Here is a 54,075-nt window from a genome sequence, read left to right on the forward strand (position 1 = left end):
AACGGATGGCGGTTGTTCGTCGACAAGGCCGCCGTCGGCGAGCCGGTGAAAGCGCGCATCGATGTCGAAAAACAGCAGGTCATTCCAGACAACGTCAACTACGTGCTGCTCAATCCCTGGTCGTCCTACCCGGGCGCCCCAACTACGGACGACACCATCCCGGTGCTCCAGGGCAGCATCGCGACCAAGGTTCCAGGCACGTGGGCAACCACGTACAACAGCGTCTCCTCAGGCGACCGCTGGGAACCGGAACCCTTGCGCCAGAACTGGGGAACGTGAAGCGCCGCCACGGCATCAGGACTGGTAGTCGAACGCATGCTCGTTCGCCGCGTGCTCGTACACATGCGCGGCGATGGCCAGGTCGATCACCGCCAGCCCCACCGGCACCGCCAGCACGCGCTGCTTGCGGCGCCGGATGCCGCCCTGCGCGATCGCTTCGCCCAGCTCGACGCTGTCGAACAAGGACAGATCCACCGAACCCGGCTCGCCCAGCCGCTTCAACGCGGCGCGGCGCTGGTCGTACACGATCAGGTCGATCTGGCCGAGGAAGCGCGTACCCAGGTCCAGGAAACCATTGGCGCCGACCACGCAGGCGCCCTCCTTCAGGCGTACGCCGTCGAGCAGGCCCTGGCGCGAACTGGTCGACACCAGAATGATGTCGGACGAGGACAGCACCGCCGGACTGTCGGCCACCGGAAAGGCGATCGGCCGGTAGCGCTCCGCGAACTGGCGGGCGAAGCGCCGCGTGCGTTCGCGGTTCCTGCCGATGACGTGCACCGTGGTCAGGCGCGGCATCCTCGGCAGCAGGTATTCCAGCGCATGGAAATTGTTCTCGCCCGGACCGATCACCGTCAGCACGCGGCTGTTGCGATCGGCAGCGTAGTAAGCGCACATACCCGTCGTGATACCGGTGCGCCAGCTGTTGATGTAGCCGCCGTCCATCACCGCCAGCGGATAGCCGTTGTCCGGATCGTTGAGCACGATCATGCCCATCGCGGTGGGCATGCCCTTGGTCGAGTTGTCGGGGCTCACGCTGGCCCACTTGATGCCCACGTAGCCCTTCAGGGGCAGGTAGGCCGGCATGCTGTTGATGAATTGCAGCTTCTGCGGATCCTGGCCGAGGCGCATCGAAAATTTCGGATAATTCTCGATGCTTCCGTCAGAAATCCCCGCGTAGATTTCCTCAAGAATTTCGATCGCGATGTCATGGATCATGGCCTTGCGCACCGCGCTCCGATTGATATGTCGCGTTGCCATCACGGGTACTTCTCCTATCTGCACCTGGCTGACGGTCCGAACATACGGACAACGCAAGCCCGTAGGGAGCTTGATGATTCCTGGCGGATATCTCCTAAATTCTGGCGATCCAACGAGCCCACCGGCTTGGCGCGCTTATCGTCCGGATGCGGAACTCGCCTGCTTCATTCGATCACTCGCCATATTTGCCAGTCATGCTGGAGCTCGTTGAGCGGATCATTCCGTAGGATTTCTATGGCCTCACCTGATAGCCGCTTAGTGAGAAATCCATCGCAAATCGATGCAGGCGCTCTCACCGCGGCCTCCAGAAACTGACGAGAACGCGCTCTTGGCGCAATTTTCAGACGGATCGCAGCCGCGCTGGACGATAAGGAACATCCATCGGGACGAATGAGCATGGAGCGACGGCAAGCTTGCCGGGCAGGATGAAAGCGCAAAGACCATCACCAAGGGTCTCTGCGCCACCCTGAGGAGACAGACCATGCTCAAACTTCGCCTGCCCGCGATGATCGCCACCTGTACGCTCGGCGCCATCTCCCTCCATGCCGGAGCGCAATCGCCACCCGTACCCCATCCCCACGCCATCTCCGCCGACCTGGCGCCACTGGCCAGCCGTCCCGCCCTCGTCGAACTCTCCGAGGTCTATGCCCTGCTCACGCCTGCCTCGAAGGCGATGACACGGTCGCTGCTGGCCAGGCGCTCGATCGACAGCTTCCACGCCATGCCGCCGAGCCATGGCCCGCTCGATGTCGCCCTCATCGACGCCAGAGCGCTGGAGGACGACAAGGTGTTGAATGAAACGGGCGCCCTGTTCGATGCCGGCTTGCCGGTCGCCGTCTTCATTCCCGAGGAAACCTCCGCCGATGCGCGCGGCAAGGTCGCCACGCTGTTCGGTGCGGCATCCGAAGCGGGTCTGGCCGTCTATGCCAGGAAAGCGGGCGGCGGCGTACGCGTGTTCTCCACCGACGTCGACCGGAGCCTGGCCTATGCTGATACGGCCGAGCGGGTGCGGCATTTCCAGCAGGCCGTGGCGGACCATCTCGCGGCCATCGAACGGGGGGGCAAGCAGCCCGAGCCGGATTTCCGGCAGATCAGGCAAGCCCCCGGCAACGGCAGCAATCCCGATCATCTGCCGATCGTCGAGTTCACCGACACCACGTTCGGCAGCGGCGGGCAGTCGCTGACGCGCGAAATCACCGTGATCCGCGACTCCACGGCCAGCAAGGATCAATTCAATGTGATCATGAAGACGTCGGGGCTGATCAAGGGCGGTGCAGACGTCGCTCCCCAATGCCGCCCCGTCGCCTGTATCGGATACACGCAGTACTACCTTGTCGACGCCATGCTCGATTACGGCCGGAACGCCCAGCCCACCGTGGCGCGCACTCTTCCGGAAACCACCAGCCTGACCGATCTCACTTACAACCACACCGAATCGGAGACCACCAGTTTCGGGTTCAACCTCGGTGCGGATGCGGAGAAGGCCCTGGCGGGCAATCCGGCGGCGGCGATCAAGCCGAGCTTCGGTTTCAATTTCGGCAAGAGCTACACCAAGTCCACATCGATCACCTTCACCGTCAAGGATTACTCCACGGCGGTGGAATCCAGGCACGAGGAGCCCAACTACTACCCGTGCAACGGCTGCGCTCGCCCGCCCGGCGTGCGCAATACCTGGAAGTATCAGATCTCGCAGGAAATACTGAACCGCTTCCGGGACGACCGCACGATGACGCCGGCCATGCGGCAATTTGCGCCGCAGTCCTACAGCTCATGGACCTTCAAGGTGTCGGGCGGCAAGCATCCGATCAAGCTCGCCGCGAGCTCTTCCGTGGTGCAGCGGAATGGCCTTGGCCGATCCTCCGGCCCGGTCGTCAGGGTAAAAACCAGTGCCGTGACCATCGACCTCGATTCGCCTTACCTGCACCGCGAACCGGTCGTCATCCTGCAATCCAAGGAAAACGCCGGCCGCTGCCTGATCAACGACGGCCGCGGCGCCGCGACCCTCGGCACCTGCAGCAGGGACGTCACCCGCCGCGCCGGACAGTGGTACCTGGACAGCTTCGACCGCTATGTCAGCCGCCTGGACGGACGCTGCCTTGCTGTCAACGAGCGCAACGCCCGCCAGGTGGAAGTAGTGGCGTGCAACGACCGCAGCGCGCAGAAGTGGTACTGGGCCGCCGACCGCATCAACTCCAAGCTCAACGGCGGCGACAGCGGATGGCGCCTGTTCGTCGACGGCAATGCGGTGAAGGCGCGCATCGACCCGAAGCGGCAGCAGGTCATTCCCAATAACCCCAACCAGGTGCTGCTCAATCCCTGGTCGACCTATCCGAAGGCGCCGGTCGCCGGCGCCACCATTCCCACCCTGGGCACACCGCAGCCGCAGGTGCCCGAAGCCTGGGTGCGGACCTTCAGGGACATTCCCTCGACCGAACGCTGGGAGCCGGTCGCGCTGCGCCAGTACAAGGAGGGCTGAGCCTTCACCCGGAGCAGCCCCGCGAGGGCTGCTCCACCTCCCCTCACGATCTTCCGCTTGACGGAACCCCGTCCCTGCCCCTAATTTCCCCGCCGCTGGTGGTTTTCATCCTTTCATCGCGATGAAAGGATGCAATTAAAAGGGAAGCCGGTGCGGCCTTACGGCCTATTCCGGCGCTGCCCCGCAGCGGTGTGTGGAAACGACCCTCGTCAACAGCACTGGCCAGTGGACCGGCCGGGAAGCGGCGAGCATTAGGCGAGGCGCCCGCGCCTCTCGTCCACGAGCCCGAAGACCTGCCCCGGCCGGAAGGCGATGAGCTTTCTGTCTGACCTGGAGCTTCCGCGGGGAAGCGGCTGGGGCTGCGCGCCATGCTCACGCCATGGCCGTCCGCTCCTGCGCGACCCTGCGCCAGCCCGGTTCGCCCGCGGGGGCGAAGGTCGCGCGCATGTCCGCGGAAGCTTCGCTGCCATGCGCTTCCTTCGTTCCTCGTTCACCACGAATCGAGGAAATGCAGCATGAGCACCGTTACCAATCTCGGCTTCCCGCGCATGGGTGCGCGGCGCGAGCTCAAGCAAGCCCTGGAAGCCTACTGGCGCGACGAAGCACTGCGCCCGCAGCTGCTGGACACCGCCCGCCAGCTGCGCGAACGCCACTGGCAACTGCAGCGCGAGGCCGGCGCGCACGTCGTGCCGTGCAACGACTTCTCGCTGTACGACCACGTGCTCGACACGGCCTTCCTGCTCGACGCCATCCCCGAACGCTACCGCGCCCTGGCCGACGCCGACCCGCTGGCCGGCTACTTCGCCATGGCGCGTGGCACGCAGCGCGCGGGCCTCGACCTGCACGCGCTGGAAATGACCAAGTGGTTCGACACCAACTACCACTACATCGTCCCCGAACTGCATGCCGCGCAAACCTTCCGCCTGCGCGACGACAAGCCGGTGGCGCAGTTCCTCGAAGCGAAGGCGCTGGGCCATGCGGCGCGTCCGGTGCTGCTCGGTCCGGTGAGCTTCCTGCTGCTGTCCAAGACCGCGGACGGCAGCGACCGCCTCGCCCTGCTCGAACGCCTGCTGCCCGCCTACGCCGAACTGCTGGGCAGGCTGCGCGAAGCCGGCGCCGAATGGGTGCAGATCGACGAACCCTGCCTGGTGCTTGATCTCGACGAAGACGATGCCGCGGCCTATCGCCAGGCCTATGCCGCGCTCGCTGCCGCCGCGCGGCCGAAGCTGCTGCTGGCTACTTACTTCGGCGCCCTCGGCGACAACCTGCGCCTCGCGCAGGAACTGCCGGTCGACGGCCTGCACGTCGACCTGGTGCGTGCGCCGGCCCAGCTCGATGCCGTGCTGGAGACGCTGCCCGCCGAACGCGTGCTGTCGCTGGGCGTGGTCGACGGCCGCAACGTGTGGCGCGCGGACCTGGACCGCGCCATGGCCGTGACGCGCGCGGCGATCGAACGCGTGGGCAAGCAGCGCGTGTGGCTGGCGCCGTCCTGTTCGCTGCTGCATGTGCCGGTGGACGCCACGCTGGAGAAGTCGCTGCCGTCCGACGTACACGCCTGGCTGGCCTTCGCGCGGCAGAAGCTGGAGGAACTGCGCACCGTGGCGGACATGTGCAAGGGCGTGGTCACCGCCTACCCCGCGCTGGAACGGGCGCGCGAGCTGATCGCCGCACGCCGGGCCTCGCCCAGGGTGCACCGCCTGCAGGTGGCGCAGCGCCTGGCCAACCTGGATGCCGCGGACGCGCACCGCCGCTCCACCTACGCCTTCCGCCGCGCGAAACAGCAGCAGCGCTTCGACCTGCCGCTGTTCCCCACCACCACGATCGGCTCCTTCCCGCAGACTCACGAAGTGCGCGAGGCGCGTGCCCGCCACAAGTCCGGCCAGCTTTCCACCGCGGACTACGACGCGCTGATCGCCGCGCAGACCGCCGCTTGCGTGCGCTTCCAGGAGGAAATCGGCATCGACGTGCTGGTGCACGGCGAGTTCGAGCGCAACGACATGGTCGAATACTTCGGCGAGCAGCTCGACGGCTTCGTCTTCACCAGGCATGGCTGGGTGCAAAGCTATGGCTCGCGCTGCGTCAAGCCGCCGATCATCTACGGCGACGTGCAGCGGCCGCAGCCGATGACTGTGCGCTGGTCCACCTATGCGCAGTCGCTCACCAGGCGGCCGATGAAGGGCATGCTCACCGGCCCCGTCACCGTGCTGCAGTGGTCCTTCGTGCGCGACGACCAGCCGCGCGCCACCACCTGCCGCCAGCTGGCGCTGGCCCTGCGCGACGAAGTGCTGGACCTGGAGGCGGCCGGCATCCGCATCATCCAGATCGACGAACCGGCCCTGCGCGAAGGCCTGCCGCTGCGCCGCGCGGACTGGACCGGCTACCTGGCCTGGGCGGTGGAGAGCTTCCGCCTGGCCGCCGCCGGCGTCGCCGACGACACGCAGATCCACACGCACATGTGCTACTCGGAGTTCAACGACATCATCGAGGCGGTGGCCGCGATGGATGCCGACGTGATCTCGATCGAGACCTCGCGCTCGCGCATGGAACTGCTCGATGCCTTCGTGCGCTTCCGTTATCCGAACGAGATCGGGCCCGGCGTGTACGACATCCATTCGCCGCGCGTACCGGACGTGGCGGAGATGGTCGGGCTACTGGAGAAGGCCAGTGAAGTGCTGAGTCCGGAGCAGTTGTGGGTGAATCCGGATTGCGGCTTGAAGACGCGCGGGTGGGATGAGACGCGCAGGGCGCTGGTGGCTTTGGTCGAGGCGGCGCGGGTGATGCGCGAGCGGGTTACCGCGGCGGTGTGACGTTCCGCTTTGCTCCCTCTCCCCTCCGGGGAGAGGGCTGGGGTGAGGGGCCGGGCGGAGCGGTGCGCTGAGGGTCGAGAAAGCCAAAAGCTTTTCTATTCTTCGTAGAAGCGCTACCGCAAGCACCCGCCCCTCATCTGCCTACCGGCATCTTCTCCCCGGAGGGGAGAAGAGTTCCGTATCGCGACGCTCCCTTTCAATTGCCCTCGCTTCGCCCCGATCCGCACACAGCATGGCCGCCGCCAGATCGCGCCCTCGGTTTATCGTCCCGCACTTGCACACAAGGATCGAAGGAACCCCGATGCAAACCACTTCCAAAGGCTGGGGCAGCGGCCTCCTCGGCGTCGTGATCTTCAGCGGATCGCTGCCGGCCACACGCATCGCCGTGATGGGCTTCTCGCCCTGGTTCCTCACCTCCGCACGCGCCGTCATCGCCGCCGCGCTCGGCCTGCTCCTGCTCCGCGCGCTGCGCGAGAAGCGCCCTTCCCGCGGCGACCTCGTCTCGCTCTCCATCGTCGCCATCGGCGTCGTACTCGGCTTCCCATTGCTCACCGCACTGGCCTTGCAGCACATCACCTCCGCGCAATCGATCATGTTCATCGGCCTGCTGCCGCTGTCCACTGCCGTCTTCGGCGTACTGCGCGGCGCCGAGCGGCCGCAGCCTGCGTTCTGGCTGTTCTCGGGACTGGGCAGCCTCGCCGTCGCCGCGTTCGCCCTGCTGCAAGGCGGCGCCATCGCCATCGAAGGCGCCCTGCTGATGGTGGGCGCGATCCTGCTGTGCGGCCTGGGCTATGCGGAAGGCGCCGCGCTGTCGCGCCGGCTCGGCGGCTGGCAGGTGATTTCCTGGGCCCTGGCCCTGGCGATGCCGGTGATGGCCGCCATCGCGGCGGCGACCCGGCCGGACAGCTGGGCGGGTATCGCTGCGCCAGCGTGGATCGGCCTGGCCTACGTGTCGGTCTTCAGCATGCTGGTCGGCTTCGTGTTCTGGTACCGCGGCCTGGCGCTGGGTGGCATCGCAGGCGTCGGCCAGCTGCAGCTGCTGCAGCCGTTCTTCGGCCTGGCCCTGGCCGGCCTGCTGCTGCACGAACCGGTGGCATGGACGATGGTGCTGGTCACCGTGCTGGTGGTGCTCTGCGTCGCGGGCGCCAAGCGTTTCGCCTGAGCCGTCCCGCCACCGTCGAAATTAATTCACATAGAGTGCCGGCAGCGCGCAGTCCCCTGAAGCCGCTCTCGCCGATCAGCCGCGATCCGCGTCGCCGGCCATCTGCCGGAAGTGTTCGTTCGCGCGCGCCGTCATGCGCGGAAGCTCGGCTGCGAGGAATTCGATAAACGACCGGACGGCGGGCACCATGCCGCGCCGCGACGGGAACACGGCATGCAACTGGTGCGCGGCGATGCGATGGCCGGGCAGCAGCTGAATCAGCCGTCCATCCGCGATCGCTTCGCCGCAAAGATTGAACGGCAGCTGCGCCACGCCGATGCCGGCCATGGCCGCCTGCTGCAGCAGATGGACGTCGTCAGTCACCAGCGCCGGCGCATACTCGATCTCGATCGTGGCGCCGTCCGGCGCCGCCATGCGCCAGCGCGGACGCTCCGCTCCCGCGCCTCCCGGCCCCACTCCGGCCACGCCCTGCAGCGCGGCGGCGGAAGCAAAGGGGCCTCGCTCGCGCACGAAGGACGGACTGGCCGCGAGGACCTGTTCGCTCAGGCCGAACGTGCGCACGACCAGGCTGGAATCGTCCATCGCCGTACGGATGCGCAGCGCGACGTCGTAGCCTTCGCCGATCACATCGACCCGCCGATTGGTCAGGTCCAGTTCCAGGCGCACGTCCGGATGGGCGCGAAGAAATTCGCCGAGGACCGGCGCAAGAAAAAGATGCGCCACGCCGACGGGACAGCTGACGCGCAAGCGACCCGACGGCTTCTCGCCCGCCCGCTCGGCCACTTCCATGGCGGCGCGCGCGGCTTGCGTCACCGCTTCGCATTGGGCATGGAACGCCGCGCCCACCTCGGTCACCCGGACGGCACGGGTCGAGCGCTGCAGCAGCCTGACTCCCAGGCGGCGTTCCAGCTCCGCCACGCGGCGGCTCAGGCTCGACTTGGGCATGCCCAGCGCTCTTGCCGCACCGGAGAAGCCGCCATGCGTGACGACGGCGGCAAACAGGACCAGGTCATTCAGATCTTCCACCACGTGCTCCATGACGGTTGCGCCAGGGCGTTCCACCCGTGGAACGAAGCTTACCGATTTGCCCTACTAATGGAGCACGGCGCCGGCCATTAGCTTTACGCCACACCTGAGCCGGAGAACGCCATGCAAGTACTTCATCTCGATTCGAGCATCCTGGGCGACGCATCCGCTTCGCGCACTCTCAGCGCCGCGCTGGTCGCTGCGATCCAGCGCCGGCATCCCTTGGCCCGCGTGGTCTACAGGGACCTGGTGGAGGAGCGCATCCCGCATCTGGATGGCGCCACGGCGGCGGGATTCCGTCCCTCCGCCATCGACCGCTTCGATGCCGCCACGCTCGCCGAGCACGCGCGCTCGGAAACACTGGTGAGCGAATTCGTCGCCAGCGAGCTGATCGTCATCGGCGCGCCGATGTACAACTTTTCAGTGGCTACCCAGCTGAAAGCGTGGATCGATCGCGTGACACAGCCGGGCCGCACGTTCAAGTACACGGAGCATGGGCCCGTGGGACTCGCCGGCGGCAAGACGGTCCTGGTCGCCTCCACGCGCGGCGGCATGTATTCCGAAGGCCCCGCGGCCGCCATGGATTTCCAGGAGGCATACCTGCAGGCCATGTTCGGTTTCATGGGCATCGGCGACGTGCGCATCGTGCGTGCCGAGCGCCTTACCAGGGGCGGCGAGATCCGCGCCGCCGCGCTGCAGGCCGCGCATGAAGCGATCGGCCGGACGTTCGATCCCGCCGCGGCCGCCTGAGGAGTCCACCATGCTTTATGTCGTCACACTTACTTATCTGCGTGCTCAGCAAGACATCCAGGCGCATCTCGGCACGCACCGGGATTGGCTGATCGAACACGCGCGGGCCGGGCGCATCATCGCGGCCGGTCCGCTGGAAACCGGCGATGGCGGAGCGATCCTGGCGCACTGCGAAAGCCGCAGCGAGCTGGACGATATGCTGGAGCGCGATTCGTTTCGCGTGCACGGCGTGGCGCAATACGGCGTGCAGGCTTTCGATGCCGCCCTGCGCGCCCAGGCCTTTTCTGCGGCCTGGGCGCCGGAAGCAAAAGCTCCGTGAGGCCGATGACATGCAGCGGGGCGTGCGGGTTACCACCTCGTCAATAGCGATAGGAGTCAATCGCGCCGACTCAGAAGGCTGGCATCGAACCGGGTGGGATGATCCTGCTTCAAGGCCTCGATCTGCCGGTCTACGTCAGCATCTTTCAGGAGAATGACGATATGGGGCTTGGCATCCTCGAACGTATTCTGCGTCCGCTTGACGACGCGCACGAGGTGATAGCCGAAGCCCGTCCTGATCGGCTGGGAAATTTCATCTTCCTTCAGCGCGGCTATACCCAGGGCGATCTCGGGCAGCAGATGACGCGAAGCTGTTTCGGGCAAGACCCCATCGTCGGCCTTGGAACTCAGATCGTCGGTTCGCTGCTCGATGAGCTTTGAAAAATCCTGGCCCGCCCGCAGCTGGCGCCTGAGCTCCTCGGATTGCGCGCGCGCCTCGGCTTCGCTTAGGTCTTTCTGCCCCTGCCGCAGCGGGATCTCGGACCCGTGGTAGCGAATCACCAGGTGCTGCAAGGTGTAGTCGACGAAGTCACCGGCATGCGCGTCGTAATAACGCTTCGCCTCATCGTCGCCTACCTGGGCGGTGCGGTAGAGCTCATCCCGGGCGGCATTTGCAAGCACGCCCTGACGAAGCCATTCAATCTTGCTTCGGACATCCGGATCGTTTTCCAGATGCCGCGACGCAGCCAGACCCGCCAGCAGATGCATCTCGGAAAACTTCTTCGCAAAAGCCGCCGGGTCGTCGACAGCCGCTGCTTTGATCTGAGGCGGAGTGCCGTCCATGACCTGCTGGAACTGACTTGAAGTCCATTGTTCCTTACCTATGGAGAGCACGACGGCATCGTGCCCCGTGCGCGAAAGAACCTCTGCGGAAACGACCACCAGCGATGCAGTGGCAACTAGTGAAAGCAAGGCGCGACGGCTGGACATGCAGGAATCCTGAATTTCTTTCAAAAAGTGCGCCGCTCGGAACCTCCCTGGGCGGCGCAACGGCGGCAGCAGGAGCGGGAAGCCGCTACTGCATCAAGTAGTTCCCGTTACGAAGATTCTTCTTCTGCAAGTCATCAAGCATTTTTCCGGGTTCGTCGGTGGTGATGAAATCGAAGCGCTTGTACCCAAGACCGTACAGGAAGCTCCAATCCCATCGATCCACCCGGCTGTCTCCGTAGCGAACCGTATTGAGCCGGTAGCAGCACTGCCCGGTGTTCTTGAAAAACGCCATGTTCTCGCCCGTGCCCGCAGATGCTCCCGGGTCGGCGATGGGATTGAATATGCCAACCGCATATCGGTCATCGCCCACCGCGGTGTAGGCCTTCTGCAGTCTGCCGTCGGGCTGATTCAAGTTGACCTCGACGCCCAAGGTGTAGTCCTTGTGCATGTACGACTGCTCCACGTCCAGCAGATTCTTCATCTTGTCCAGCATGTTGTTGGTGATCACGGGCAGACCGAGGAAAGGCTCATATTTCCCGGGCTTTCCATGCGGGTCTGCCCACGTGTACAGATCCGCCTCCAGGTCTGCCGGATTGGGATAGGTGGTCATGTTGAACTTGACCGCCACCCAGTTGCGGGCGAGGGATCCCCGATGGTCGACATGATTGTTCATCAGCTGCCATACGGCTTTCATGGAGGCACGGTCCTTCACATCGAGCACCAGGATGCCGTTGGAGCCGCCCTCTTTGTAGTAATCCAGAAGCTGCGCAAAAGCCGGAACGGCCTCATCGGAGACGTTCTTTCGATCCGGCGTAAGCAGCTTCGTTCGTTCGATCGTACCGAACCAGTTGGTCTGATCGACGCGCGGATTCACGCCCGTGCCGCCGTAAGGATCGAACTTCTTGCCGCCTTCGACCTGATAGATGTTGGTGGTACGTCCAAGCGTAAAATCGTGCATCAAGATCGGAATCCCGTCCTTGGTCATCTTGATGTCCACCTCCGCCGCCTCGAAGCCGGTGCTCAGTCCTGCGAGCACGCCATACCAGGAGTTCTCCGGCATTCCGGTCGAGCTCCCGCTGACATTGGCGCCGCAGGAGTTCGATGTGCCCGGGTGGCTTCCCCACCAGCCGCGGTGCGCAATCACGATCACCATGCTTGGATAGTTCGCCAGATTTCGCCAGGTCGAAATAATCCTGTCGTTGTTATAGACGCACGGCCCGGACGCCGCGGCGGCTTTCCCCGAGTACAGCCCGATGGCGACAGCGGCCATCAGAAGACAGGTAAGACCACGCATTGCCGTTCGTGTTACTCGTTGTTTCATATCCGTCCTTCGAAAAGTTGATCGCGATGTTGTTGCGGCTGACGAACCCTGCGTCTCATCGAGCGCCTAAGGGGGCCTCATCAGTATTTATAACTAATGGTGATAAAATGTTTCCAGCATATGACCCTCGCCGCTCGCAGCGAAAATTGGCCTGAAGTGACCAATCAAAAAGGGGTTCGATGGCGCGCTGTCGCAAGTCCCGTCAAAATTTATTCACATAAAGTGATTAAATTGCCCAGCAACGCATGGACGGTCCATGCAGGGGAATCGCATCCATGGGCTTCGACGCAAGATCCCGCCGCGCCAGCGCGCGCCACGGGCAGCTTTTCGCACTTACCGCGCTGGCGCTGGCCGTGGGCCAGGTCGGAGCGCAGAGCGCGCCCACGCCGGCCGACGCGGTCGCGCTGGATGGGGTGAAGGTCACCGGCAAGGTGCTGTCCACCGAACAGGCCATGGCCGAGAAGCGCGCCGCGCCGGGCATCTCCGACGGCGTATCCGCCGACGAGATCGGCTCGATTCCGGACTTCGGCCTGGGCGAAGCGGTGCAGCGTATCCCGGGGGTGGCCATGACCATCAACAACGGCCGCGGCGAGGCGCAGTTCCTCAACCTGCGCGGCCTCAATCCGGACTACAACGCGGTGACCGTGGACGGCGTCGCCCTGCCCTCCACCGAGACCACCTCGCGCAATGTCTCGCTGGACGTGCTGCCATCTTCGCTGGCGCGGCAGGTGAGCATCTACAAGACGGTGACGCCCGACATGACCGGCAACGCCGTGGGCGGCATCACCAATCTGCGCACGCGCAGCGCGTTCGACTCGCCAGGCCTGTTCGCCGCCGGTCGCGCTGACCTGGCTCATTGGGACAACCGGCGCGTGGTTGCCGATTCCAGGCCCTCCGGCCAGGTCGAGGGGACGCTCAGCAATACCTTCGGCGCGGATCGGCAATTCGGCTTCGTGCTGTCGGGCAGTTACTTCCGCCGCGACTCCTCTTCGCTCGACACCGCGATGGACAGCGATGGCTACTACCGCTACACCGGCGGCACGCAGACCCTGTCCTCGCTGCGCCAGAACGCGGCCGGCACCGGTTCCACGCCGAAGCCCTCGGACGATCTCGACGGCCTCGCCGCCGTGCCGGACCGCCACCGCTGGCTCACCTACGATAACGTGCGCACGCGCCAGGCGCTGTTCGGCAAGTTCGAATACGACAACCACCAGAACCTGCAGGCGCATCTCACCGCCGGCTATTTCCAGCACGAGAACGACGAGCAGCGCCGCACGCAGTTCCTCAACCGCGTCGGCCCGGCCACTTTCGATTCGCCCACCACGGGCAGTTTTGCCAAGGGCTCGGCGCAGGCGGACTACGACCATTACGACCAGGTGCGGCGCATCCAGTACCTGGAACTGGGCGGCAGCTACGAGCCGGCCGAGCGCAGCCAGCTCGATCTGGTGGCGAACTACGCCGCCGGCAGCTACCGGCAGTCGACCAAGGAAGACGTGTTTACCAGCGCGGCCTCGTCGAAGCTTGGATTTGCCTATCGCGCAGTGCCGGGCGACGTCGCACTGTTCTCCCCCGCCAATCCGGCTTACTTCCTAGACCCGGCCAACTACGCGCAGACCAGCTACCTGTCGCGCATGGAACGCAGCCGCTCCGGCCTGCTCACGCTCAAGGCCGACTTCACCCACAACCTGCAGGAAGACGCCAGCGGCTGGGGCTACAAGGCCGGCGTGGAGCACCGCAACCTGCAGCAGCGCTATGGCCTGGACGAAACCGGCTACGTGCCGACGCGCAATGTGTCGCTCGCGGCCATTGGCACCGAAGACACGCGCTTCCATCCTTACGACGGCGCCGGCCAGAGCATGCTGCTGATCGATCCGGACAAGGTCGATGCCTATGTCGCCGCGCATCCGGATGCTTACGCGCTCGCCACCACCAATGCGCGCAACAGCGCGATCGGCGACTTCAACATCAAGGAAGCGATCGACAGCGCCTATGTGATGGGCGGCTATCGCGACGATACCTGGACGGCGCTCGGCGGCCTGCGCCATGAGGATACGAAGCAGACCGTGCAGAACACCCTGCCCTCGCCGCTCAACAGCCTTACGCAGTTCGCCAGGCAAAGCGTCGAGCGCAGCTACGGCAAGCTGCTGCCTTCGGCCATCGCCACGTATCACCTGGCGCCGGACCTGCTGCTGCGCGCCGGCGCCAGCCAGACGCTGGGCCGCGCCACCTATGCCGCGCTGGCGCAGAACAGCACGCCCTCCGTCAGCCCCGCCGCCGGCACCATCTCGCAGACGCTGGGCAACCCGCAGCTGCGGCCGCGCCAGTCGACCAATCTCGATCTGTCGCTGGAGTGGTATGCCACGCGCGATGCGATGGTGTCGCTGGCGCTGTTCCAGAAGGACATCAAGCACGAGATCGTCAACCTCAGCAGCACCACCATGCAGACCAACCCCGGTGGGCTGAGCGGCACCTGGCAGGTCACCACCACCCAGGCGCAGAACGCCAGCACCGCCAAGGTGCGCGGCCTGGAGCTGGGCCTGGCCGACCTGCATTTCGATTTTCTGCCGGCGCCGTTCGACCGCTTCGGCGCCACCTTCAATGCCACCTTGCTGGATATGGACGGCCCGGCCATCGCCATGAACGACGACAGCCGCCGCACCTTGCCGATGCTGACCGGCGCCGCGCGCAGCCTCTTCAATGCCTCGCTGATGTACAGCGACGGCGCCTTCAGCGCGCAGCTCAGCGCCAACCGCACCGGCAAGATGCCGATCAGCTTCGCCACCGACAACCCCGCCAACGACGTGTACTACGCGCCCCTGCAGACCTATGACGCGCAGCTGCGCTACGCCGTCGACCGCCATCTCAGCTTTCTGGTGCAGGGCAAGAACCTGGCCAATGCACGGCCCACGCGCGTGATCGGCCCGGGCCAGGCGCTGATCAAGGAAGAGCTGGACAACGGCCGTGCCTATTTCCTCGGAGCTACCTATGCGTTCTGATTTCCGCCACGCCGTCCTGGCCGCCTGTCTTGCCGCAACCGTGGCCCATGCGCAGGAAGCCGCACCGCCGGCCAAGGCCGCCGTGCCCGTCATTCCCGTCATCGCCGACGCCACCTGCTGGAACGCGCAGCCGCACGACGTGCTGGCCGCGTTGCGCCAGTGCGCGCACAAGGGCCTGCAGGCGGTCGCGCTGCCGGTGCGCTCCGGGCCGGGCGGCGCGCCTTACGCGGCATCGAGCTACGCGCAAACCGCATGCCAGCCCGGCGCCGATTGCGTAGCGCTCGCCGATGTACTTGCGCTCAAGCCGGCGCCCGCCCTGGTGCTGCAGACCTCGCCCGCGCTGCTGGACGAGGTGCAGGCCGCCGTGCTGCAGGCCGACGCCGCCGCCCGCGTACAGGTGCAGCCCATGCTCGAACGCCCCATCGGCGACGCTGCGCCCGACACCTTCGCACCGGGCCTGAGCTATTGGCATATGGCGCGCAATGCACCGCGCCCGATGATGGTGCACGTGCTGGAAATCGACCTGACCACGCCGGGGTTGTCGTTCGTCACCACGCCGGGCGTGCCCGACGGCGCAAGCGAGTTCGTGGCCGAAAAGACCTCGTCGTTCGCCCGCCGCGAACAGCTCACCGCCGCGATCAACGCCACCTACTTCCTGCCCTTCGACGGCGGCCACCTGCTGGACAAACCCTACGTGCCCGCCGCCGGCCAGCCGGTGACGGTGGACGGCGTATCCATCGCCCGCGGCCACCTCGATTCCGGCTATGCCAGCGGCGACCCGCGCTCGAACGGCTCGCTGTGCATCCAGGGCCGGCACGTGGCGATCACGCTGCACGCCTGTCCGGCCGGCACCACCGAAGCGGTCGGCGCCGGCCCGGTGCTGATGCTCGGCGGCAAGACGCAGGCGCTGGAACCGAAGCGCCGCGACTATTACCTGCAGACCGAACCGCGCACCGCCATCGGCCTGGACAAGGCGCGCCGGCGCATGTGGTGGGTGGTAGTGGACGGCCGCCAGGCCGGCTACAGCGAGGGCATGACCCTGCCCGAGCTCACCGCGCTGCTGCGCGAGCTCGGCGCGGACGCGGCGATGAACATGGACGGCGGCGGCTCCTCCACCATGGTGCTGCGCCGCGGCGACGAGCCGGCCGTGGTCAACAGCCCGATCCATACCGGCGTCCCCGGGCGCGAACGCCCCGTGGGCAACCATCTGGGCCTGCGCATCGACGCGGTGCCATGAAGCGGCAACCGGCGGCGCGCACCATGCGCAGTTCAGATCCCGCCGCCGGTTGCCGTATCCGCATGTCGCCTGCCGCCCTGTCCATCGCCATCCGCTCCGGCCGCGCCGCCTCGCCCGCCGTGCTGATGACGGCGATCGTGCTGATGCTGGGGCTGCATCCCACTGCCATGTATCTGTACCTGCCTGCGCTGCCGGCACTGCAGGCGACGCTGGGTATCGATGCGGCGCAGGCGCAGCACACTCTGGCGGCGGCGGTGGCAAGCTTCGGTATCGGGCAATGGCTGTGGGGCATGCCCACCGACCGCTGGGGCCGCCGTCCGGTGCTGCTGGCGGGGCTGGCCATGTTCCTCCTTGCCAGCATCGGCCTGATGAGCACGCGCGAGTACGGCCTGTTCCTCGCCTGCCGCGCCGCTCAGGGCCTGGGCGTGGCCGCCGCCGGCGTGGCCTGCCGCGCGATGCTGCGCGACCTGCATGCGCTGAACGACCGCGTGCACCATTTGTCCGTGGCGTTCTCGTGGCTGGGCGTGATCTCGCTGCTGGGTCCGCCGGTGGGCGCCTGGCTGTACGCGCAGGCGGGCGTCCAGGCGACGCTCGCGGCGATCACCGCTTTCGGCGCGGCGGCCCTGCTGCTGGTCGGCGCGAAGATCGGCGAAACGCTGCCTTCGGTCGGCCTGCCCACGGCTTGGCCGCCGGGCGCGTGGCGCGCCATGCTGCGCCACCCATCGTTCCGCCACTACACCGGACTTACCGCGAGCAGCTATGTCGGCCACTACCTGTTCCTGGCCGGCTCCTCGTATGCCTTGATCGTGCGGCTCGGCATGTCGCCGCAGCGCTACGCCCTGGTGCTGGCCGGCGGCTCGCTGGTGCATATGGCCGGCACCTTCGTCTGCCGCCGCTGGCTGCACCGGCTGGGCCTGCGCGCCACGCTGGCGCGCGCGGCCGCGCTTACGCTCGGCGGCGGCGCGGCCATGACCTTGCTGGTGCTGCTGGGCGTGCACGCCGCCTGGGCGATCATTGCGCCGCAGTGCTTCTACGTGTTCGGCCACGCCATCCACCAATCCTGCGGACAGGCCGCGGTGAGCGAACACTTTCCCGAACGCGCCGGCACCGCTTCCGCGCTGTCCGGCGTGCTGCTGGCGGTGCCGGCCGCCCTGGCCGGCTGGCTGCTGGCCGCCTCGATGGAGCACTCGGACCTGCCGATGGCCGCCAGCATGGGCTTGTGCGGACTGGCCACGGCGTGGATCGCATGGCGTCCAGGCCAAGGCCCGCTACCATAAGTCCGTTGACCCGAAGGATTCGCTACACGCTCATGGCCGCACCCACGCCGTTCGCCCGCCAGCTGCATCCGGACTTCCTGCGCGATGCCGACAGCGGCGTCGCTGTCTCCGCCAACGAGCGCGACCTGCTCGACCTGGTGCGCCGCCTCGGCACCACCACGCGCGCCGACCTGGTACGCGCCACCGGTCTTACTGCGCAGTCCGTGATGCGGCTGGTCGACGAGCTGGTCGATCGCGGCATGCTGGAGCTGGGCGAAACGCGCTCGCAAGGGCGCGGCAAACCGGCCGCGGCGGTGACCCTGGTGCCTGGCTATGCGCATGCGATCGGGGTATCGATCACCACCGATTCGATCGCGCTGGCGCTGATGGATTTCGCCGGCAACGTGCTCGGCCAGCACCAGGAGCCGATGCGCGCCACCGGTCGCGCCGCGCTGCTGCGGCGGATCCGCACGCTGGCCGAGCGGCTGCTGCGCAAGAGCGAGGTGGACGAGGACAGCGTGTTCGGCGTGGGCCTGGGCCTGACCGGCTTCTTCGTCGGCGACGGCTCCAAGGTCAATCCGCCCGATCCTTTGGAAGGTTTGGCGCTGCTCGAGGTAGATGCCCTGCTCGCCGACGCGATGGGCCATCCGGTATGGCTGGACAATGACGGCAGTGTCGCCGCCATCGGCGAAAGCCTGCATGGCGTGGGGCATCGCTATCGCGACTTCGCCTACTTTTATTTCGGCCACGGCTTCGGCGGCGGCCTGATCATGGACGGCCGCTGCGCGCGCGGCGCGCATGGCAATGCGGGTGAATTCGCCGGCATGCTGCCGGCGCTGGGGCTGGAGCGCGCCGCGCTGGAAACGCTGCGCGCGATGCTGGTGAAGGATGGCGTGGCGCTGGCCGACATCCAGGCGCTGGTCGAGCACTACGACCCGCGCTGGCCCGCGATCGAGCGCTGGATCGAACGCGTGGCGCCGGGGCTTTCGGTGATCGCCTCGGCGGTGGTCGCCATCGTCGATCCGCAGGCCGTGGTGCTGGGCGGGCGCATTCCGACGGATCTCGCACAGCGGCTGATGCCGCGCATCGCCATCGACAATGTGTCGCGGCGCGGGCGCGCGCGCCCGCAACCGTCAATCGTGCTGGCGGAGGCGCCGTTCGATGCGGTGGCCTTGGGCGCGGCGAGCCTGCCGTTCAAGGAATGCTTCTTTCACTGAAGCCGCTCCATCCCGCCCCGGGCTTCCCGCGGGCCAGGCTCACCCGCCTGGAGCATGGCCAAGAAGAGCGGCATCGAAGGTCGTCGGATGGGCTTGCTTCAAGGCCTCGATCTGCCGGGTGACTTCTTCGTTCTTCAGCAGAATCACGATATGAGGCTTCGCATCCTCGAACGTATTCTGCGAGCGCTTCATGACGCGCACGAGGTGATAACCGAAGGTCGTCCTGATCGGCTGGGAAATTTCATCCTCCTTCAGCTTGGCGATGCCCAGCGCGATCTCGGGCAGGAGATTGCGCGAAGCCGTTTCCGGCAGCACACCATCGTCGGCCTTGGAACTGAGATCGTCGGTGTGCTGCTCGACGATGGCCGAGAAGTCCTTGCCGGCCATCAGCTGCTTGCGCAGCTCTTCGGATTGCGCGCGAGCCTCGGCCTCGCTGATGTCCTGCTGCCCCTGCCGCAGCGGGATGTCGGACGCGTGGTAGCGGATCACCACGTGCTGCAAGGTGTAGTCGACGAAGTCGCCGGCATGCGCATCGTAATAGCGCTTCGCCTCATCGTCGCTTACCTGTGCGGTGCGATAGAGCTCATCGCGGGCGGCATTGGCAAGCACCCCCTGGCGAAGCCACTCGATCTTGCTTCGGATATCCGGATCGTTTTCCAGATGCCGCGATGCGGCCAGGCTCGCCAGCAGATGCATTTCGGAAAACTTTTTGGCGAAGGCCGCCGGGTCGTCGACGGCCGCCGTTTTTATCTGCGGCGGGGTGCTGTCCATGAGCTGCCGGAACTGGCTTGAAGTCCATTGTTCCTTGCCGATGGACAGCACGACGGCATCCTGCCCGGTGCCCGAAAGCACCGCCGTGGAAACGACAACCAGTGATGCACTTACGAATAGCGAAAACAAGGCGCGATGGCTGGACATAGGGGGAACCCGGATGATTTCCGCAAAAAGTGCGTGTACGGAAGTGCGCCGCTCCGGAGCTTCCGCGGCAGCGCACCGGCGTCGAAAGAAACGGGAAGCCGCTATTGCATCAGGCAGGTCCCGTTGCGGAGATACTTCTTTTGCAGGTCATCGAGCGTTCCGAGCGCCTTTTCATATCCACCCTTCAGAAAGTAATTGCGTTATTGCGTCCAGCCGGCCCGCTGCTTCGGGCGCGTCCGATGCCGCTATATTTATAACGCAAAGTTACAAAATACTTTCCTGAAAATGGCGAGCGCGGTTGGCCGCGCAGATTGGCCCGAAATGACAGTGGCGAGGGCGGCGCTCGGCATGGCGCACGGCCACCGCGCATGGCGCGGCGGCCGCGCGCTGCGGCAGTGCGGGCCGCCGCCGCTTGCGCCTTATTCCAGCACCTCGCGCCAGTTGACCCGCTGGATACCGTTGCCTGAGGTGCCCTGGCGCATGCGTGCCACCTGCGGCGGCAATCCCGCCTGGCCGTACAGCAGCGCCAGGTTGCCGTTGGGCAGCTTCACTTCCTGCAGCTTGGTGGGTGCCGATTCGGTGGTCAGCGACTTCACCACGTTGCCCGCTGCGTCCAGCAGCGCGGATTGTCCGGTGCCGAAATTCGCGGCGTAGATATTGCCTTGCAGGGAGCACGGATCCGACGACGGCGTCATGGTGGCCCAGGCCACGGTGAAGGTGCCTGCCGCTGCATCCGGATCGGCCACGATGCGCTCCGAGCCGCCGTTGGCGCCGGCCGAACCGGTCAGGTCGTAGTACCAGCCCTTGGCCGAGTCGGCGATGGTCGCGCCCTTGGTCATGTCGGCGACCCGCTGCAGGTCCGCGCGCGTGATCGGCGAGGTGGCCGCCGAGGGCGCGACGGTGTCGCCATCGCGCAGGGCGTACATGGTCTGCTGCTGCGAGTCCGACAGATCGCTCGCGTCCAGCGCCTTGCCCGTGCCGACGAAGACCCAGCGGCGCGTGCCCAGGCCCGAGGCGTTGATGTCCAGTTCCACGCGCGGAGCCGTGGTGACCGGCTGCGCCTTGCTGCCATCCGTCAAGGTCGCCAGCAAGGTGGGCTTGGGATAAGCATCCGTGCCGGAAAGATCGAAACGCCACACGTTGCCCAGCAAGTCGCCCGCATAGACCTGCTCGACCGTGTTGTCGGTGACGTCCCGGGTGAAAGCGGTCGCCTGGGCCAGGCCGCTCGGATTGCCCGGCGTGCCGGCATCCGGAGTGTCGAGCGTTTCCAGCAGCGCGCCGGTCCTGGCGTTGACGACGTACAGATGGCCGTGGCCCGAAGCGTTGTTGTAGCCCGACGTCAGCAGAACCACCCAGCCGTACTTGCGGGTTTTCGCCACGACCGGCTTGCCATAGGAAAAGCCCATGTCGCTGTCGGTGAATTCCCACAGCACCTTGCCGCTGGCCAGCGCCGTTTCGGTGGCGGCGCTGCTGCTGACCGCATCGATGGCGGACGGCACGGTGGTCACGTCCAGGGCGTAATAACCCTTGCCGCCCTTGCCGAGTCCCCCGACCAGCATGGTGTGCCAGTTCGCCGTGCCGGCGGTGGCGGACGCCGGTGGGCTGCCGGAAGAGGTGGCGGTGAAGGCGAAGTCCGCGTCGGCCGCCTGCGGCGTCTGGTCGACATAGAAATGATGCGCGAAGTTGTTGCTGCTGACGCCGTTGAGATTGCTCAGCGCCGCCAGTCCATCGACCTGCGCGTTGCCGCTGGGGCCCTTGTAGAGCAACGCCGGTACATAGGCGAACAGCTCGCTGCCGCCGCCGGTAACCGGGTTGGTCGTGGTGGCGCTGGAGAAATCCGCGGCGAAGGCATGCAGCATGCCGTCGTTGGCGCCGACGTAAACCACCGGAGCGCGGCTCGCCGCGGACTGGGCAAAGGCCGCATAGCCGGGGTTGGACGCCTCGCTGTACTTCGGCGACAAGGCGTCCTGCACCAGCACCGCTTCGGAATGGACGATGTCGCCGAGGATGTGCTGGCGCACGCGGAAGGCCGAGCCTTCGTTGCTCTGGTCGCCGCGCAGGTAGTTGACCTGGTCGCTGCTGAGCTGGCTCTGCTGGCTGGAGCCGAGCGAGCCGTAGCGAAAAGCGACGCCGGCACGGCCGTCGGAGGTGATGATGCGCCGCCCCGTGTCCCAACCATGCTTGGCGCCGGCCGCATCGACCGCGTGCGCCAGCGCGTCGAGCTTCGCCTGTGCGCTCCAGCTCGGGCTGCCGGTGACCGCCGTGACGTCGCCGGGCAGCTTCGCCGTGGCGACGAAGCCTGAAACTTCGCCCGTCCAGTTGCTGGGCGCGTAGCTGACCGTGTAGACGGGGAAGCCGCTCACCGGCGAGTAGTACGGGCCCTTGGTCGCGCCGGCCGCCACATTGGTGAGTACGCGCGTGGAAGTGACGCCCGGTCCCGCCGCGCTCTGCGAGGTATCGGAAACCCGTTTGAAAATCTGCGCCAGTCCGGCCTGGATCAGATCCGGGCGATTGCCGGGAAAATAATTGTCCGGACGAAGATCGTTGCCGGCCGCCGTGGTGCTGTTGGTATGCCAGGTCAGCACGTTGGCGGGAATGCCGTCGCCGTTGACGTCGTCGAAGCCGCCGTACTTGGCGGCGAGCCAGTACATGTTGGGCCCCGCGAAGGGCCACCAGTTGAATCGGGAAGGATTGTAGATCTCCGCGCCGGCCGTGCCGTCATACGGGCCCGGCTCCAGCACGTCCACGGTGTAGGTATCCACCGTCTGCTTGGCGCTCAGATCGGCGCGGATATCGCTGATGTGGGCGAAATACGCCAGGCCTGCCATGTTGTAGGTGGAGTCGCTCGTGCTGTTCGGCGCCAGCTTGGTGCTGAGCCGGACGTTCGGACCGAACAGGCTCGCCATGGTGACCTTGGGCGCGGTTTCGATCAGCGGCAGATTGCCCAGCTTGTCGACATAGGCAGCCGCATCGGCTCCGTTGACCGGCGCCAGTGCGCCGCGCACGGCCGAACTCGGCGTCGGCCCGCCCGAGCTGGGCACGCGCGTGTCGTACCAGGTATGCGAGTCGCCGATGGTGACGATGGCATTGGCCTGGCAGGTATAGGCGATCGGATCGGGAAGCAGGCCGCCATAGACGGGGAAACCCACGTCCATGCTGTTCGTCGCGGAAATGCCCTTGGTGTAGCTGTCGTCCAGCTTCACGTGCATCAGGTAGGCCAGCGATGCCCAGTACAGATCGCCGAGCGTGTCGTACAGCTCGTAGCCGTTGTCGTAGCCGAATTTATTGAGATAGTTGATCGCGCCGGTCGTGCTGGCGTCGCCGCCGCCGGGCGCCCTGCCCTTGCCGTTGGCCGCATCCGGATTGGCGGCGAAGATGCCGGTGTCGCCATCCCATTCGGCGCTCGGGTTGGCGCTCCTGGCGCCGTTGCCGTTGTACGCGGTGGGGCCGTTGTCGTGGATCAGCGCGCGCACCGCGCCATTGGCGGGCCCGTCGCCCTGCACGAAGGCGTAGCCGGCCGCACCGACGCGGATCTTGGAGAAGTTCTGCTGGATCAGGCCTTCCGGCTTGTTGTACCTGCCCGCGTTGGGATAGTCCGTGGCTTTGTGCGCGGAGTTGCAGTTGCTCTCCAGCCTGCCCTCGACGCACACGCGCACCGCGGCGACGTAGGTGGCCACCTTGCCCTGGTTGTCGGTGCTGAAGTTGGCGTTGTCGGAAATCAGGAAGGACGAGCCTTGCCCGGCCGAGCGCAGATAGACAGTGGCGTTGTTGAACTTGTCGTCGCCGACCGTCGCGGCGGCGAGCGCGCCGCTCAGCGAGCGGTCCGGGAAATTGCCGACGTAGCTCTGGCTGTTGAGGTTGGAGCGCAGCAGCACGGTGGCGGAGTGGCTGTCGACGCTGCGATTGCCGCCGGTCAGGCTCTGGCGGAACTCATCGAGCGCGGTCATCGTCGCCCAGTTGAGCATGTTGCCGCTCCAATGCGCCTTCTTGCCTCCGCTGATGCAGCTTCCGGACGCCGAAACGGTGAACCGCGTCGGCGTGAACCATTGCTTGTTCTCGTCGTAGTCGTAGCACTTGCCGCTGTCGAAATATCCCAGGTAGGGAAACGTGTAGTCGTAGGTGGTGCTTTTGTACGCCGCCACGGTGCCGGTGGGGTATTCGACCGACAATGCCAGGATCATGTTGGCGGGCACGGTGGAGGCGGTGCCGATGGGGAGGTTCGCCAGCGGCGTATCGGCCGCGGCCGCTCCGGCCATCGAAGTCAGCGCCAGCGCCAGCAGCAGGCCGCCGGTGCGCGAAACAGCGAGCGGGCGAAGAAGACTAATCATGGCTTTCCCCATGGTTCGTGATGGGCGATGCGTGTGCCCGCGCGCGGACACCGTGGTTCGAGCGTGGCGAAGCGCCGCCGGCGGTCAGCGCATGATGGTCTGCACATAGCTGACCGCATGCTTGGGTCCTTCGACCCGGACGGTCAGGCGGTAGGCCGCCTGCGCGCCCGAGCCGAATCCGCCCTGGTTGCCGGACGTCGAACCGCCGTTGATCGTCGCCGCGGGCACGAGGCAGGCATTGGGCGCGACGGTCAAGGCAGGACCGGCCTGAGGGCAAAGCCGTTCGACCGTGTAGCGGATGTCGTCCTTGGTGTCCGGCGCCTGCAACCGCTTGCCGGCGGTGCTGGCGATCAGCGCCGTGGGTATGCCGCGGGCATCGCTGGCCTGCGGCGTGGCGTAGTAACCGATATCCGCCTTGTCGGCCTCGCCGGCCTGCCCGAGATAGGCGGCCGCGCCGGCCACCGCATCCTGGTAGGCCAGTTCGGCCTCCTGCGTGACCTGCTGCTTGAAGCCGAGGCGGCCCGCGATGCTGTTGCCGGTATCCACCGAACGCATCAGCGCGACCGCGGCCATCAGCGTGATCAGCAGCACGATGACGGCGATGACCGTGGAGATGACGCCGCGCTGGCGGCCTGGCCGGTTGCCCGGCCCCGTACGGGTGATGTGGGCGGTCATGGACGGGCTCAGAAATGGCGGGCGATGATGGCGTTGCGGATCGGGATCACGGTGTCGTAGACCTTGTAGCGGTATTGCGGCTGCACCCCGACCGTGTAGCGCAGGTCCGCGGGAAGATCGCCGAACAAGGTCAGCGTCGACGCGCCGGTGTAATCGGTGGCGCGTTCCGGCAGCAGGCTCTGCGCCACCACGGCGATGCGCACCGCCTTGATCTTGGAGAAGGCCGCGGCGGCGGCGCCCTGGTTGGCGCTGAGCTTGTCGATGGCCCAGTCGCCGCTGGGCTGGACCCAGGTATCCACCACGTCGTCGCCGTCGCTGTCCACGCCGTACAAGGCCTTGAGCTGCACGATGCCGTCCGCGATGGTGACCGGCGCGGCGCCGTCGCGTCCGAGCGCATCGTAGGCAACCAGCGTGCTGGTGGCGGCATCCACGCCATACAGGCTGATCGCCGGCCGCGGCCCGAGGTCGAACGCATTGCCGTTGGCCGCCAGCCCGGTCGGCGGCGTGTCCGCCGCGGACAGCGTCAGCTGGCTGGCGGACGACGAAGCGCTGGCGATCCGGGCCAGCGAGCATTCGCCGGCGCTGGTCGTCGCCAGCACATAGTCGTTCGCCGCGAAGCCGAAGCTGTTGTCCAGCGTGACGGCCGCGGTGCCGGGCGCACTGGTCACGCTGGCCCTGAATACCGTGATCGCCGGATTGCCGCCGACGATGGCCAGCGTGTCGGGCCTGGCATGGCCGGCGGAGTCGCTGCCGCCGCTGGCGATGAGCAAGGGCACCGCGCGCATCTTCACCGGCGTGGCCGACGGCCAGGCCGCGAATGCCGCCGGCATGGCGGTGGCGCTCGGCAGTTTCCTGGCGTTGCCGCCATAGGCGGTGATCGAGCAACCCCACAGGCCATAGTTGAAGCCCTGGGTCATGCCCGAACCGGCCGTCCGGATCTGGCGCTCCAGTTCGAACATCGAATACAGCCCGTTCTGCTGCGCGTCGCTGCCGCTGGTGATGGTGCGCTTGCGCCCCTCGTAGACCGAGAAGGCCGACATCATCCCCAGCACGCAGATCAGGCTGATGAGCATGCCCACCATCAGCTCGACCAGCGACAGGCCCGTGCAATAGGCGGCGGCGCTGCCGCCGCGGCGTTCGAGGTTCCGCATGGGGCGCCTTGGTTCGATGGACGACTGCTCAACGTGCGACATGAGTGGTGGACACGTAGCGGTGATAGGCCGGATCGCCGGGCGCCTGCCAATAGACGGTGACGGTCACGATGTTGTCCGCGTTCACCTCGATCGTCGGCGGCTTGCCGCCGGCGCCGGGCAAGCCGCTCTGCGCGGTGAGCCGGGTGACCGTGTCCTTCCAGGTTTTATAGGCCGCGCCTTCCGGGCTCCTGAAATTGGCGGCCAGCGCGGCAGGATCGGAGGCCCACATCTGCGCGATGACCTGTTCGGTCGCCATGGCGGCGTCGGAGCGATATTTGGCGTCGCCCGACAGCTTGATGGCCGCGGCCTGCAGCGCCACCATGCCGAGCACGCCGATGGAAAAAATGACCACGGCGACCATGGCATCGATCAGTACGATGCCGCGCTGCGCACGAAGACGAAGACGGGGGCGGAGCGATGCATGCATGGGATCACCTGCATCCTTGGGGACTGGTGGCCAGGGAGAGATTCGGATCGCACATCCGCGGCATGCCGGCGGACGAGATCTGAATCACGAGTCGCCGGCCGTCCTTGCCCGCCGTGTTGAGGTCGATCCGGCTGACCGCCACCGTGCCGTAGCCGAGCGGCCGGCCGAGGGCATTGAAGGTGATGCCGCTGCCAGCGCTCGCGGGCGTGGACAGCGGCGTACCAGCCGCGCCGATCGAGGTGCCGACCATGGGCGCGACGTCGGCGGATCCGCCCGCGGCCACGAAATTCTGCAGCGTGTTATCCGCGCTGGCCGCCGCGGCCGCGGTGCACGAGGTTGCTCCGGACAGTGCGCAGACGGTCCAGCCGGCGCCCGACGAGGTGAACTCGAAGCGCACGTTGACGCCGCGGCTGCCGGCCTCGCCGCGCGCATAGCGCAAGCCGTTCTGGATGGATTCGGCCGCGGTGCGGATATGCGTGTTGCGCAGCCATTCGCGGAACGTGGGGAGGCCGGCGACCAGCACCACGGCCAGGATGGTCACCGTGATCATCAGTTCCACCAGCGTGAAGCCGCCGACGCGCCTCATTGGCAACCGCCCCCCTTGCGCAGGATCCAGCAGTTCGCCGGCGCGGTGCCCCAGCCGGACGGGACGGCGGTGGTGGCGCGGTCGTTCTTTTCGTTGATGGTGAAGGTGAAGCCGTTGACCTGCGAACCGGCGATGCCCTTGGCGCTGGCAACGTATGCCTGCAGCGCCGACGTGCTGGCCGCGGCCGGGCCGCAGCTCACGGTGAAATACTTGAGCCCCGTGGGCAGCGCCACGCCGCAGCTGCCGCCGGCGCCATAGCTGCGGTTGTCCTGGTAGTACTGCTCCATGCTGGCGCGATAGGTGGCCAGCGTGTTGTAGGCCTCGGTGAGCTTGCTGCGCCGCAGGTAGTCGTTATACGAAGGCAAGGCCACGGCCGCGATGATCGCGACGATCGCCACGGTGATCATGAGCTCAATGAGGGTGAAGCCGCGCGTCGAGCCCTCGCGGCTGTAGTTGCATTGCATGTCGGTTCCCCTGTCAGCGTCGGCGATGCGCCACCGGCTCCCGGCGCCGGGCCGGAAACAACGGCCAGGCCCGTTGAACACGCGTCCACGCACCGCCGCCACAAGCTAGCGGACGCATCCCGCGGCTCACAGGGCAGAGCGGGCTAATCGAGCGGAAAATTTGGCCCCGGATGACCTTCCCGGCGCTAGCGCGGTGGTGGCTGCTCGTGGCCGGCGATCGGCCAGTGGCGATCGCGGTCGATCCTTATCTGTGCTTCGCCGCGCTCCAGCAGCGCCGCCTGCGCGGCGCCGCCGGGACTGGCCACGAAGCGCTCGATGCAAGCCGACAGGGCGGCGCGTGATATGCCCAGGCGCGCGCTCAGCCATCCATCCAGCGTCCAGCAGCCCGCTGTGTACACCAGCGGGCAGGCGGCGAATCCGGCCACCGCGAGCCACGGCCAAGCCATCAACAGCGAAGCCAGCAGGCACAGCAGCGTTGCCGCGATGGCGGACTGCATGGCCGCGCCGCGCGCGCGGCGGCGATAGGCCAGCGCATAGATCGCCATGTGCCCGGCTTCGTCGCGCGCCGGTGCGCCATGCTTGCGCCGCCATGCCGGCGGCAGGTGCGCGGCGGTAAGTTCTTCCGGATCCATCATCATCGCCTCACCACGACCAACGCAGGCCGATACGGCCGGCCACCACACGCTGCCGCTCGCCCGCCAGGTTCCCGGTATAGCTCACGGAGGCATACACACCGCCCCCTGAAGGAAACGTCACGGCCACGCCGGCATCGGCCTGCCCCAGCGTCTGGCGCGTGGAAGTGGCGATCGGCGCGATGCCGCCGAACGAAGTCGCGTCGTCCGCGCCGGTGGTGCGCAGCACATGCACGCGCACATACGGTTGCCATGTCGCCGCGCCCAGCGGCCAGTTGCCGGCGAGGCGCACGCCCGCGCGGCCGGTCACCGCCTGGCCGCCGCGGAACGACACGCTGGAAATGCCGTCGTCGAGCCGGCCCAGCGCCAGGTGCTGCCATACCAGCTGCGCCTGCGGCTCGATGCGCAGGCCGTGGCCGAGCGCGAGCGACCAGCCGCTTTCCAGCGATGCCGTCACCGCATGGCCGTGCGCGGTGGCCTGCACGCCGTCGCGCGAAGTGGGATCGAAGGTGTAGGCCGTACCCATCAGCACCGCGTCGGCATACCAGCCGCGCGGCGCCAGATGCGTCCAGTAGCCGCCCATGCTGTAGGCATCCAGGCGCAGGCGGCCCACGGCGAGATCCTGCGTGCCGGCAGCGAAGCCGCGTACGTCGCCGCTGGAACGCGCGAAGCCGGCGAACACGCCGTAGTGGTTGCGCTGTCCTTCGGCGCTTTCGTCCGCATAGATGTCCTGGCCTGCCTGCGCGCCGCTGAGCGTGCCGGCGTAATGCGGATCGAGCGTGCCGCCTTGCGACATCGTGCTATGGCCGCCCCACACGCGGCCCCAGCTCGCGGGCAGTTCGCCACGCTCGCCGAGCTGGGCCTGGTCGCCCTGGCGCGCATGGAAATTCTCCAGCTGCATGGCGCCGAGCTGGCGTGCGACGGAGGGTGCCGCCGCGTACAGCGCGGCTTCGGGGCGATAGAGAACGACGGGTTGGGAAGGTGTTGCAGGTGCAGGTGCAGGTGCAGGTGCCGGTGCCGGTGCCGGTGCCGGTGCAGGTGCAGGTGCCGGTGCCGGTGCCGGTGCCGGTGCAGGTGCAGGCGCAGGTGCAGGTGCAGGTGCAGGCGCAGGCGCAGGTGCAGGTGCCGGTGCAGGTGCAGGCGCAGGTGCCGGTGCCGGTGCCGGTGCCGGTGCAGGTGCCGGTGCCGGTGCAGGTGCAGGTGCCGGTGCCGGTGCCGGTGCCGGTGCCGGTGCCGGTGCAGGTGCAGGTGCAGGTGCAGGTGCCGGCGCAGGTGCAGGTGCAGGTGCAGGTGCAGGCGCGGGCGCAGGTGCCGGTGCCGGTGCAGGCGCGGGCGCAGGTGCCGGTGCCGGTGCCGGTGCCGGTGCCGGTGCGGGTGCGGGTGCAGGTGCAGCTTGCGTATTGCGCAGATACCAGTCGTCCGCCGTGCCCGACGTGACACCGCCCTTCACCAGCAAGTATTCGTAGGCGCCGGCCTTGAGCGATCCGCCGCTCAGCGAGAACGCGCCGGCATCGGTCGTCGCACCGTTGATCGCCTGCACCACCAGGATGCCGTCGGACACGGTAGCCGCGCCCTGCCCGCCGAGGTTGGCGATCTTCAGCAGCGTCGAACCGGTCGCGCTGCCGCCGTCCACCACCAGCTTGTCCGCCGCCGAACCATCGCCGCCGAGCACGGCGTTCATGGCGATGGTGCCGTTGCGGCCGACATAGCTGCCGACAGTCAACGTGCGGCCCACGCCCTGGGCCGCGCCGATATTCACCAGTCCGGCGTTGCTCAGCTGTCCGCGCACGGCAAAGTTGCCGAGCGCCCCGCCAGCGAACGGCGCCAGCGCATCGGCCACGCCGAGCGTGCCCTGGTTGTCGACATTGCCCAGCACGCTGCCATAGCCGCCCAGCGCCGCGCCCACCGGCACGGTCAAGTTGCCTTTCAGCGCTGCGCCGGACGCGCTGGCATCGCCAACCGCCAGCGTGCCGCCCGCGCGCAACTGCATGGCGCCGGCGTACGCCGAATTGTCGGCGTTAAGTACCAGCGTGCCCTGCTGCACATCGACCGAAGTGACGCCCGCGCCGGTCAGCGGCCGCCCGACGATCCACATGCCGTCGTCCAGCTTGCGCATGGTCTGGAAGTTGGCGATGGTCGGCAGCGTGTCGGTGCCGCTGCCATTGAGCGTCAGCAGGTTGCTGCCGCCACCGCCATCGATGCTGCCGCGCACGGAAGATCCGCCATACAGGCGCAGCGTGTCGTCGCCGCGCGCGAACACCAGGTTGCCGATCACCTGGCCTTTGTTGGTGAAATCCAGCGTGCTGCTGCCGGTGGCGCCGATCACGTTGCCCGGCGCCTGGATCACGCCGGTCTCGTTGTTGATGACGACGTTGCCGCCGGACTTGGCCTGGAACCAGAGCGCCGCCGCATGCATCGAGCGGATAGTGCCGCTGTTGACGATGCGGTTGCCGGTGCCCTGCGGATTCACCGCTTCGCCGTTGTTCTCGCTGCCCGCCGCCAGCACCGTCGCGCCCTGCTCCACCGTCAGCGTGCTGTCGCTGCGGAAATCGATGGTATTGGCGCCGGACTGGTACAGGCCCACCGCGCGCACCGCACTGTTCTGCACCAGCGCGCCGGACTTGATCACGATATTGGCGCGGTCGGACAAGGCGATCGCCGAGGCATCGCCCACCACGATCTGCGCATTGGCATTCACCGTCACGCTGGAACCGGCCGGCGCGGAAGGACCGGCGCCCACGGTGCTGGTCCACGGGCTGGGCGCCGCCGTATCGCACACGGTGGACGTGCCGGTGGCCTGGCAGGCGGCATGCGCCTGCGGCAACCAGCCCAGGCCGGAGAGCAGCGCAACGCTCAGCATGCGGCGCGCCGGCCAGGCGCGCACGGGTGCGCGCCGGTCGTCTCGTTGGTGAAAGCTGCACATGGTGTGGATTTCCCCCTTGCGTCAGGCATCGCCACCGGCGGCATGCGCGCAAGCGACGCAGCGGCCGAAGGCGCCGCCGTTCGAAACGCGGATGCGTGGATGGCGATCGGAGAAGCGGATCGCGCCACGTCGTGGCAGCGGACAACACGCTTCCGTCCCCAGGGTTCCCGTGCCGATCCTTATGTGGAGCGGTTCGCACAATCGAAAGCGGGAGATGCAACCCTGCGAGTCCAGTGTAGGCAGGCGCAGGTCCGGGTGAAGCAGCCGCAGGACGCCAGCGGGTGGTCACACGGGGCCATTCGCGAACCCGTCAACAGCCGGCGTAGGTTGGGGTGAGCGCCAGCGAACCCCAACGAACCCCGCGGGTTGCCGCAACGTTGGGGTTCGCTGGCGCTCACCCCAACCTACGCCCTATGTGGTCGGCTCCGCCTCGCACACTTCACGCGCACAGGTCCTGGCATACCCCAGCACCAGTCCCAGGCTCACCTCGCTCTGCGCCAGCACCGCCACGATCAAGCCCACCTTCCCGCGCGGCACCTTGCACGCCACCAGCTTGTGCGTGCGCCCCTCGATCAGCAGATAGCCCGGCGAATCGGCCGCCAGCTCCGCCATCACGCTGTTGGACAGGGCCATCAGCGAACTGCTCATCGCAGCGAACTTGCCCACCGGCACGCGTGCGCGCGAACGCTCCGCATAGCAGCGCCCGTCGCGCAGCGCGAACATGCCGGCGACGATGCCCTGGCAATGCTCCATGGCCCTGTCCAGCGCGGCCAGGCACTGGCGCTGGCTGGGCATGTCGATGCTCATGCGTTGCCCTCCGCGCGCGCCGGATCGCCGGGCTGGTCGAAGCCGAAGCCGAATTCCAGGATCACCAGCAGCAGCTCGATCAGATGCGCGATGTCCTCGCGCCGCCGCGCATCCACCGCCATCACCGGCGCCATCAGGTCGTGCGCGCGCACGGCGTCGCGGCAGCGTTCGGCGATCGCGTCGGCGGCCTCCTCGCTTTTGTTCAGCGCCACGATGAAGGGCATCCGGCGCAGGTCGGCGCGATGGCAGGCCAGCGTGCGCGAGAGTTCCTGCACGGCGTCCTGGCTGGTGGCGTCGACCAGCACGATGGCGCCGAGCAGGCCGGTGCGCACCACGTCGAACATGTAGCTGAAACGCTCCTGCCCCGGCAGCCCGTACAGCAGCACGCGCGATTCGCCGTCGTCCAGCTGCAGCTCGCCGTAGTCCAGCGCCACCGTGGTGGTTTCCTTCAGGTCGCGCAGCTCGTCCGTGCAGGGCACGTCGGTGGAGACCGGATCGATTTCGCTCAGCGCGCGGATGCAGGTGGTCTTGCCCGAGCCTGGAGCCCCCATGAAAACGATCTTGTGCACTTCGCCCATTAGTTCCCCAATCCGAATCGTTGCAGGATGCGGCTGGCCAGCCCCGACCAGCGCCGGCGTTCTCCCTGTTCTTGCACGGCCTGCGCCGTCTCGCGCACGCGCGGCGTGCGCTCGACCAGGCCGGCCGCGCGCAGGCGCTCGATGCACAGCTCCACATAGCGCGAAGGCAGCTCGGTGCGTTCGGCGATGCGCGGCAGCGGCAGCGCCTCGGCGGAGATGCACGCCATCACGCGCCACCAGGATTTGGGCCACTCGTCCAGGTCGCGCGGCCAGGCCGCCAGCCGGTACGACCACTCCAGCGACGGCGTGGCGTCCGCGTACTGGCGCTCGCCCAGCACGCGGCTGCCCGCCTCGCTGAGCAAGGCCAGAATCTCCGGCGGGCGCAGCGGCCGGTGCAGCGTGCCGTGCGGATGGTTGCGCGGCCGCGACGAGCAGCCGATCACCCGCGCATGGCCCGGCGGCACCCGGGGCGCACCCGGGTGGTCCATGTTGATCAGGCACAGATCGGTGGGCGCCACGGCTTCCATCACCGCGGCGTCCACCACCCAGGCATGCTTCAGGTATGGCTTGAGCAGGCCGATGATCGACCGCAGCGCGCCGAGCTCCTCCGCACTGAAGTTGGGGCATGCGATCCGCAATGCGCGGACGCTGTCGTCTTGTCGGCGCATGGCCAGTACCGCCGCGCCGCTTTAGATCGAAGCCTCCAGCGCCACCATGCTCAGCCGCGAGCGCGTCAGCACCATGCCGATATTGGCGCCGATGCGCGCGACGAACACGGCCACGTGGCTGGGATTCTTCTTCGAGCGGATGAACACGTGGATCAGGTTGGTGCTGAACACCACGATCTCGTTGAAGTAGTGCGCGCCGGCCGCGCGATTGGTGATGCCGCGCGACTGGTCGAACAGGCGCTCGATCTCGGTCACGTTCTTGCCCTGGAACAGGTCGCCGGTAGCCGCCGCCACCAGGTCGAGGATCTCGCCCGGGTGCGAATCGACCGTCTTCACGCCGAGCAGGAAGCCGCTGCTCATGTCCACGTAGCCGACCGCCACGCATTCGGGAACGTCGGTCTGCGCCGCCGACAGTGCTTTATCCAGAGACATCGGTTTCTCTCTATGTGGGTTGGAAAATCAGGACATACCGCTGGGTTGCAGCTGCCGGACCGCGTGCGCGAAGTCGCGCACGAAATCGGCCTGCGCCTTGGTCTGGATCGCCATCGGGCGCGCCGCGCGCACTTTCACGATGGCCTCTTCCGCGCCGTCGCCCAGCCACACCAGCACGGCGGCCAGCACGGTGCCGGTGCGGCCCAGGCCGCCGCGGCAATGCACGGCCACGCCGTCGCCCGCGCGCATGGCGTCTTCGACCAGGCGGCAGATGCGCACGGCCTGGTGCAGGCTGGGCGGCGCCAGGTCGCGGATGGCGAAGTGGTGCAGCTCCAGCGCGTGCTTGCGCAGGCTTTCCAGCGGGTACACGCAGCGTTCTTCCGCGCACACCAGCAGGCGCACGCCTTCGCCGGCCAGGTAGCGGAACTGCGCTTCGATATTCGAGGTGATGCCGGGGCGGCTCATGCCGCACAGCAGGCCGGGAATCAGCCACCACACGCCGACCTCCGGCCGCAGCTGGCGCGCGGATGCGGGCAGGTTGCAGTTGCCGGTGTCGACGTAGATGCGGCCGGCCGGCGTGCCTGGCTCGCGGAAGAACGCATGTGTCGGCGAGCATTCCTGCAGGGTGCCGCCAGCCAGCAGCGCGGTGGCGCCGCCGACGTGCAGGCAGTCCAGCCGGTTGTGCGTGGCGACCACCACGCAGGCACGCGCGGCGACGGCCGCCATGCGGTCGCGCACGACCCGGACCATGGCCCGGTCGAGGCCGGCCGTGGGCTCGTCGAGCAGATACAGGTCGGCCGGCGCGGCCAGCGCGGCCATCACCGCCAGATAGCGGCGCAGCGCGCGCGGCCATGCGGAAACCGGAGTTTCCGCATCGGCTTCCTTCTCGCGCCGGATCTCGCGCAGCCATGCATGCAGCGCATGGCTTCCGGGCGGTACTCCCCCTTCCAGCAGATCGCGCTGGCCCAGCCAGGCGATGGACGGCAAGGCCGCCGCCAGCGGCTGCCCGCACCACGTGGCCATGCCCAGCAGCGCAAGCTCGCCGCGCGCGGCGAGCGCGCCGAGCAGCGAGGACTTGCCGCTGCCGCCACCGCCCACCAGGAACAGCGCGCCGGGCCGCGGCACGTCCAGCGACACTTGCCGCAGCACGCACTGCACACCGCGCATGATTTCGATGTCGTGTAGCGCCAGCATGCCTTACCCCCTGCGCTACCGAACATGGGGCGTCGGCGCGGCGTGGGCATATGGTGTGAGCGAGGGCTGCGCGTGGACATGTCCGGGCGGGACAGGTGCGCGGTCAGTTGAGGCCCGGATTCTCGACAGCGTACGGGTGTCGATCCTTCTTCCTCCGGCGACCCGAAGGTAGTCCCCGTGGAGAGCGCGGCTGAAACGCTGGCCCCACCCACCGCCAGCTTGGCTCATCCGCACCTGGAACATGCCGGCACGCACCGCTAGGTTCCGGCATCCCCGCCGAAACGCTCTCCCTCAGCGCATGTCTCTCAATCCTCGCCTCGATACCGGGGCCACCACCATGCTCGTGGTCGAAGACCGCGCCGAACTGCGCGACTCGCTGCGCTTCCTGATCGAGCGCCACGGCCACGAAGTGCTGCTCGCCGCCTCCGCCGAGGAAGGCCTCGCGGTGCTTCGCGCGCGCCCGGACGTCAGCCTGCTGCTTACCGATATCGGCCTGCCCGGCCTCGACGGCTGGGGCCTTGCACGCCAGGCGCGCGTACTGCGCGGGCAGTTGCCGGTGATCTATATGTCGGGGCACGCCGGCGCCGAATGGCAGGCGCAGGGCGTGCCGGACAGCGCATTCCTGGCCAAACCATTCGCCATGGACGATCTGCTCGGCTGGATGAAGGCGCTGCTCGGCGCCGCGCGCTAGCACCGCGCGCCAGCACCGCGCGCTAGCCCCCCCAGCGCGATCAGAACTTCGATGCCTGGCGCGGCGCGGCCTTCTCCAGGTCCAGCAGGTAGCCGATGCCGCGCATATAGGTCAGCGGCAGTTCGAAACCGGTGCGCTGTTCCACCTTGCGCCGCAGGCGGTGCACCAGCAGGTCCAGCCGCGCGGTGCGCGGTTCGTGCGCGGCGGTTTCGAGCACGCGCAGCAGATGCTCCCTGCTGACCGGCACGTCCGGCGACGCGGCCAGCTGGCGCAGCACCAGCCGCTCGACGAAGGACAGCGGCGCGACGCGGCCATTGGGCGCCCACAGCTGCCAGTCGTCGGCGCCGAACTGCCAGGACTGCGCCAGCGGCACCGGCTCCGGATCCAGCCGTTCGGCCAGCCGGGTCAGCGCGGCCGCGAGCAGTTCGCCGTCGACCGGCTTGGGCAGGCACATGTCGGCGCCCGCGTGCAGGCCATCCAGCGGCCCCTCTTTCGGCCCGGCGCCGGTCAACAGCACGATGCCGGCGCGCGACATGCTGCGCAGATGCCGCACCACCGACACGCCGTGTTCGTCGGGCAGCATCACGTCCACCACCACCATGTCGAACAGCTGGCCGACCCAGGCGCGGTACAGATCCGTCGCCGACGCCATCGGCGTGGCGGCGAAGCCCGCTTCCTGCAACCGCGCGAGCGCCGGCCCGCCGTACAAGCCGGCATCTCCCGTGACAATGGCCACCTGGCGTTTCACTGCGGCGCGTCGAACGGAAGCATCAGCGCATCGGCGCCGGGAGGGCGCGCCCACGATGCGCCGCGGCGGATGCGGCGGCTTCGTCGATGGTCGCCGCGACGATAGGACGGGTCCTGCTTGCGAATAGATTCATGAGTGATGTCCGCCGATGCGCATGGAAAAGCCTGCGCCGGGCGGGCTCCTCCGTTGGGACATGGAGGAGCGGCGCGGAACGCAACGCGCCCCTGCCATTCCCCCGGTAACACCCCTTGCCGCCATGCTCCATCCGGGAGCGCGCGCGCCTATTCGTCGGAAGCCTTCCTCAGGTCATACGACGACAGACAGGTTGCATGGATGCAGGCCGCTTTCGCATGTTCCGCGTCCATGCGGGGCAAGCTAACGGAAGGAAAATATTTGGACAATTCCACCAAATATCGCTTTATTTCCCAGCCTCTCGTTCCGGCGCCCGCGCACCCATGCCTGCGCGGCGCATGCGCTCCAAGCTGTGCTTGGCATCACGCGCGATGCGTGCGGCGCGTAGTGAACATGCCGTGATTGCGCCGATGCCTCGCGCTAATCCGCATCCTCCAGCACCAGCATGTAGCCGCTGCCGCGGATCGCTTCGAGCGGCAGCGGCAAGCCGGTCCGCTGCAGCACGCGCCGGCGCAGGCGGTGCACCACGCGCTCCAGGCTGGCCGGATCGAACTCGTCCAGCGCGGCGAGCAGATCCGCCAGCAGCGCGGCTCGCGGCACCGGCGCCTGGCGCATGGCGAACAGGCGCTTGAGGATGATCCGTTCCGGCATCGACAAGGCCAGCGCGCGGCGCCCGGGTGCCGCCAGTTGCCAGCCGTCGGCCTTCAACGACCAGTCGATCCCGCTGCGCGCGCGCGCCGCCACGCCGCCCGCGCGCGCGGCGAGATGGCGTAGCGAGATGGCCAGGGTTTCGGTTTCCACCGGCTTGGCGAAGCACACGTCCGCGCCGGCCTGCAGCGCTTCCTGGTGGCCGCGCGGCGGCGGCAGCTCCAGCAGCATGGCGATGCCCAGCGAGGAGTGGCGGCGCAGATGGCGGGCCACGGCCAGGCCGTTCTCGTCGGGCAGGTTCGCGCCCAGCACGACCAGGTCGTAGCGGTCGCCGACCAGCGAGCGGTACAGCGCGGCCGCGGAACCGACGCCGACCGGCTCGAAGCCGTGGGCGGCCAGGCCGGGCAGCAGTTCTTCCTCACGCAAGCGTGCGTCATGGTCGGCGACGACCACGCCGATGGGCGTCTTGCCGCCCTTGTCTTCGATCAACCGCGCTACCCCCAGGCATGGCCGCATCCATGCCGCATCGATGTCGTCGGACACAGCCGGTATCCGGCCCTGGCTGCGCCCGGCGCGAGACTAGTCAGGGGGCAAGATGCCCTTCAATCGATCCAGGGAAAAACATAAGAGGCGCTGTGCGATTTCGCAAAAGCGATGCGTCCAACAGCGGTGGCGGCAGTCAGGCGCGACGGTGCGCCGCGCAAAAAAAAACCGGCGATGGTAGGTCGCCGGTTCGAACGGTACAGCCAATGAGTCGGAGGTTTCATTGCACTGCCCACAGCCTAGGGAGGCTCCGTCATTACCCGCAACCCGACCGTCATCGAAGTCCCCGGGGGCGAGGGCTAGGCGGCGGTCCGGACCGGAGCATCCTCCCCGGGCGGATAGAACGGTTTATGGAAAACGCGGCGCCGGCAGACCGTTGCGCGCCCTGTTGGCGCCGCTTCCTCCACGGCTGTCTCCGGTGGGAGTGGATACCCGGAGGTGGGGCCAGTGCGAGGTGGATACAGGCTAGTGCCGGGGTGCCGGCCCGGCCATGTCAGCACGGGCCAATTGCCGGTCAGCGTTTCAGTGCGATGGCAGCGGACGTTCGCCGGCCAGCAGCCGGGCGCGCTGCAGCGCCTTGTCGCGCGCATCGTCGTGGCCCAGCGCCTGGTAGATGCGCGCCTCCAGCGCCACCACGCGCACGTCGTCCTGCGCCCAGGCCGACAGCGTGCCGCTGACGGTCAGCGCCTGGTCCGCCTGCCCGGCCTTGAGCAAGGCCGCGGCATACGAGCTGCCGATGTCGACGATCAAGGCCGGCACGCCCTCCTTGCGCGCACGCGCCAGCAGGCCTTCCAGCAGAACCAGGCCGCGCGGTGCATCTTTCGCGGCCACCAGCTCCGCCTGCGCCAGGTCCGCATACAGCGGCGGCCAGTCGCCGTCGCCGGGCGGCTGCTTCCCGGCCCAGGCCGCGAAGCGCTCGGCTTCCTTCGCGGCTTCGTCGGCATGGCCGCCACGCGCCAGCGCGCGCACCAGCACCAGCCAGGCGGCGGAGCGGTCCTGCTGGTCCAGGCCATCCTGCTGCGCCATGGCCTGCCTGGCCTGGCGCACCGCCTCGGCGTCGTCGCCCATCTCCCAGGCCATCTGCGCCAGCAGGGCCGGCACTTCGGCGGCGAGCATGGCGTCTTCGCGCGGATCGATCTCGCGCAGCAGCTGATGCGCCAGCGAGGAGGCTTCCAGCATGCGGCCGTTGTCGGCCAGCGCGATGGCGCGCACGAAGGTGAGCTCGCGGCGCATGTGCACGTCGACCAGGTCGGCGCTGAGCGGCCAGAAGCGGTCGGTGATGGCCAGCTCGTCGCGGTACTTCAGTTGCTGCTTGGCCACGCTGGCCATGCCGTCCAGCTCGGCCGGCAGCATGGTGCGCGCGCCATAGCGCGCATCCTGGTCGTAGGCGCGCTGCAGGAAAACCATGGCGCTGTCGAGCTGGCCCTGCTTGGCGGCGATCAGGCCCATGTCGAAATCGGCGCGCGCCATGCCGAACACATTGCCGGTGAGGGTGTATGTCGCGCGGCCCTTGCCCAGGTAGGTCATGGCCAGGTCGAGCTTGTCCTGCGACTGCGCCAGCCAGGCGCGGTTGAGGTAGGCATTGGCCAGCTCGTCGTTGGCCTTGGCCTGCTCCAGCAGCTGGATCGCCCCGTCCAGCAGGGGCGCCGCCCGGTCCAGCTGCTCCGCGCCGGCATAGCGCATGGCCAGGGTGAGCTGCGCGCGCCCGCGCAGCGCCAGGTCCTTGCTGTGCTCCTGGTCCAGCCGCGCCAGCAGCTCGCGCAGGCGCTTCTCGCAGGCATCGCGTTCGCCGCGGTCGCATTCGAGAACGGCGCGGGCGTATTCGATCTTCGGATCGTCGCGCCAGGCCTCGGGCACCCCGTCGAGCACCTTCTGCGCCTGGTCGATCTGGTTTTCCAGCCGCGCCGCGGCCACCTTGGACAGCCAGTCGTCCAGCGGCGTCGGCGACTGCGCGGCGACCACGCCGGGCACGCCCAGGCGCCGCACCAGCGCGTCGGAGGCCTGCTTGGCCGCGGCGAGTACGTCCTTGGCGATCACGTCAATGGCGTCGGCATGCCCCTGCGCCGAGCGCAGGCCCAGATGAATGCTCCAGCGGCCGTCGAGGAACTTGACTTCGGGCGCCACCTGCCAGGTGGCGTCGAACGGGCGCTTGCCCTCGTCCTCGTCGCCGAAAGCGCCATCCCGGGACAAGGCCACCACGGTTTCGCTGGGCACCGTGCGCAGGCCCGCCGCGCGTACGTGATTGGCGACGATGTCCATGACGCCGTAACGCAGCCAGCCCCACTCGCCTTCCGCCTGCACCTTGGCCGGCAGCACCACCACCAGCGCCGCCGGCGCGGACGCGGATGAGGCCGGCGCCGGCCCGCGCGCATGCCACCACCACCAGGCGGCGGCAAGCAGCGCGCAGGCGGCAAGGGCCAGGCCGGCGATCCAGGCGGATCGGCGCCGGCGCGGCAGCGCGGGCAGGTCCGCGACGGCGGCGGCGTCCTCCGCGGCCGCGGTGTGTTCGGCCTCGCCGCGTTCGTGCACGGGAGCGTCCGGCTCGACCGTCTCGACGGCGGTCTCGGCCACCCAGTGGTAACCCACCCGCGGCACCGTGCGGATGCACGAGACATCGCCTTCCCACAGCCGGCGCAAGCGCACGATGTGCTGCGCCAGCAGGTTGTCGCTGACTTCGGTGCGGCCCCAGACGGCCGCGATCAGCTCGTCCTTGCCGACCGGCCGCTGCCGGTGCTCGACCAGGTAGACCAGGCAATCGAAGGCGCTGGCCGGGAGGGTGACCAGCTCGCCGTCCCGCCGCAGCTCGCGGGCCAGCGGATCCAGGCGGAACCGGCCGATGACATAAACGGGTTTCTGCATGGGCGCGCATGATACGGCCGGGGCGCTTTCGGTGGGCTGTGGCAAAAGTCCGCCGCGCAGCCCCTCGGAGCAGGCCCGGGGGGCGCTACTCCTTTATATAGAACCCCCTGCACATCGAAAACGCATGCTTCGTTCATCCCTCGCGAATGCCAATCCGGCGTAGAAATCGAGACTTGCGTCTCATCGCTCCGCAGCCCGCGGAGAGCTGGAGACCGCGATGTCACCGATGCCGCCCGACCGCCTGGTCGTACCTGCCGCCCATACCTTCACCCTGCGCCGCCTGCTGGTCGCCCACGGCGGACCGGTCACGCATGCCTTCGACGAACTCGACCGGCCGCTGGCCCAGGCCGGGAGCGAAGGCAGCGTCGCCCTCCGCCTGGATGACCAGTGGTGCACCCGGGTAGAAAGTCTGGGCGTACCGGAACTCGGCCACCTGGCCGGCCGCGCCTGCCGGGTCGCCGAACACGGCGTGCTCGGCTTCGCCCTGCTGAGCTGCCCGACCCTGGGCGAGGCGCTGAAGCTGTGGGCGCGCTTCGCCCCCACCCTGGCCGGCGGTTTCGAACTGCGCCAGGCGGTGGTGCCGGGCGGCGTCGAATTCACCGTCCGCGACCTCTACCCCCTGCTGCCCGGCCGCTCGTTCGCGCTGGACCGCTTCGTCGGCTTCACCCTGGGTCTGTGCGAGCAGCTGGCCGGGCTGCCGCCGCAGGCGATGGCGCTGTATCTGCCGGCGCGTGCGCTGAGCCGCGCGGTGGCCGCCACGCGCCACCATCCCATGCCGGCCCTGGCCGGCGATCCGGGCCAGGTGCGCCTGATCGTGTCCAGCGCCAGCCTGGCGGCGCCGATCGCCAGCGCGCATGCAGGCGTGCTCGACGTGCTGCTGCAGCAGTGCGAGCAGGAACACGCGCGCGTGCGCCGCCCCGGCGACTGGGCGGGCCGCGTCGAGCACCTGCTGGAGCGCCGCCTGGACCTGAGCTTCCCGATCGAAGCCGCCGCCAAGGCGCTGTGCGTCTCCACCCGCACCTTGAAGCGCCGGCTGCAGGAAGAAGGCTGGAGCTACCGCACCCTGGTCGACGAAGTGCGCAAGCGCGAAGCCCTGCGCGCGATGAGCAATCCCTCGCTGCGCCTGGAAGACATCGCCAGCCTGGTCGGCTACACCGACCAGGCCAACTTCGCCCGCGCCTTCCGCCGCTGGACCGGCAAGGCGCCCGGCAGCTACCGGGCGGAACAGGTGTCCAAGGTCACGCCGCTGCGCCAGGTTTTCCGCGCAGCGGCGTAAAAAAAAGCCGCGCTGCGCAACGCCGATGGCGGTGCGCGGCGCGGCCCAAAAAACTCAGCGCATCAACCGAACAGGCGCGTACCGCCCTTGAGCGGCGAAGCCAGCACGGTGCGGTCCAGCCACGACTCGTTGAACCACGCCCTGAAGTCGCCGCGCATCTGCGGCGTCAATTCGTGCTTGGCCAGATAGCGCCGCTGCCGGCAGGCGGCGCCATGGCGCGACAGCTGCACCACGGTGTGCTCCGCGTGCTCCAGCGGTATCTGCTCGTCCAGCACGCCATGCCCGACGAACACGTGCAGATGCCCCTGTTCCGCTCCCATCTCCAGCAGCTCGCCCGGCGCCGGCAGGCGCCCGCCCAGCAAGCCCAGCCCATGCGCAGGCCGGCTCGCATCCAGCGCCATCGACGCCGCCAGCAGGCCGCCCTGGCCGAAACCCGCGACCGCGGTGCGCGAGGCATCCACGCCCAGCCACGCCTGCAGCATGCCGACGAAACCGAGCATGCCCTCGAGGCTGGCACGGAACGCCGGGCTCATCGCCTGGTCGCCCGCATCGAGCGCCGCCATATCCCACGCGAACGCGCCGCGCCGCAAGGGCACGCAGGCGCGCGGCATCACCACCGCCACGCCTTCGGCGACACCTTCGGCCACCGCGGCGAACTGCGTTTCGCTGCCGCCCGCCTCGTGCAGCAGCACGAGCAGCGACGCGACATAGCCGTAGCCGCCCTTGCGCAGCAGGAAGGGAAACGCGAAACGGGGATCGTCGATCCATTCCAATCCCTGGTCACGAAGCGGCGGGATCCGTTCCCGTGCAAGCAGAGAGGTATGACGTGACATGGCGGCCAGAAGAACATGCTCGGAGACGACGGCGCGCCTGGTATCCCGGCAACAGCAACACGGGAAGGCGCATGGGTAGCGATGATCGCAGCAGCGAGCTCGAAAGCCTGCCAACCGAAGCGTGCGGGACATCGCATCGAACCGTGCGGATACACGCAATGCATGCGTGCGGCCGGTCACGGAATGGCTTCAGTATCCGTATCCGCGGCCGCAAACCCAGGTGATTTGGGGCCGGCGCCGCGTCATGGGAGGCCAGCCGTGCGTCGCGCCGTATCGGCGCAGCCGCGCCATTCGCGGTAAATGTCTACGCAGATTTCACGGTGTCCCCACGGATTTCTTCGGCTGCTTCCCAAGAATAGGCCCCCCGCACCACCGGATGAGCTTATGCCCGTCTCTTCCCGCTGTCGTTTCGGCGTGCCCGGCCTCGATGCCGTGCTGCAGGGTGGACTTCCGACCGGCCATCTCTATCTGCTCGAAGGACAGCCGGGTTCCGGCAAGACCACGCTCTCGCTGCAGTTCCTGCTCGAAGGCGTCAAGTCGGGCGAGCGCTGCCTCTACATCACCTTGTCGGAAACCGCCGAAGAGCTCGTCGAGGTCGCCGCTTCGCATGGCTGGGATCTGCACGGCATCGACCTGTTCGAACTGTCGTCGGTGGAAGAAGTGCTCGGCGAGGGACGCAACCAGTCGGTGTTCCATTCCTGGGAAGTGGAGCTGGGCGAAACCGTCCGCCTGATCCGGCAGGAAGTGGCGCGGATCGAACCCGTGCGCGTGGTCTTCGACAGCCTGTCCGAACTGCGCCTGCTCGCGCAGGACCCGCTGCGGTACCGCCGCCAGGTGCTGGCACTCAAGCAGTTCTTCTCGCCGCTCAACACCACGGTGCTGTTCATCGACGACCTCACCAGCGAAGGCCGCGACCGCGACACGCATCTGCACAGCATCAGCCACGGCGTGATCTCGCTGGAACGCTTCGCGCTCGAGTTCGGCGCGGCGCGGCGGCGCCTGCAGGTGCAGAAGCTGCGCGGACAGTCCTTCATCGCCGGCTACCACGACCTGAGCATCCATACCGGCGGCGTGCAGGTGTATCCGCGGCTGGTCGCCGCCGGGCATCACGTGCCCTTCGATAACGAGGCCACCCTCAGCGGCGTGCCGCAGCTGGATGCGCTTACCGGCGGCGGTTTCCTGCGCGGCACCAGTACCCTGCTCACCGGCCCCGCCGGCACCGGCAAGACCACGCTGGCCCTGCAGTACGTCGGCGCCGCCTGCGCGCGCGGCGAGCATTGCCAGGTCTATGAATTCGACGAGCGCATCAGCACCCTGCTCGGCCGCGCGGAAACGATGGGCATCCCGCTCTCCCGCTACATCGAGCAAGGCCTGCTCGACGTCGTCCAGGTCGATCCCGCGGAAATGTCGCCCGGCGAATTCACCTGGCGGGTGTTCCGCGCGGTGCGGGAACGGCAATGCAAGATGGTGGTGATCGACAGCCTCAACGGCTATCTCTCGGCCATGCCGCAGGAGAAGCACCTGCTGCTGCAGATGCACGAGCTGCTGGCCTTCCTCAATCAGTCCGGCGTGACCACCTTCCTGATCAACCCGCTGTTCGGCCTGGTGGGAAGCCTGGATACCGGCCAGCTCAATGTGTCCTATATCGCGGACACGGTGATCCTGCTGCGCTTTTTCGAAGCGAAGGGACGCATCCGCAAGGCCATCTCGGTGATCAAGAACCGCAGCGGCAAGCACGAGGACACCATCCGCGAGCTCTTCATCGACGGCCGGGGCCTGCGCGTCGGCGAGCCGCTGGCCAACTTCCGCGGCGTGCTGACAGGTACGCCCGAGTTCATCGGCGAAGGCCGCCCGCTGCTGGAAAGCCGGGATGCCTGAGGCGGCGCCGCGCGGCGATCGGGTGCAGATCGTGGCGCCCTGGCAGCGCGATGGCGAAAACCTCGCCGACGTGCTGGCCAGGCATGGCTACCAGACCGCGCTGTATCCGGACCAGCGCGCGCTGGCCGATGCGATCGACCAGCGCACCGGCGTGATCCTGCTCACCCAGGAGGCGCTGGAGCACGGCACCGAAGCGATCCAGCGCGCGCTCGCCGCGCAGCCGGCCTGGTCGGATATTCCGTTCGTGGTGCTGCAGTCCGCGCGGCCCTCGCGCGATGCGCACACCTCGCCGCTGCCGCGCACCGTGCTGAACCTGATCGAGCTGGAGCGCCCGATCGGCGCGGCCTCCCTGCTCAGCGCGGTGGAAGCCGCCATGCGCGCGCGGCAGAAGCAGTTCGAGATCCGCGACCGCATGGACGACCTGGCCGCCAGCCGCAAGGCCTTGGCCGACAGCGAGGCGGAACTGCGGCGCATCGCCGACGCGCTGCCGGTGCTGATCGCGCTGATCGACCCGGAGCTGCGCTACCGCTTCGCCAACCGCGCGCACCAGGACTGGTTCGGCATTGACCCCGCCGGCATGCCGGGCCAGACCTTCGAGGAAGTGTTCGGGCCGGCGTGCTGGGCCGCGCATGCCGAGGCGGTCCGCAACGCACTGGCCGGCAAGCCCGGACTGATCGACCTGGCCTGGCCGCATCCCGACGGCCGGCGGCGCGAGGCGGAAGTCCGCTACCTGCCGCGCCGGCTCGACGATGGCCGCATCGACGGCATGCATCTGTTCGCCACCGACATCACCGAGCGCAAGGACGCGCTGGAATCGATCAGCCAGGCCGCGGCACGGCTGGAGAAACGCGTGGAGGAACGCACCGCCGCGCTGCGCCAGGAAATGCAGGCGCGCTCGGAAAGCGAGGCCGCGCTGCGCCAGGCGCAGAAGATGGAAGCCGTGGGCCAGCTCACCGGCGGCATCGCGCACGACTTCAACAATATGCTCACCAGCATCATCGGCGCGCTGGACATCGTCACCCTGCGCGCGCACGACGAACGCACCGCCAAGGTGGTGCGCGCGGCGACGGAATCCGCGCGCCGCGCCGCCGCGCTGACCCAGCGCCTGCTGGCGTTCTCGCGGCGGCAGTCGCTGGATCCGAATCCGGTGGACGTCAATGCGCTGATCCAGTCCATGCATATGCTGCTCACGCAAACCCTGGGCGAACGCATCCGCATCGCGATCGAGCTGTCCGGCGCGCTGGACAAGGCCCTGGTGGATGCCAACCAGCTGGAAAGCGCCCTGCTCAACCTGTGCATCAATGCCCGCGACGCCATGCCCGATGGCGGGCGACTGCGGATCGCCACGCGCGGCGCCGCGTCCATACCGTTCCCGCACAACGGCAGCGAGGCCCATGCCGGCGGCTACGTGGTGGTGGAAGTGGCCGACGACGGCGTCGGCATGGAGCCGGCCGTGAAGGAGCGGGTGTTCGAGCCGTTCTTCACCACCAAGCCGATCGGCCAGGGCACCGGCCTTGGCCTGTCGATGATCTATGGCTTCGTGCAGCAGTCGAAGGGCTTCGTCGACCTGCAGTCCTCGCCCGGCGGCGGCACCACCATCTCGCTCTACCTGCCGGTCGCGCCCAGCACCGCCGTGGCCGCCGCGCAGCACCAGGCGGTGGAAGCGTCCAAGGGCGAAGGGCAGCTGATCCTGGTGGTGGAGGACGACGAGCAGGTGCGGCTGCTGGTCAATTTCCTGCTCGAGGAACTGGGCTACGTGGTGGTGACCGCATGCGATGCGAACGATGCGATGACGCAGCTCGCCTCGCTCGGCCACGTCGACCTGCTGGTCACCGACGTGGGCCTGCCCGGCATGAACGGGCGCCAGCTTGCCGAGCTGTTCCGCCAGCGGCACCCGGCCACGCCGGTGCTGTTCATGACCGGCTATGCGGAGAATGCGGCGGTGAAGTCGGAGTTCCTGGGGCCGAACATGGCGATGATCGCCAAGCCGTTCGCGCTGGATGCATTCAGCCAGGCGGTGATGGATGCGCTGGTCGGCGCCACGGGGCGCGCAAGCCTCACTTGAGCCGCCGCATGGCGCGTGACACGATCCGCGCGATGAGCGACAAGCCCGCATCTTCCACTCACCTGCGCGACCTGGCGCGCCTGCGCCGCGTACGCGACCGCATCGACCGCGAGTACGCCCGGCCGCTCAACGTCGAAGCGCTGGCCAGCGACATCGGCATGTCGGCCGGGCATCTCAGCCGGCAGTTCCGCCTCGCCTATGGCGAGTCGCCGTACTCGTATCTGATGACGCGGCGCATCGAACGCGCCATGTCGCTGCTGCGCCGCGGCGACCTGGCCGTGACCGAGGTCTGCCTCGAAGTGGGCTGCGCCTCGCTGGGCACCTTCAGCACGCGCTTCACCGAGCTGGTGGGCATGTCGCCCGGCGCCTACCGCAAGCAGCAGGCCCAGATCACCAGCGGCCTGCCCTCCTGCGTGGCGCGGCAGGTCACGCGACCGATCAGGAATCGAGAAGCGGCGGAAACCGGGCCCCAGATAGATTGAGCGCCGTGGACCGACCCCACGCCAACCCACCTGAGAGCTTCGCCATGGACATCCGCATCCACTCCAGCTTCCTGCCCCAGAACGACCCCGACGCCGCGCTGGCCTTCTACCGCGACACACTGGGCTTCGAAGTGCGCAACGACGTCGGCTACGGCGGCAAGCGCTGGATCACCGTCGGCCCCGCCGGCCAGCCCGCCGTCAATATCGTGCTGTACCCGCCGGAAGCCAGTCCCGGCATCACCGACGAGGAGCGCCGCACCATCGCCGAGATGATGGCCAAGGGCACCTTCGGCATCCTGCTGCTGGCCACGCACGACCTGGCCGGCGCGTTCGAGAAGCTGCAGGCGCGGGATGCGGACATCGTGCAGGAGCCGACGGACCAGCCGTATGGGGTGCGCGATTGCGCGGTGCGCGATCCGGCGGGGAACATGCTGCGGATCCAGCAGCTGCGCTGAACAACAAGCTACGGCGTAGGTTGGGGTGAGCGCAGCGAACCCCAACGTGGCAGCGCGATGCAGGGCCTGTTGGGGTTACGGGCTGCATCAGCAGCCCGCCCTTCGGGCCATCCGCTATGCGGATGTTCGCTACGGCATCCTGCCTTCGCAGTCGCCTGCGGCTCACCCCAACCTACGCCTCGATAGATAGAGGACCAACGATGAGCAAGGCCAAGCCACCCGCCTCCCCCCACGACCTCATCCGCGTCCACGGCGCCCGCGTCAACAACCTCAAGGACGTCAGCGTCGCCATCCCCAAGCGGCGGCTCACCGTCTTCACGGGCGTCTCCGGCTCCGGCAAGAGCTCGCTGGTGTTCGGCACCATCGCCGCCGAATCGCAGCGGCTGATCAACGAGACCTACAGCGCCTTCGTGCAGGGCTTCATGCCCACGCTGGCGCGCCCGGACGTGGACGTGCTCGAAGGCCTGACCACGGCCATCGTGATCGACCAGGAACGCATGGGCGCCGACCCGCGCTCCACCGTCGGCACCGCCACCGATGCCAACGCCATGCTGCGCATCTTGTTCAGCCGCCTGGGCAAGCCGCATATCGGTCCGCCCAGCGCGTTCGCCTTCAACGTGCCCACGGTGAAGGCGGCCGGCGCGATCACCGTCGAGCGCGGTGCGAAGACGAAAACGGTGAAGGAAACCTTCAACCGCACCGGCGGCATGTGCCCGCGCTGCGAAGGCCGCGGCGCGGTGACGGACTTCGACCTGGCGCAGATGTACGACGACGCCAAGTCGCTCAACGAAGGCGCGCTGAAGATTCCCGGCTACAGCATGGACGGCTGGTTCGGCCGCATCTTCAGCGGCTGCGGCTTCTTCGATCCGGACAAGCCGATCCGCAAGTTCAGCAAGAAGGAACTGCACGACCTGCTCTACAAGGAGCCGACCAGGATCAAGGTCGACGGCATCAACCTCACCTACGAGGGGCTGATCCCGAAGCTGCAGAAATCCATGCTGGCCAAGGACGTCGACGCCATGCAGCCGCACGTGCGCGCCTTCGTCGAACGCGTGGTCACCTTCAGCACCTGCCCCGACTGCAACGGCACGCGGCTGAGCGAAGGCGCGCGCTCGTCCAAGATCGGCAAGCTCCATATTGCCGACGCCTGCGCGATGCAGATCAGCGACCTGGCCGTGTGGGTGCGCAGCCTGAAGGAGCCTTCGGTGGCGCCCCTGCTGGCCAAGCTGCTGCATACGCTGGACTCCTTCGTGGAGATCGGCCTGGGCTATCTCTCGCTGGAGCGCCCGGCCGGCACGCTCTCGGGCGGCGAGGCGCAGCGCACCAGGATGATCCGGCACCTGGGTTCGGCGCTCACCGACGTCACCTATGTATTCGACGAGCCGACCATCGGCCTGCATCCGCACGACATCCAGCGCATGAACGAGTTGCTGCTGCAGCTGCGCGACAAGGGCAATACGGTGCTGGTGGTGGAGCACAAGCCGGAGGTGATCGCCATCGCCGACCACGTGATCGACCTGGGTCCCGGCGCCGGCTCCGCCGGCGGCAAGGTGGTGTTCGAAGGCAGCGTCGAGGCACTGCGCGCCAGCGGCACGCTTACCGGCCGGCATCTGGACGACCGCGCCGCGCTGAAGCCGTCGGTGCGCAAGCCCACCGGCACGCTGAAGGTGCGCGGCGCGAAGACGCACAATCTGAAGAACGTCAACGTCGATATTCCGCTCGGCGTACTCACCGTGCTTACCGGCGTGGCGGGTTCCGGCAAGAGCTCGCTGATCCACGGCTCGGTGGCGAACCAGGACGGCGTGGTGGCGATCGACCAGGCGCCGGTGCGCGGCTCGCGCCGCAGCAATCCGGCCACCTATACCGGCATGCTCGACGCCATCCGCAATGCGTTCGCGAAAGCCAACCAGGTGAAGCCCGCCTTGTTCAGCGCCAACTCCGAAGGCGCCTGCCCCACCTGCAACGGCGCCGGCGTGGTGTATGCGGACCTGGCGATGATGGCCGGCGTCGCCAGCATCTGCGAGGAATGCGAAGGCAGGCGCTTCCAGGCGGAGGTGCTGAAGTACACGTTCGGCGGCAAGGACATCAGCCAGGTGCTGGCGATGCCGGTGGACGAGGCGCTGGCGTTCTTCGGCGCCGGCAAGACCCGCGTGCCGGCCGCGCATGCGGTGCTCGAACGCCTCGCCGATGTGGGCTTGGGCTATCTCGGCATCGGCCAACCGCTCACCACGCTCTCCGGCGGCGAGCGCCAGCGGCTGAAGCTGGCCACGCACATGGGCGAAAAAGGCGGCATCTATGTACTGGACGAACCGACCAGCGGCTTGCACCTGGCGGACGTCGGCCAACTGCTCGCGCTGCTCGACCGCCTGGTCGATGCCGGCAAGTCGGTGCTGGTGATCGAGCACCACCAGGCGGTGATGGCGCATGCGGACTGGATCATCGACTTAGGCCCCGGCGCCGGCCACGACGGCGGACGCGTGGTGTTCGAAGGCACGCCGGCGCAGCTGGTCGATACGCGCGCCACGCTCACCGGCCAGCATCTGGCCGACTACGTCGGGGCCTCCGCCGCACGCAAGGGCGGCAAGTCAAAAACGCGCGCGACTGCCTAGGGCTAGGGCGCCGATGCCGAACCATGCCCGCGGCCGCTGATCCGGCGGCGGCACCGGGTCGATCACCGGGGCCGGAACGTCCGGATCGGTGACCGGTGGCGTGTGTGGTTCGGGCAAGGGCGGAATCTCCGGCGAATCGGGCAGCGGCGTGGGGTCCGGCGCAGGTGGACCCGGCGGCTTCACCGGGTCGGGCGTGGGTGCGGGCACGTCGCCCGGGCCGGCGATGCCGTTCCAGGAGAACGTCGAAGGCGCGTGCAGCCCGGCGCAGGCGCGGCGGGAAACATGGATGTCGGAATCGAGTACAGCGAAAAGGCAGGTCATGTCATGAGTCCCGCCGCGCCTCCTGCTTCAGGTCAATGCGCGGCTGTGCTGGCCGGCGCCGGCGCCGGCGAGGAAGTGTTGGAGGCCGGCGGCAGCGTGGAGCTGGTCGGCGACATGGCGGGCGGCGGCGGCGTGGCGGCCGGCGCGCTGGCGGACGAGGACGGCGTGGTGCCGCCCGCATTGGAGTCGGTGCTGTCGTTGCGGCCGGAACAGCCGGCCGCGGCGAGCAAGGCGATGCTGAGAACGGTGGTCGCGTATGCGCTGAAGCGTTTCATGGGATGCCTCGTGTCGTCGTGGAATGGAAAGCGGTGCGCGCGCCGGCGCGCCATGCACGCGGCGCTGCGCTCAATGGGGCGTGGCGACGCGCTCGGACACCTCGGCCTTGAGCGAGCGCGCATCGGTGCGCTCCAGGTCGGCCAGGGCCACGATGCCGCAGATTTCGCCGTCGCCGTCGGTGATCGGCACGCGCCGGATGCGCTCGCCCTTCATCAGGTTGGCAACCTCTTCCAGCGTGGCATCCTGCTGCAAGGTCCTGGCCGGCGCGGTCATGCACTGCCCGACCCGCGACTGGTCCGTGCGCTCGCCGTTGGCGACGCAGCGCACCACGATGTCGCGATCGGTGATGACGCCGGCCAGATGGCGCTGCGCATCGATCACCGGCACTTCGCCGACGTCCTCTTCCAGCATGATCCGCGCCGCGTGTTCGAGCGTGTCGTCGGCGGAGCAGCAGCGCGGCTGCGGGGTCATGATGTCTCTTGCCTTCATTGCGTTTTCTCCCATCCTCCGTGGCGCATTGCGCTGCGCTCAGGCGGAGCACACGCTGCGATCCGCACGCCTGCATGGTGCGTACCGGCGATTGAAAGCGATGCGTGCAGAGGGTCAACAGGCTCTTCCACAGCCGCGGCTTCGTTCATCCCGCGGCAAGGCGGGCGGCGACCAGGCTCAGGTCTTGCGCCAGCTCGGCATAGATGCGTTCGCGCAATTCGTCGTCGCGCGCACGCAGCACATAGGAAGGATGCCAGGTGGCGATGCCCTGCGCGCCCGCGGCCAGCGGCAGCCAATGCCCGCGCTGCTGCGTGATGCGAAAGCGCGCGCCGAACAGCGCCTGTGCCGCCATCGCGCCCATCGCCACGAGCAGCCGCGGTTTCACCTTCAGCAATTCCGCCGCCAGCCACTGGCGGCAGGCGGCCTGCTCGGCCGCATTGGCGCGCTTGTGCAGGCGCGCCTTGCCGCGCGGCTCGAACTTGAAATGCTTGACGGTGTTGGTGAGATAGATCGCTTCGCGGCTCAACCCCGCCTGCGCCAGCGCCTTGTCCAGCACGCGGCCGGCGGGGCCGACGAAAGGCTCGCCCTGCAGATCCTCCTGCGCGCCGGGCTGCTCGCCGATCAGCATCACCTGCGCATGCGCCGGCCCCACGCCGAAGACGGTCTGGGTGGCGTGCATCCACAACGGACAGTCGTGGCATCGCTTCGCCTTGCGCCGCACCGTGGCGAGCGCGCCGGCCGGAATATGCTCTGGCGGCCTGGCCAGCGGCAGGACGGTGGCGGATTCGGTCGAACGCGGCATGCGGCACGGATTAACCGATCGCAGCTGAAAAACCGATGCACTGCGTGTCAACGAACCGGAGCATGCGGCGCTCACGCAACCCCACGGCGGAATTCACGCATGCGTGAAAGCGCGCGGCCGATGCTGCGGCATCACTTGCCACCACGCAGCCGCATGTCCTCGAGCAAACAGCCGCCTTCCGATCGCGCCCGAAATCCGGCGCAAGCGCAGCCGCGCACGTCCTGGCTCAAGCGCCTGAGCGCCGGCCTGATCACCGGCGCCGCCGACGACGATCCCAGCGGCATCGCCACGTACTCGCAGGCCGGCGCGAAGTACGGCGTCGGCACCTTGTGGTCGGTGCTGCTGTCGATCCCGCTGATGGTGGCGATCCAGGCCGCCAGCGCCATGATCGGCCGCACCACCGGCAAGGGCCTGGCGCGCAATATGGCCTGCCGCTTTCCGCCCTGGCTGGTGCGCACGCTGGCGGTGTGGGTGGCGATCGCCAACGTGATCAATCTCGGCGCCGATATCGCCGCGATGGGCGCGTCGGTGCAGCTGCTGGCCGGCGGGCCGCGGCTGCTGTACAGCACATTGGCCGCCCTGCTCTCGCTGGGGCTGCAGGTCTTCGTTCCCTTCTCGCGCTATTCGCCCTACCTGAAAGTGCTGACCTTCAGCCTGTTCGCCTATGTCGGCACCTTGTTCGTGGTGCACGTGCCATGGAAAGAAGCACTGACCGCGCTGGTGATTCCGCAGATCCAATGGAAGGCGGATTACGCGGTGACCATCGTGGCCATCCTCGGCACCACCATCAGTCCCTACCTGTTCTACTGGCAGGCCGCGCAGGAAGTGGAAGAGCTGCGCCACGATCCCGAACGCGATCCGCTCGACCAGGCCCCCGAGCAGGCGCCGCAGGCGCGGCGGCGCATCCGCATCGATACCGTGGTGGGCATGCTCTACTCCAACACGGTGGCGTTCTGCATCATGCTGACCGCGGCGGTGGTGCTGCATGCGCATGGCAAGACCGAGATCCAGACTTCGGTGGATGCAGCCGCCGCCTTGCGCCCCGTGGCCGGTCCGTTGGCGTTCGCCTTGTTTGCCGCCGGCATTTTCGGCACGGGTTTGCTGGCGGTTCCGGTGCTGGCCGGCTCGACCGCGTTCTTTCTGGCGGATGCGTGGGAGCGCCCCTGCGGACTGGAGAAGAAGCCCCGCGAGGCGCGGGTGTTCTATGCCTTGCTGGTGGCGTCGGTGCTGCTGGGCACGGCGCTTACGCTGACGCCGATCGATCCGATGAAGGCGCTGTTCTGGAGCGCGGTGATCAATGGGGTGGCGGCGGTGCCGCTGATGGCGGTGATTGTGTTGCTGGCGGGGGACCGCCGGGTGATGGGGGCGCATGTGGTGGCGCCTTGGGTGAGGTGGGGTGGGTGGGTGGCCACCGCGGTGATGGGGGTGGCGGATGTGGTGATGTTTGTGACGTTGCCGGGGCAGGTTGGTTGATTCCCTTTGGTGGGGCATTTTTTTGCGCTGACGCGATTGTTTGTCATCTCGGCGTAGGTCGGGATCTTTTTTGCGGTATCGCCTGGTTTTTGCGTTACCGCGACTTGGCCGCTTATGCAGCGGGCATTTCGGACGCCTGCCGGCGCCCGAGTCACTTTCTCTTTGCTGGCTCAAAGAGAAAGTAACCAAAGAGAAATAGCCTAAGAGCAACGGCTCGCGACGCGACTAGAAGGAGCGGTGGGCGGCTGCGGTAACTTGATTAACCTGGGTCTACACGAAACGACAGTGCGTTTACGTAACGGATTCTTCAACGTGCCGTGGCGGAGAGGATGTTCAAGAACTGAGGCTCGCTTGAGCGGTGCGTTTTGCCTCAGCTTCTCAGGTCGAACCCTTCTCCCTCCGGGAGAAGGTGGCGGCAGGCGGATGAGGGTTCGGGCGGAGCGTGGCGTTACACCCCGCGTCGTCGGCGTAGGTTGGGGTGAGCCGCAGGCGAACCCCAACACCCGCACCTTCACGCGCCTCGCCACGTTGGGGTTCGCCTGCGGCTCACCCCAACCTACGTCACGGCAAGATTTGACGTTGCGCTCCGCCCGGCCCCTCACCCTGCCCTCTCCCCGGAGGGGAGAGGGGTGATGGCGTGAGGTAGGCAGGGGCGAAGAGCAGAAGCTGGCTTCAGTCACTGAAAGTCCTCTCGGCAACGGCACGTTGAAGCACGCGTTACGTAAACGCACTGCCGTTTCGTTTAGACCCAGGTTAATCAAGTTACCGCAGCCGTCCACTGCTCCTTCTAGTCGCGTCGCGAGCAGTGGCTCTTAGGCCATTTCTCTTTGGTTACTTTCTCTTTGGGCCGGCGGTTTCAACGGGTCAATGCAACACCCATAGTGTTGATGACCGGGAGAGGCGATGAGCAAGGCAGG

General features: G+C 67.8%; 44 protein-coding genes and 1 riboswitch (1 of these 45 cut by a window edge). Of the genes, 18 read left to right on the forward strand and 26 right to left on the reverse strand.

The features are described from left to right. Nucleotides 1–279, forward strand: partial view of an RICIN domain-containing protein gene (locus FHW84_RS13380; RefSeq protein ID WP_167256272.1) — the final stretch only. Its footprint begins 1,653 nt before the window's first position; only the last 279 of its 1,932 coding nucleotides appear in the window; the start codon falls outside the window, past its left edge; its stop codon occupies nucleotides 277–279. Between the two features lie 15 nt (nucleotides 280–294). Here the strand turns inward: FHW84_RS13380 and FHW84_RS13385 are convergent, their stop codons facing one another. Continuing rightward, the gene (locus FHW84_RS13385) at nucleotides 295–1,257 is read right to left on the reverse strand and encodes a hypothetical protein (protein WP_279589738.1); all 963 of its coding nucleotides are present in this window, start codon (nucleotides 1,255–1,257) and stop codon (nucleotides 295–297) included. 481 nt (nucleotides 1,258–1,738) lie between these two features. Here FHW84_RS13385 and FHW84_RS13390 point away from each other — a divergent pair, with 481 nt between their 5' ends. From FHW84_RS13390 to FHW84_RS13400, 3 genes are all read left to right on the forward strand, one after another. Next, a complete protein-coding gene (locus FHW84_RS13390) occupies nucleotides 1,739–3,733 on the forward strand; it encodes a hypothetical protein (protein ID WP_167256274.1) in 1,995 nt (664 codons plus the stop codon). Nucleotides 3,734–3,815: 82 nt separating this feature from the next. Then, a riboswitch (cobalamin riboswitch) is annotated at nucleotides 3,816–4,049 on the forward strand. Between the two features lie 199 nt (nucleotides 4,050–4,248). Then, complete coding sequence (metE, locus tag FHW84_RS13395) at nucleotides 4,249–6,540, forward strand: 5-methyltetrahydropteroyltriglutamate--homocysteine S-methyltransferase (protein WP_167256275.1); 2,292 nt, start codon at nucleotides 4,249–4,251, stop codon at nucleotides 6,538–6,540. A gap of 301 nt (nucleotides 6,541–6,841) precedes the next feature. Next, nucleotides 6,842–7,702: a DMT family transporter gene (locus tag FHW84_RS13400; protein ID WP_167256276.1), complete on the forward strand. Its 861-nt coding sequence runs from the start codon at nucleotides 6,842–6,844 to the stop codon at nucleotides 7,700–7,702. 75 nt (nucleotides 7,703–7,777) lie between these two features. Here the strand turns inward: FHW84_RS13400 and FHW84_RS13405 are convergent, their stop codons facing one another. Beyond that, the gene (locus FHW84_RS13405; RefSeq protein WP_208399784.1) at nucleotides 7,778–8,740 is read right to left on the reverse strand and encodes a LysR family transcriptional regulator; all 963 of its coding nucleotides are present in this window, start codon (nucleotides 8,738–8,740) and stop codon (nucleotides 7,778–7,780) included. Between the two features lie 111 nt (nucleotides 8,741–8,851). Here FHW84_RS13405 and FHW84_RS13410 point away from each other — a divergent pair, with 111 nt between their 5' ends. Together FHW84_RS13410 and FHW84_RS13415 are read left to right on the forward strand one after the other, a co-directional pair. Then, nucleotides 8,852–9,478 (forward strand): FMN-dependent NADH-azoreductase, encoded by a 627-nt coding sequence (locus FHW84_RS13410; protein WP_167256278.1) that lies wholly within the window; start codon nucleotides 8,852–8,854, stop codon nucleotides 9,476–9,478. Nucleotides 9,479–9,488: 10 nt separating this feature from the next. After that, nucleotides 9,489–9,797 carry a YciI family protein gene (locus FHW84_RS13415; RefSeq protein ID WP_167256280.1) on the forward strand — a complete coding sequence of 103 codons (309 nt, stop codon included), beginning with the start codon at nucleotides 9,489–9,491 and terminating at the stop codon, nucleotides 9,795–9,797. Between the two features lie 56 nt (nucleotides 9,798–9,853). On the opposite strand, the gene FHW84_RS13420 is transcribed toward FHW84_RS13415, so the two are convergent. Together FHW84_RS13420 and FHW84_RS13425 are read right to left on the reverse strand one after the other, a co-directional pair. Beyond that, a complete protein-coding gene (locus tag FHW84_RS13420; RefSeq protein WP_167256282.1) occupies nucleotides 9,854–10,726 on the reverse strand; it encodes a peptidylprolyl isomerase in 873 nt (290 codons plus the stop codon). Nucleotides 10,727–10,811: 85 nt separating this feature from the next. Next, nucleotides 10,812–12,020: a glycerophosphodiester phosphodiesterase family protein gene (locus FHW84_RS13425; RefSeq protein ID WP_208399785.1), complete on the reverse strand. Its 1,209-nt coding sequence runs from the start codon at nucleotides 12,018–12,020 to the stop codon at nucleotides 10,812–10,814. A 302-nt stretch (nucleotides 12,021–12,322) separates the two neighbouring features. On the opposite strand from FHW84_RS13425, the gene FHW84_RS13430 reads away from it, so the two are divergent. Genes FHW84_RS13430 through FHW84_RS13445 form a run of 4 tightly spaced genes read left to right on the forward strand, consistent with a single transcriptional unit; the run spans nucleotide 12,323 to nucleotide 18,753 of the window. Beyond that, entirely contained in the window at nucleotides 12,323–15,043 is a 2,721-nt protein-coding gene (locus FHW84_RS13430; protein WP_167256286.1) for a TonB-dependent receptor, read from the forward strand. Then, nucleotides 15,033–16,280 carry a phosphodiester glycosidase family protein gene (locus tag FHW84_RS13435; RefSeq protein ID WP_167256288.1) on the forward strand — a complete coding sequence of 416 codons (1,248 nt, stop codon included), beginning with the start codon at nucleotides 15,033–15,035 and terminating at the stop codon, nucleotides 16,278–16,280. Before FHW84_RS13430 ends, FHW84_RS13435 begins: the two co-directional genes overlap by 11 nt. 23 nt (nucleotides 16,281–16,303) lie before the next feature. Beyond that, nucleotides 16,304–17,557, forward strand: a complete 1,254-nt coding sequence (locus FHW84_RS13440) for an MFS transporter (RefSeq protein ID WP_167256290.1) — start codon at nucleotides 16,304–16,306, stop codon at nucleotides 17,555–17,557. A gap of 32 nt (nucleotides 17,558–17,589) precedes the next feature. Then, on the forward strand, nucleotides 17,590–18,753 hold the full coding sequence (locus FHW84_RS13445) for an ROK family transcriptional regulator (RefSeq protein ID WP_167256292.1): 1,164 nt from the start codon (nucleotides 17,590–17,592) through the stop codon (nucleotides 18,751–18,753). A gap of 39 nt (nucleotides 18,754–18,792) precedes the next feature. On the opposite strand, the gene FHW84_RS13450 is transcribed toward FHW84_RS13445, so the two are convergent. The 14 genes from FHW84_RS13450 to FHW84_RS13515 form a co-directional block, all read right to left on the reverse strand. Continuing rightward, nucleotides 18,793–19,671 (reverse strand): peptidylprolyl isomerase, encoded by an 879-nt coding sequence (locus FHW84_RS13450; RefSeq protein WP_167256294.1) that lies wholly within the window; start codon nucleotides 19,669–19,671, stop codon nucleotides 18,793–18,795. A 419-nt stretch (nucleotides 19,672–20,090) separates the two neighbouring features. Continuing rightward, nucleotides 20,091–23,999, reverse strand: a complete 3,909-nt coding sequence (locus tag FHW84_RS13455; protein WP_167256296.1) for a PilC/PilY family type IV pilus protein — start codon at nucleotides 23,997–23,999, stop codon at nucleotides 20,091–20,093. A gap of 84 nt (nucleotides 24,000–24,083) precedes the next feature. Continuing rightward, nucleotides 24,084–24,674, reverse strand: a complete 591-nt coding sequence (locus tag FHW84_RS13460) for a hypothetical protein (protein ID WP_167256298.1) — start codon at nucleotides 24,672–24,674, stop codon at nucleotides 24,084–24,086. Between the two features lie 8 nt (nucleotides 24,675–24,682). Beyond that, the gene (locus tag FHW84_RS13465; RefSeq protein ID WP_167256300.1) at nucleotides 24,683–25,825 is read right to left on the reverse strand and encodes a PilW family protein; all 1,143 of its coding nucleotides are present in this window, start codon (nucleotides 25,823–25,825) and stop codon (nucleotides 24,683–24,685) included. A gap of 28 nt (nucleotides 25,826–25,853) precedes the next feature. Continuing rightward, nucleotides 25,854–26,228: a hypothetical protein gene (locus FHW84_RS13470; protein WP_167256302.1), complete on the reverse strand. Its 375-nt coding sequence runs from the start codon at nucleotides 26,226–26,228 to the stop codon at nucleotides 25,854–25,856. Nucleotides 26,229–26,298: 70 nt separating this feature from the next. Continuing rightward, nucleotides 26,299–26,880, reverse strand: a complete 582-nt coding sequence (locus tag FHW84_RS13475) for a GspH/FimT family pseudopilin (protein WP_167256373.1) — start codon at nucleotides 26,878–26,880, stop codon at nucleotides 26,299–26,301. Next, on the reverse strand, nucleotides 26,877–27,344 hold the full coding sequence (locus tag FHW84_RS13480) for a type IV pilin protein (protein ID WP_167256304.1): 468 nt from the start codon (nucleotides 27,342–27,344) through the stop codon (nucleotides 26,877–26,879). The genes FHW84_RS13475 and FHW84_RS13480 overlap by 4 nt, the downstream gene beginning before the upstream one ends. 185 nt (nucleotides 27,345–27,529) lie before the next feature. Next, on the reverse strand, nucleotides 27,530–27,982 hold the full coding sequence (locus FHW84_RS13485) for a hypothetical protein (protein WP_167256306.1): 453 nt from the start codon (nucleotides 27,980–27,982) through the stop codon (nucleotides 27,530–27,532). A gap of 4 nt (nucleotides 27,983–27,986) precedes the next feature. Further along, a complete protein-coding gene (locus FHW84_RS13490; RefSeq protein WP_167256308.1) occupies nucleotides 27,987–30,860 on the reverse strand; it encodes an autotransporter outer membrane beta-barrel domain-containing protein in 2,874 nt (957 codons plus the stop codon). 450 nt (nucleotides 30,861–31,310) lie between these two features. Continuing rightward, nucleotides 31,311–31,706 (reverse strand): hypothetical protein, encoded by a 396-nt coding sequence (locus tag FHW84_RS13495; RefSeq protein WP_167256310.1) that lies wholly within the window; start codon nucleotides 31,704–31,706, stop codon nucleotides 31,311–31,313. Beyond that, entirely contained in the window at nucleotides 31,703–32,257 is a 555-nt protein-coding gene (locus FHW84_RS13500; RefSeq protein WP_167256313.1) for an ATP/GTP-binding protein, read from the reverse strand. Before FHW84_RS13500 ends, FHW84_RS13495 begins: the two co-directional genes overlap by 4 nt. 26 nt (nucleotides 32,258–32,283) lie before the next feature. Continuing rightward, complete coding sequence (locus FHW84_RS13505) at nucleotides 32,284–32,952, reverse strand: hypothetical protein (RefSeq protein WP_167256315.1); 669 nt, start codon at nucleotides 32,950–32,952, stop codon at nucleotides 32,284–32,286. A 21-nt stretch (nucleotides 32,953–32,973) separates the two neighbouring features. After that, the gene (locus FHW84_RS13510) at nucleotides 32,974–33,384 is read right to left on the reverse strand and encodes a hypothetical protein (RefSeq protein WP_167256317.1); all 411 of its coding nucleotides are present in this window, start codon (nucleotides 33,382–33,384) and stop codon (nucleotides 32,974–32,976) included. Between the two features lie 27 nt (nucleotides 33,385–33,411). After that, nucleotides 33,412–34,578 (reverse strand): ATP-binding cassette domain-containing protein, encoded by a 1,167-nt coding sequence (locus FHW84_RS13515; protein WP_167256319.1) that lies wholly within the window; start codon nucleotides 34,576–34,578, stop codon nucleotides 33,412–33,414. Between the two features lie 298 nt (nucleotides 34,579–34,876). Here FHW84_RS13515 and FHW84_RS13520 point away from each other — a divergent pair, with 298 nt between their 5' ends. Continuing rightward, nucleotides 34,877–35,269, forward strand: a complete 393-nt coding sequence (locus tag FHW84_RS13520) for a response regulator (protein ID WP_167256321.1) — start codon at nucleotides 34,877–34,879, stop codon at nucleotides 35,267–35,269. Between the two features lie 40 nt (nucleotides 35,270–35,309). Here FHW84_RS13520 and FHW84_RS13525 read toward each other — a convergent pair whose 3' ends face one another. From FHW84_RS13525 to FHW84_RS13535, 3 genes are all read right to left on the reverse strand, one after another. Continuing rightward, entirely contained in the window at nucleotides 35,310–36,005 is a 696-nt protein-coding gene (locus FHW84_RS13525; protein ID WP_167256323.1) for a response regulator, read from the reverse strand. A 564-nt stretch (nucleotides 36,006–36,569) separates the two neighbouring features. Next, entirely contained in the window at nucleotides 36,570–37,340 is a 771-nt protein-coding gene (locus FHW84_RS13530) for a response regulator (RefSeq protein ID WP_167256325.1), read from the reverse strand. A gap of 522 nt (nucleotides 37,341–37,862) precedes the next feature. Continuing rightward, complete coding sequence (locus FHW84_RS13535; protein ID WP_167256327.1) at nucleotides 37,863–40,199, reverse strand: winged helix-turn-helix domain-containing protein; 2,337 nt, start codon at nucleotides 40,197–40,199, stop codon at nucleotides 37,863–37,865. A gap of 217 nt (nucleotides 40,200–40,416) precedes the next feature. Here FHW84_RS13535 and FHW84_RS13540 point away from each other — a divergent pair, with 217 nt between their 5' ends. Beyond that, nucleotides 40,417–41,475 carry an AraC family transcriptional regulator gene (locus FHW84_RS13540; protein ID WP_167256329.1) on the forward strand — a complete coding sequence of 353 codons (1,059 nt, stop codon included), beginning with the start codon at nucleotides 40,417–40,419 and terminating at the stop codon, nucleotides 41,473–41,475. A 62-nt stretch (nucleotides 41,476–41,537) separates the two neighbouring features. On the opposite strand, the gene FHW84_RS13545 is transcribed toward FHW84_RS13540, so the two are convergent. After that, nucleotides 41,538–42,248, reverse strand: a complete 711-nt coding sequence (locus FHW84_RS13545) for a hypothetical protein (protein ID WP_167256331.1) — start codon at nucleotides 42,246–42,248, stop codon at nucleotides 41,538–41,540. Between the two features lie 444 nt (nucleotides 42,249–42,692). Between FHW84_RS13545 and FHW84_RS13550 the strand changes: the two genes are divergently transcribed. The 5 genes from FHW84_RS13550 to FHW84_RS13570 all read left to right on the forward strand — a co-directional run bounded on the left by FHW84_RS13550 (nucleotide 42,693) and on the right by FHW84_RS13570 (nucleotide 49,797). Continuing rightward, on the forward strand, nucleotides 42,693–44,186 hold the full coding sequence (locus FHW84_RS13550; protein WP_167256333.1) for an ATPase domain-containing protein: 1,494 nt from the start codon (nucleotides 42,693–42,695) through the stop codon (nucleotides 44,184–44,186). Beyond that, complete coding sequence (locus FHW84_RS13555; protein ID WP_167256335.1) at nucleotides 44,179–46,251, forward strand: PAS domain-containing protein; 2,073 nt, start codon at nucleotides 44,179–44,181, stop codon at nucleotides 46,249–46,251. Before FHW84_RS13550 ends, FHW84_RS13555 begins: the two co-directional genes overlap by 8 nt. 8 nt (nucleotides 46,252–46,259) lie before the next feature. Further along, nucleotides 46,260–46,733 (forward strand): helix-turn-helix transcriptional regulator, encoded by a 474-nt coding sequence (locus FHW84_RS13560; RefSeq protein ID WP_243868100.1) that lies wholly within the window; start codon nucleotides 46,260–46,262, stop codon nucleotides 46,731–46,733. A 5-nt stretch (nucleotides 46,734–46,738) separates the two neighbouring features. After that, the gene (locus tag FHW84_RS13565) at nucleotides 46,739–47,188 is read left to right on the forward strand and encodes a VOC family protein (protein WP_343203602.1); all 450 of its coding nucleotides are present in this window, start codon (nucleotides 46,739–46,741) and stop codon (nucleotides 47,186–47,188) included. A 200-nt stretch (nucleotides 47,189–47,388) separates the two neighbouring features. Beyond that, nucleotides 47,389–49,797, forward strand: coding sequence for an excinuclease ABC subunit UvrA (locus FHW84_RS13570; RefSeq protein WP_167256337.1), 2,409 nt, complete (start codon nucleotides 47,389–47,391; stop codon nucleotides 49,795–49,797). Here the strand turns inward: FHW84_RS13570 and FHW84_RS13575 are convergent. The 4 genes from FHW84_RS13575 to FHW84_RS13590 all read right to left on the reverse strand — a co-directional run bounded on the left by FHW84_RS13575 (nucleotide 49,774) and on the right by FHW84_RS13590 (nucleotide 51,685). After that, on the reverse strand, nucleotides 49,774–50,118 hold the full coding sequence (locus tag FHW84_RS13575) for a hypothetical protein (RefSeq protein ID WP_167256342.1): 345 nt from the start codon (nucleotides 50,116–50,118) through the stop codon (nucleotides 49,774–49,776). The two genes, FHW84_RS13570 and FHW84_RS13575, sit on opposite strands and share 24 nt — an antisense overlap. Nucleotides 50,119–50,150: 32 nt before the next feature. Beyond that, on the reverse strand, nucleotides 50,151–50,393 hold the full coding sequence (locus FHW84_RS13580) for a hypothetical protein (protein WP_167256344.1): 243 nt from the start codon (nucleotides 50,391–50,393) through the stop codon (nucleotides 50,151–50,153). Between the two features lie 70 nt (nucleotides 50,394–50,463). Further along, complete coding sequence (locus FHW84_RS13585) at nucleotides 50,464–50,865, reverse strand: CBS domain-containing protein (RefSeq protein ID WP_167256346.1); 402 nt, start codon at nucleotides 50,863–50,865, stop codon at nucleotides 50,464–50,466. A gap of 163 nt (nucleotides 50,866–51,028) precedes the next feature. Further along, nucleotides 51,029–51,685 (reverse strand): UdgX family uracil-DNA binding protein, encoded by a 657-nt coding sequence (locus FHW84_RS13590; RefSeq protein WP_167256348.1) that lies wholly within the window; start codon nucleotides 51,683–51,685, stop codon nucleotides 51,029–51,031. A gap of 153 nt (nucleotides 51,686–51,838) precedes the next feature. On the opposite strand from FHW84_RS13590, the gene FHW84_RS13595 reads away from it, so the two are divergent. Beyond that, entirely contained in the window at nucleotides 51,839–53,158 is a 1,320-nt protein-coding gene (locus FHW84_RS13595) for an Nramp family divalent metal transporter (protein WP_167256349.1), read from the forward strand. The last annotated feature ends 917 nt before the right edge of the window (nucleotides 53,159–54,075 follow it).

The sequence above is a fragment of the Dyella sp. SG562 genome (assembly GCF_011759495.1).
Lineage (GTDB): Bacteria > Pseudomonadota > Gammaproteobacteria > Xanthomonadales > Rhodanobacteraceae > Dyella_D > Dyella_D marensis.

What these genes read in the sequence shown, in the direction of transcription:
- FHW84_RS13385 (WP_279589738.1), bottom strand. Translation starts at nt 1,257, where the DNA reads ATGGCAACGCGACATATCAATCGGAGCGCGGTGCGCAAGGCCATGATC.
- FHW84_RS13390 (WP_167256274.1), top strand. Translation starts at nt 1,739, where the DNA reads ATGCTCAAACTTCGCCTGCCCGCGATGATCGCCACCTGTACGCTCGGC.
- metE (WP_167256275.1), top strand. Translation starts at nt 4,249, where the DNA reads ATGAGCACCGTTACCAATCTCGGCTTCCCGCGCATGGGTGCGCGGCGC.
- FHW84_RS13400 (WP_167256276.1), top strand. Translation starts at nt 6,842, where the DNA reads ATGCAAACCACTTCCAAAGGCTGGGGCAGCGGCCTCCTCGGCGTCGTG.
- FHW84_RS13405 (WP_208399784.1), bottom strand. Translation starts at nt 8,740, where the DNA reads ATGGAGCACGTGGTGGAAGATCTGAATGACCTGGTCCTGTTTGCCGCC.
- FHW84_RS13410 (WP_167256278.1), top strand. Translation starts at nt 8,852, where the DNA reads ATGCAAGTACTTCATCTCGATTCGAGCATCCTGGGCGACGCATCCGCT.
- FHW84_RS13415 (WP_167256280.1), top strand. Translation starts at nt 9,489, where the DNA reads ATGCTTTATGTCGTCACACTTACTTATCTGCGTGCTCAGCAAGACATC.
- FHW84_RS13420 (WP_167256282.1), bottom strand. Translation starts at nt 10,726, where the DNA reads ATGTCCAGCCGTCGCGCCTTGCTTTCACTAGTTGCCACTGCATCGCTG.
- FHW84_RS13425 (WP_208399785.1), bottom strand. Translation starts at nt 12,020, where the DNA reads ATGCGTGGTCTTACCTGTCTTCTGATGGCCGCTGTCGCCATCGGGCTG.
- FHW84_RS13430 (WP_167256286.1), top strand. Translation starts at nt 12,323, where the DNA reads ATGGGCTTCGACGCAAGATCCCGCCGCGCCAGCGCGCGCCACGGGCAG.
- FHW84_RS13435 (WP_167256288.1), top strand. Translation starts at nt 15,033, where the DNA reads ATGCGTTCTGATTTCCGCCACGCCGTCCTGGCCGCCTGTCTTGCCGCA.
- FHW84_RS13440 (WP_167256290.1), top strand. Translation starts at nt 16,304, where the DNA reads ATGCGCAGTTCAGATCCCGCCGCCGGTTGCCGTATCCGCATGTCGCCT.
- FHW84_RS13445 (WP_167256292.1), top strand. Translation starts at nt 17,590, where the DNA reads ATGGCCGCACCCACGCCGTTCGCCCGCCAGCTGCATCCGGACTTCCTG.
- FHW84_RS13450 (WP_167256294.1), bottom strand. Translation starts at nt 19,671, where the DNA reads ATGTCCAGCCATCGCGCCTTGTTTTCGCTATTCGTAAGTGCATCACTG.
- FHW84_RS13455 (WP_167256296.1), bottom strand. Translation starts at nt 23,999, where the DNA reads ATGATTAGTCTTCTTCGCCCGCTCGCTGTTTCGCGCACCGGCGGCCTG.
- FHW84_RS13460 (WP_167256298.1), bottom strand. Translation starts at nt 24,674, where the DNA reads ATGACCGCCCACATCACCCGTACGGGGCCGGGCAACCGGCCAGGCCGC.
- FHW84_RS13465 (WP_167256300.1), bottom strand. Translation starts at nt 25,825, where the DNA reads ATGCGGAACCTCGAACGCCGCGGCGGCAGCGCCGCCGCCTATTGCACG.
- FHW84_RS13470 (WP_167256302.1), bottom strand. Translation starts at nt 26,228, where the DNA reads ATGGTCGCCGTGGTCATTTTTTCCATCGGCGTGCTCGGCATGGTGGCG.
- FHW84_RS13475 (WP_167256373.1), bottom strand. Translation starts at nt 26,880, where the DNA reads ATGAGGCGCGTCGGCGGCTTCACGCTGGTGGAACTGATGATCACGGTG.
- FHW84_RS13480 (WP_167256304.1), bottom strand. Translation starts at nt 27,344, where the DNA reads ATGCAATGCAACTACAGCCGCGAGGGCTCGACGCGCGGCTTCACCCTC.
- FHW84_RS13485 (WP_167256306.1), bottom strand. Translation starts at nt 27,982, where the DNA reads ATGATGATGGATCCGGAAGAACTTACCGCCGCGCACCTGCCGCCGGCA.
- FHW84_RS13495 (WP_167256310.1), bottom strand. Translation starts at nt 31,706, where the DNA reads ATGAGCATCGACATGCCCAGCCAGCGCCAGTGCCTGGCCGCGCTGGAC.
- FHW84_RS13500 (WP_167256313.1), bottom strand. Translation starts at nt 32,257, where the DNA reads ATGGGGGCTCCAGGCTCGGGCAAGACCACCTGCATCCGCGCGCTGAGC.
- FHW84_RS13505 (WP_167256315.1), bottom strand. Translation starts at nt 32,952, where the DNA reads ATGCGCCGACAAGACGACAGCGTCCGCGCATTGCGGATCGCATGCCCC.
- FHW84_RS13510 (WP_167256317.1), bottom strand. Translation starts at nt 33,384, where the DNA reads ATGTCTCTGGATAAAGCACTGTCGGCGGCGCAGACCGACGTTCCCGAA.
- FHW84_RS13515 (WP_167256319.1), bottom strand. Translation starts at nt 34,578, where the DNA reads ATGCTGGCGCTACACGACATCGAAATCATGCGCGGTGTGCAGTGCGTG.
- FHW84_RS13520 (WP_167256321.1), top strand. Translation starts at nt 34,877, where the DNA reads ATGTCTCTCAATCCTCGCCTCGATACCGGGGCCACCACCATGCTCGTG.
- FHW84_RS13535 (WP_167256327.1), bottom strand. Translation starts at nt 40,199, where the DNA reads ATGCAGAAACCCGTTTATGTCATCGGCCGGTTCCGCCTGGATCCGCTG.
- FHW84_RS13540 (WP_167256329.1), top strand. Translation starts at nt 40,417, where the DNA reads ATGTCACCGATGCCGCCCGACCGCCTGGTCGTACCTGCCGCCCATACC.
- FHW84_RS13550 (WP_167256333.1), top strand. Translation starts at nt 42,693, where the DNA reads ATGCCCGTCTCTTCCCGCTGTCGTTTCGGCGTGCCCGGCCTCGATGCC.
- FHW84_RS13555 (WP_167256335.1), top strand. Translation starts at nt 44,179, where the DNA reads ATGCCTGAGGCGGCGCCGCGCGGCGATCGGGTGCAGATCGTGGCGCCC.
- FHW84_RS13560 (WP_243868100.1), top strand. Translation starts at nt 46,260, where the DNA reads ATGGCGCGTGACACGATCCGCGCGATGAGCGACAAGCCCGCATCTTCC.
- FHW84_RS13570 (WP_167256337.1), top strand. Translation starts at nt 47,389, where the DNA reads ATGAGCAAGGCCAAGCCACCCGCCTCCCCCCACGACCTCATCCGCGTC.
- FHW84_RS13575 (WP_167256342.1), bottom strand. Translation starts at nt 50,118, where the DNA reads ATGACCTGCCTTTTCGCTGTACTCGATTCCGACATCCATGTTTCCCGC.
- FHW84_RS13580 (WP_167256344.1), bottom strand. Translation starts at nt 50,393, where the DNA reads ATGAAACGCTTCAGCGCATACGCGACCACCGTTCTCAGCATCGCCTTG.
- FHW84_RS13585 (WP_167256346.1), bottom strand. Translation starts at nt 50,865, where the DNA reads ATGACCCCGCAGCCGCGCTGCTGCTCCGCCGACGACACGCTCGAACAC.
- FHW84_RS13590 (WP_167256348.1), bottom strand. Translation starts at nt 51,685, where the DNA reads ATGCCGCGTTCGACCGAATCCGCCACCGTCCTGCCGCTGGCCAGGCCG.
- FHW84_RS13595 (WP_167256349.1), top strand. Translation starts at nt 51,839, where the DNA reads ATGTCCTCGAGCAAACAGCCGCCTTCCGATCGCGCCCGAAATCCGGCG.